General features: G+C 65.9%; 58 protein-coding genes and 1 pseudogene (2 of these 59 running past the window's edge). 33 read left to right on the plus strand and 26 right to left on the minus strand.

What is annotated here, in order from left to right; genetic code table 11:
- From ffh to rpsP, 8 genes and pseudogenes are all read left to right on the plus strand, one after another.
- Positions 1-88, plus strand: partial view of a signal recognition particle protein gene (gene ffh / locus CDO87_RS08770; protein WP_100928424.1) — the final stretch only. The gene continues 1,424 nt to the left of window position 1, outside the view; 88 of the gene's 1,512 nt are visible here — the last part of the coding sequence; the start codon falls outside the window, past its left edge; it ends in the stop codon at positions 86-88.
- A 78-nt stretch (positions 89-166) separates the two neighbouring features.
- Entirely contained in the window at positions 167-700 is a 534-nt protein-coding gene (locus CDO87_RS08775; protein ID WP_100928425.1) for a GNAT family N-acetyltransferase, read from the plus strand.
- Positions 697-1,226 (plus strand): annotated as a pseudogene (locus CDO87_RS08780) (GNAT family N-acetyltransferase). Before CDO87_RS08775 ends, CDO87_RS08780 begins: the two are co-directional and overlap by 4 nt.
- Positions 1,223-1,729, plus strand: a complete 507-nt coding sequence (locus tag CDO87_RS08785; protein WP_100928426.1) for a GNAT family N-acetyltransferase — start codon at positions 1,223-1,225, stop codon at positions 1,727-1,729. Before CDO87_RS08780 ends, CDO87_RS08785 begins: the two are co-directional and overlap by 4 nt.
- Complete coding sequence (locus CDO87_RS08790; protein WP_100928427.1) at positions 1,726-2,319, plus strand: GNAT family N-acetyltransferase; 594 nt, start codon at positions 1,726-1,728, stop codon at positions 2,317-2,319. Before CDO87_RS08785 ends, CDO87_RS08790 begins: the two co-directional genes overlap by 4 nt.
- Positions 2,319-2,921, plus strand: coding sequence for a GNAT family N-acetyltransferase (locus CDO87_RS08795; protein ID WP_100928428.1), 603 nt, complete (start codon positions 2,319-2,321; stop codon positions 2,919-2,921). The genes CDO87_RS08790 and CDO87_RS08795 overlap by 1 nt, the downstream gene beginning before the upstream one ends.
- A gap of 28 nt (positions 2,922-2,949) precedes the next feature.
- On the plus strand, positions 2,950-3,219 hold the full coding sequence (locus CDO87_RS08800) for a chorismate mutase (RefSeq protein ID WP_254698432.1): 270 nt from the start codon (positions 2,950-2,952) through the stop codon (positions 3,217-3,219).
- A 49-nt stretch (positions 3,220-3,268) separates the two neighbouring features.
- Entirely contained in the window at positions 3,269-3,634 is a 366-nt protein-coding gene (rpsP, locus tag CDO87_RS08805; RefSeq protein WP_100928430.1) for a 30S ribosomal protein S16, read from the plus strand.
- Positions 3,635-3,763: 129 nt separating this feature from the next.
- Here rpsP and CDO87_RS08810 read toward each other — a convergent pair whose 3' ends face one another.
- Together CDO87_RS08810 and CDO87_RS08815 are read right to left on the minus strand one after the other, a co-directional pair.
- Positions 3,764-4,813 (minus strand): hypothetical protein, encoded by a 1,050-nt coding sequence (locus CDO87_RS08810; protein ID WP_157814948.1) that lies wholly within the window; start codon positions 4,811-4,813, stop codon positions 3,764-3,766.
- Positions 4,814-5,060: 247 nt separating this feature from the next.
- On the minus strand, positions 5,061-6,038 hold the full coding sequence (locus CDO87_RS08815; RefSeq protein ID WP_100928432.1) for a hypothetical protein: 978 nt from the start codon (positions 6,036-6,038) through the stop codon (positions 5,061-5,063).
- A gap of 145 nt (positions 6,039-6,183) precedes the next feature.
- On the opposite strand from CDO87_RS08815, the gene CDO87_RS26985 reads away from it, so the two are divergent.
- The 8 genes from CDO87_RS26985 (at position 6,184) to rpmE (ending at position 11,951) form a co-directional block, all read left to right on the plus strand.
- A complete protein-coding gene (locus CDO87_RS26985; protein WP_198521849.1) occupies positions 6,184-6,324 on the plus strand; it encodes a hypothetical protein in 141 nt (46 codons plus the stop codon).
- 11 nt (positions 6,325-6,335) lie between these two features.
- Complete coding sequence (gene rimM / locus CDO87_RS08820; protein WP_100928433.1) at positions 6,336-6,839, plus strand: ribosome maturation factor RimM; 504 nt, start codon at positions 6,336-6,338, stop codon at positions 6,837-6,839.
- 238 nt (positions 6,840-7,077) lie between these two features.
- A complete protein-coding gene (locus tag CDO87_RS08825) occupies positions 7,078-8,214 on the plus strand; it encodes a hypothetical protein (protein ID WP_100928434.1) in 1,137 nt (378 codons plus the stop codon).
- A 40-nt stretch (positions 8,215-8,254) separates the two neighbouring features.
- Positions 8,255-9,055: a tRNA (guanosine(37)-N1)-methyltransferase TrmD gene (trmD, locus tag CDO87_RS08830; RefSeq protein ID WP_100928435.1), complete on the plus strand. Its 801-nt coding sequence runs from the start codon at positions 8,255-8,257 to the stop codon at positions 9,053-9,055.
- A gap of 328 nt (positions 9,056-9,383) precedes the next feature.
- On the plus strand, positions 9,384-10,037 hold the full coding sequence (locus CDO87_RS26695) for a hypothetical protein (RefSeq protein WP_157814949.1): 654 nt from the start codon (positions 9,384-9,386) through the stop codon (positions 10,035-10,037).
- Positions 10,030-10,449 carry a hypothetical protein gene (locus tag CDO87_RS26700; protein WP_157814950.1) on the plus strand — a complete coding sequence of 140 codons (420 nt, stop codon included), beginning with the start codon at positions 10,030-10,032 and terminating at the stop codon, positions 10,447-10,449. The genes CDO87_RS26695 and CDO87_RS26700 overlap by 8 nt, the downstream gene beginning before the upstream one ends.
- An 887-nt stretch (positions 10,450-11,336) precedes the next feature.
- The gene (rplS, locus tag CDO87_RS08835; protein ID WP_005863529.1) at positions 11,337-11,717 is read left to right on the plus strand and encodes a 50S ribosomal protein L19; all 381 of its coding nucleotides are present in this window, start codon (positions 11,337-11,339) and stop codon (positions 11,715-11,717) included.
- 12 nt (positions 11,718-11,729) lie between these two features.
- Entirely contained in the window at positions 11,730-11,951 is a 222-nt protein-coding gene (gene rpmE, locus CDO87_RS08840) for a 50S ribosomal protein L31 (RefSeq protein ID WP_005863531.1), read from the plus strand.
- A gap of 23 nt (positions 11,952-11,974) precedes the next feature.
- Here rpmE and CDO87_RS08845 read toward each other — a convergent pair whose 3' ends face one another.
- The 4 genes from CDO87_RS08845 to CDO87_RS08860 all read right to left on the minus strand — a co-directional run bounded on the left by CDO87_RS08845 (position 11,975) and on the right by CDO87_RS08860 (position 16,522).
- Entirely contained in the window at positions 11,975-13,330 is a 1,356-nt protein-coding gene (locus CDO87_RS08845) for an ATP-binding protein (protein ID WP_157814951.1), read from the minus strand.
- Positions 13,331-13,531: 201 nt separating this feature from the next.
- The gene (locus tag CDO87_RS08850; protein WP_198521850.1) at positions 13,532-14,368 is read right to left on the minus strand and encodes an N-acetylmuramoyl-L-alanine amidase; all 837 of its coding nucleotides are present in this window, start codon (positions 14,366-14,368) and stop codon (positions 13,532-13,534) included.
- Between the two features lie 140 nt (positions 14,369-14,508).
- Complete coding sequence (locus CDO87_RS08855; protein WP_100928438.1) at positions 14,509-16,062, minus strand: sodium:alanine symporter family protein; 1,554 nt, start codon at positions 16,060-16,062, stop codon at positions 14,509-14,511.
- Between the two features lie 25 nt (positions 16,063-16,087).
- Positions 16,088-16,522, minus strand: a complete 435-nt coding sequence (locus tag CDO87_RS08860) for a universal stress protein (protein WP_100928439.1) — start codon at positions 16,520-16,522, stop codon at positions 16,088-16,090.
- 258 nt (positions 16,523-16,780) lie between these two features.
- Here CDO87_RS08860 and CDO87_RS08865 point away from each other — a divergent pair, with 258 nt between their 5' ends.
- Both CDO87_RS08865 and CDO87_RS08870 read left to right on the plus strand, forming a co-directional pair.
- On the plus strand, positions 16,781-18,454 hold the full coding sequence (locus CDO87_RS08865) for a bifunctional protein tyrosine phosphatase family protein/NAD(P)/FAD-dependent oxidoreductase (RefSeq protein ID WP_100928440.1): 1,674 nt from the start codon (positions 16,781-16,783) through the stop codon (positions 18,452-18,454).
- 167 nt (positions 18,455-18,621) lie between these two features.
- The gene (locus CDO87_RS08870; RefSeq protein ID WP_100928441.1) at positions 18,622-20,394 is read left to right on the plus strand and encodes a SulP family inorganic anion transporter; all 1,773 of its coding nucleotides are present in this window, start codon (positions 18,622-18,624) and stop codon (positions 20,392-20,394) included.
- On the opposite strand, the gene CDO87_RS08875 is transcribed toward CDO87_RS08870, so the two are convergent.
- Positions 20,374-21,099: a metallophosphoesterase family protein gene (locus tag CDO87_RS08875; RefSeq protein WP_100928442.1), complete on the minus strand. Its 726-nt coding sequence runs from the start codon at positions 21,097-21,099 to the stop codon at positions 20,374-20,376. The genes CDO87_RS08870 and CDO87_RS08875 overlap by 21 nt on opposite strands.
- Positions 21,100-21,311: 212 nt before the next feature.
- On the opposite strand from CDO87_RS08875, the gene CDO87_RS08880 reads away from it, so the two are divergent.
- A complete protein-coding gene (locus CDO87_RS08880) occupies positions 21,312-21,683 on the plus strand; it encodes a hypothetical protein (RefSeq protein ID WP_100928443.1) in 372 nt (123 codons plus the stop codon).
- 69 nt (positions 21,684-21,752) lie between these two features.
- Here the strand turns inward: CDO87_RS08880 and serA are convergent, their stop codons facing one another.
- From serA to paaI, 6 genes are all read right to left on the minus strand, one after another.
- Positions 21,753-23,351 (minus strand): phosphoglycerate dehydrogenase, encoded by a 1,599-nt coding sequence (serA, locus tag CDO87_RS08885; RefSeq protein ID WP_100928444.1) that lies wholly within the window; start codon positions 23,349-23,351, stop codon positions 21,753-21,755.
- 93 nt (positions 23,352-23,444) lie between these two features.
- Positions 23,445-24,599, minus strand: a complete 1,155-nt coding sequence (locus CDO87_RS08890; RefSeq protein ID WP_100928445.1) for a phosphoserine transaminase — start codon at positions 24,597-24,599, stop codon at positions 23,445-23,447.
- 181 nt (positions 24,600-24,780) lie between these two features.
- The gene (locus tag CDO87_RS08895) at positions 24,781-25,350 is read right to left on the minus strand and encodes a TetR/AcrR family transcriptional regulator (protein WP_157814952.1); all 570 of its coding nucleotides are present in this window, start codon (positions 25,348-25,350) and stop codon (positions 24,781-24,783) included.
- 4 nt (positions 25,351-25,354) lie between these two features.
- The gene (gene paaK, locus CDO87_RS08900) at positions 25,355-26,659 is read right to left on the minus strand and encodes a phenylacetate--CoA ligase PaaK (RefSeq protein WP_100928447.1); all 1,305 of its coding nucleotides are present in this window, start codon (positions 26,657-26,659) and stop codon (positions 25,355-25,357) included.
- 42 nt (positions 26,660-26,701) lie between these two features.
- Positions 26,702-27,889, minus strand: a complete 1,188-nt coding sequence (pcaF, locus tag CDO87_RS08905) for a 3-oxoadipyl-CoA thiolase (protein WP_100928448.1) — start codon at positions 27,887-27,889, stop codon at positions 26,702-26,704.
- Positions 27,882-28,355 carry a hydroxyphenylacetyl-CoA thioesterase PaaI gene (gene paaI / locus CDO87_RS08910; RefSeq protein WP_100928449.1) on the minus strand — a complete coding sequence of 158 codons (474 nt, stop codon included), beginning with the start codon at positions 28,353-28,355 and terminating at the stop codon, positions 27,882-27,884. Before paaI ends, pcaF begins: the two co-directional genes overlap by 8 nt.
- A 142-nt stretch (positions 28,356-28,497) precedes the next feature.
- Between paaI and paaZ the strand changes: the two genes are divergently transcribed.
- Genes paaZ through CDO87_RS08925 form a run of 3 tightly spaced genes read left to right on the plus strand, consistent with a single transcriptional unit; the run spans position 28,498 to position 31,733 of the window.
- Complete coding sequence (paaZ, locus tag CDO87_RS08915) at positions 28,498-30,513, plus strand: phenylacetic acid degradation bifunctional protein PaaZ (RefSeq protein ID WP_100928450.1); 2,016 nt, start codon at positions 28,498-28,500, stop codon at positions 30,511-30,513.
- Positions 30,514-30,556: 43 nt separating this feature from the next.
- Positions 30,557-31,360, plus strand: a complete 804-nt coding sequence (locus CDO87_RS08920; protein WP_100928451.1) for a PaaX family transcriptional regulator C-terminal domain-containing protein — start codon at positions 30,557-30,559, stop codon at positions 31,358-31,360.
- Between the two features lie 31 nt (positions 31,361-31,391).
- Complete coding sequence (locus CDO87_RS08925; RefSeq protein WP_100928452.1) at positions 31,392-31,733, plus strand: DUF2794 domain-containing protein; 342 nt, start codon at positions 31,392-31,394, stop codon at positions 31,731-31,733.
- A 31-nt stretch (positions 31,734-31,764) separates the two neighbouring features.
- Here the strand turns inward: CDO87_RS08925 and speB are convergent, their stop codons facing one another.
- The 4 genes from speB to CDO87_RS08950 form a co-directional block, all read right to left on the minus strand.
- Positions 31,765-32,727, minus strand: coding sequence for an agmatinase (gene speB / locus CDO87_RS08930; protein WP_100928453.1), 963 nt, complete (start codon positions 32,725-32,727; stop codon positions 31,765-31,767).
- Positions 32,728-32,786: 59 nt separating this feature from the next.
- The gene (locus CDO87_RS08935; RefSeq protein WP_100928454.1) at positions 32,787-33,680 is read right to left on the minus strand and encodes an NlpC/P60 family protein; all 894 of its coding nucleotides are present in this window, start codon (positions 33,678-33,680) and stop codon (positions 32,787-32,789) included.
- On the minus strand, positions 33,677-35,056 hold the full coding sequence (locus tag CDO87_RS08940) for a M17 family metallopeptidase (RefSeq protein WP_100928455.1): 1,380 nt from the start codon (positions 35,054-35,056) through the stop codon (positions 33,677-33,679). The genes CDO87_RS08935 and CDO87_RS08940 overlap by 4 nt, the downstream gene beginning before the upstream one ends.
- 91 nt (positions 35,057-35,147) lie before the next feature.
- Positions 35,148-35,528 (minus strand): hypothetical protein, encoded by a 381-nt coding sequence (locus tag CDO87_RS08950; RefSeq protein WP_254698392.1) that lies wholly within the window; start codon positions 35,526-35,528, stop codon positions 35,148-35,150.
- A 149-nt stretch (positions 35,529-35,677) separates the two neighbouring features.
- Between CDO87_RS08950 and CDO87_RS08955 the strand changes: the two genes are divergently transcribed.
- Entirely contained in the window at positions 35,678-36,319 is a 642-nt protein-coding gene (locus CDO87_RS08955; RefSeq protein ID WP_100928457.1) for a carbonic anhydrase, read from the plus strand.
- A gap of 34 nt (positions 36,320-36,353) precedes the next feature.
- Here the strand turns inward: CDO87_RS08955 and CDO87_RS08960 are convergent, their stop codons facing one another.
- A complete protein-coding gene (locus CDO87_RS08960; protein ID WP_100928458.1) occupies positions 36,354-36,701 on the minus strand; it encodes a hypothetical protein in 348 nt (115 codons plus the stop codon).
- 651 nt (positions 36,702-37,352) lie between these two features.
- Positions 37,353-38,375 carry an aspartate-semialdehyde dehydrogenase gene (locus CDO87_RS08965; RefSeq protein WP_100928459.1) on the minus strand — a complete coding sequence of 341 codons (1,023 nt, stop codon included), beginning with the start codon at positions 38,373-38,375 and terminating at the stop codon, positions 37,353-37,355.
- 279 nt (positions 38,376-38,654) lie between these two features.
- Here CDO87_RS08965 and CDO87_RS08970 point away from each other — a divergent pair, with 279 nt between their 5' ends.
- A complete protein-coding gene (locus CDO87_RS08970; protein WP_198521851.1) occupies positions 38,655-40,538 on the plus strand; it encodes a nucleoside-diphosphate sugar epimerase/dehydratase in 1,884 nt (627 codons plus the stop codon).
- Positions 40,539-40,607: 69 nt separating this feature from the next.
- Here CDO87_RS08970 and CDO87_RS08975 read toward each other — a convergent pair whose 3' ends face one another.
- Positions 40,608-41,450 (minus strand): LOG family protein, encoded by an 843-nt coding sequence (locus CDO87_RS08975; RefSeq protein WP_100928460.1) that lies wholly within the window; start codon positions 41,448-41,450, stop codon positions 40,608-40,610.
- 115 nt (positions 41,451-41,565) lie between these two features.
- On the opposite strand from CDO87_RS08975, the gene CDO87_RS08980 reads away from it, so the two are divergent.
- From CDO87_RS08980 to CDO87_RS08990, 3 genes are all read left to right on the plus strand, one after another.
- Positions 41,566-42,483 carry a threonine/serine dehydratase gene (locus CDO87_RS08980; RefSeq protein ID WP_100928461.1) on the plus strand — a complete coding sequence of 306 codons (918 nt, stop codon included), beginning with the start codon at positions 41,566-41,568 and terminating at the stop codon, positions 42,481-42,483.
- Positions 42,484-42,569: 86 nt separating this feature from the next.
- On the plus strand, positions 42,570-43,397 hold the full coding sequence (dapD, locus tag CDO87_RS08985) for a 2,3,4,5-tetrahydropyridine-2,6-dicarboxylate N-succinyltransferase (protein ID WP_100928462.1): 828 nt from the start codon (positions 42,570-42,572) through the stop codon (positions 43,395-43,397).
- 171 nt (positions 43,398-43,568) lie between these two features.
- Positions 43,569-43,892, plus strand: a complete 324-nt coding sequence (locus CDO87_RS08990; protein WP_100930892.1) for a hypothetical protein — start codon at positions 43,569-43,571, stop codon at positions 43,890-43,892.
- Positions 43,893-43,908: 16 nt separating this feature from the next.
- Here CDO87_RS08990 and CDO87_RS08995 read toward each other — a convergent pair whose 3' ends face one another.
- Positions 43,909-44,982, minus strand: coding sequence for a Hint domain-containing protein (locus CDO87_RS08995; protein ID WP_100928463.1), 1,074 nt, complete (start codon positions 44,980-44,982; stop codon positions 43,909-43,911).
- Between the two features lie 370 nt (positions 44,983-45,352).
- Between CDO87_RS08995 and dapE the strand changes: the two genes are divergently transcribed.
- The 4 genes from dapE (at position 45,353) to rnr (ending at position 49,903) form a co-directional block, all read left to right on the plus strand.
- Positions 45,353-46,492, plus strand: a complete 1,140-nt coding sequence (dapE, locus tag CDO87_RS09000) for a succinyl-diaminopimelate desuccinylase (protein WP_100928464.1) — start codon at positions 45,353-45,355, stop codon at positions 46,490-46,492.
- Complete coding sequence (locus CDO87_RS09005; RefSeq protein WP_100928465.1) at positions 46,489-46,911, plus strand: GNAT family N-acetyltransferase; 423 nt, start codon at positions 46,489-46,491, stop codon at positions 46,909-46,911. Before dapE ends, CDO87_RS09005 begins: the two co-directional genes overlap by 4 nt.
- A 47-nt stretch (positions 46,912-46,958) precedes the next feature.
- Entirely contained in the window at positions 46,959-47,510 is a 552-nt protein-coding gene (locus CDO87_RS09010; RefSeq protein WP_100928466.1) for a DUF2064 domain-containing protein, read from the plus strand.
- 107 nt (positions 47,511-47,617) lie between these two features.
- Positions 47,618-49,903: a ribonuclease R gene (gene rnr / locus CDO87_RS09015; protein WP_100930893.1), complete on the plus strand. Its 2,286-nt coding sequence runs from the start codon at positions 47,618-47,620 to the stop codon at positions 49,901-49,903.
- Here the strand turns inward: rnr and CDO87_RS09020 are convergent.
- Complete coding sequence (locus CDO87_RS09020) at positions 49,884-50,612, minus strand: glutathione S-transferase family protein (protein WP_100928467.1); 729 nt, start codon at positions 50,610-50,612, stop codon at positions 49,884-49,886. The genes rnr and CDO87_RS09020 overlap by 20 nt on opposite strands.
- An 87-nt stretch (positions 50,613-50,699) precedes the next feature.
- Here CDO87_RS09020 and CDO87_RS09025 point away from each other — a divergent pair, with 87 nt between their 5' ends.
- Positions 50,700-51,458, plus strand: a complete 759-nt coding sequence (locus tag CDO87_RS09025; RefSeq protein ID WP_100928468.1) for a YafY family protein — start codon at positions 50,700-50,702, stop codon at positions 51,456-51,458.
- A gap of 8 nt (positions 51,459-51,466) precedes the next feature.
- Positions 51,467-52,867 (plus strand): lytic murein transglycosylase, encoded by a 1,401-nt coding sequence (locus CDO87_RS09030; protein WP_100928469.1) that lies wholly within the window; start codon positions 51,467-51,469, stop codon positions 52,865-52,867.
- Positions 52,868-52,904: 37 nt separating this feature from the next.
- On the opposite strand, the gene CDO87_RS09035 is transcribed toward CDO87_RS09030, so the two are convergent.
- From CDO87_RS09035 to CDO87_RS09050, 4 genes are all read right to left on the minus strand, one after another.
- Complete coding sequence (locus CDO87_RS09035) at positions 52,905-53,390, minus strand: hypothetical protein (RefSeq protein WP_100928470.1); 486 nt, start codon at positions 53,388-53,390, stop codon at positions 52,905-52,907.
- The gene (locus tag CDO87_RS09040; RefSeq protein WP_100928471.1) at positions 53,390-53,875 is read right to left on the minus strand and encodes an RNA pyrophosphohydrolase; all 486 of its coding nucleotides are present in this window, start codon (positions 53,873-53,875) and stop codon (positions 53,390-53,392) included. The genes CDO87_RS09035 and CDO87_RS09040 overlap by 1 nt, the downstream gene beginning before the upstream one ends.
- A gap of 69 nt (positions 53,876-53,944) precedes the next feature.
- Complete coding sequence (locus tag CDO87_RS09045) at positions 53,945-55,288, minus strand: S41 family peptidase (RefSeq protein ID WP_100928472.1); 1,344 nt, start codon at positions 55,286-55,288, stop codon at positions 53,945-53,947.
- Positions 55,289-55,291: 3 nt separating this feature from the next.
- Positions 55,292-55,345, minus strand: the end of a protein-coding gene (locus CDO87_RS09050; protein ID WP_100928473.1) for a murein hydrolase activator EnvC. It continues 1,056 nt past the right edge of the window; 54 of the gene's 1,110 nt are visible here — the last part of the coding sequence; the start codon falls outside the window, past its right edge — the gene reads right to left on this strand; it ends in the stop codon at positions 55,292-55,294.

Below are 55,345 nucleotides of genomic sequence, written 5' to 3' on the forward strand. Positions count from 1 at the left end.
CGCCCGCGGCGGCATGCCCGGCCTGCCCGGTGCGGGCAGCGGCAGCGCCCTGCCCCCCGGCCTCTCCGGCTTCGGCAAGAAGAAGTAACCCTCCCGAAAGGACAGCCCCCGCGCTTCGCGCCGCCCGGACCAGATCCGGACCAGAAGCACACCGCCTGACACCGCCATGCCCGCACCCACGCTGCATACCCCGCGCCTGACGCTGCGCCAGCACGCCCTGGCCGACCTCGAACCGCTTTACGCGGCGCTGGGGAGCGAGCACGCGCGCTACATGGGCGGGCCGTTCTCGCGGCGCGACGCGTGGTACATCCTCGGCGCAGAAGCGGGAAGCTGGGACATCCTCGGCCACGGGTCCTGGGGCGTGGAGACGCGCGACGGCACCTTCGTCGGGCAGGTCGGCATCAATCGCCCGCCGCACTATCCGGAGGCAGAGATCGGCTGGACCCTCCTGCCGGAGGCAGAGGGCAAGGGCTATGCCACGGAGGCCACGACCGCCGCGCTGCACTGGGCCTGGGAAAACGGGTTTCAGACGCTGGTCTCCTACATCACGCCGGGCAACGACCGCTCCATCGCGCTGGCCGAACGGCTGGGTGCAGCCCCCGACCCGGACGCCCCCCTGCCCGAGGGCGAGACGCCCGAGGAAACCGTGGTCTACCGCCATGCGCCCGACACCGACGGCGCGCCGGAGGCCTACGCATGAGCCTGACCCGCGCGCCCCGCCTCGAAACCGACCGCCTGATCCTGCGCAGCCCGGAAACCGCCGACGCAGAGGCCTACATCGCCTTCCTCACCGACCGCCCCGCGCGGACGGCTTCGGCGCCTATGACAACCGCGGCGACGCGTGGCGCTGGTTCGCGCTGAACGTCGGCCACTGGCACATCCACGGCTACGGCTATTTCACGCTGGAGCTGAAGGACACCGGCGTGGTCGCGGGCATCTGCGGCATCTGGAATCCCGAAGGCTGGCCGGAACCGGAAATCGGCTGGGCGCTCTTTGCCGGGCACGAAGGCAAGGGGCTCGCGGTGGAGGCCGCGCTCCGCGCCCGCCGCTGGGCCTACGAGGATCTGGGCCTTCCGGCCCTGACCTCCAACATCGTTCCGGGCAATGCCCGTTCCGCTGCCCTGGCAGAACGCCTGGGCGCCGTGCTCGAACGCACATACGACAACGTCTACATGGGCCAGGAAGAACTCTGGCGCCATCCCGCACCTAAGGATGACCTGCCATGATGGCCTCGTATTCCCTCAGCACCGACCGCCTCGTCCTCCGCACCCCGCGCGAGGAAGATTTCGAACATTGCGCCGCCTTCATGTCCTCCGAACGGTCGAAGTTCACCGGCGGCCCGACCGCCGACCGCTTCGACATCTGGCGCGGGTTCCTCGGCTCCATCGGTCACTGGGGCCTGCGCGGCTACGGCTTCTTCACCGTGCTGCACGACGACCAGCCGGTGGGCCGCGTCGGGCTGGTCAACCACATCATGTGGGACGAGCCGGAGCTGGGCTGGCACCTCTTCGAAGGGCACGAGGGCAAGGGCTTTGCCACCGAGGCCGCCGAGGCCGTGCGCCTCTGGGCCGCGGAAACCCACGGGCTGAACCACCTGATCTCCTACATCCACCCGGAAAACGCCGCGTCGCGCCGCGTGGCCGAGCGGATGGGCGCCACCCACGAACGCGACACCACGCTTCTGGGGCAGAACGCGCAGGTCTGGCGGCACAGGAAGATCGTGCCATGACACCCCGTGATCTCAACGCGAAGGCACCGTGCGAAAAGCACCGCCCCGGACCGGCCGCGCGCGCCGCGGCCCGGATGGGCGGCCGCGTGCCGGTCCTGGACACCAAAAGGCTGCAACTGCGCGGCCCGCGTGTCTACGACTTCGACGCCTACGCCGAGATCATGACCTCCGACCGCGCCATCTTCATGGACGGGCCCTACACCCGCGAAGAGGCTTGGGGCGATTTCACCAATTACGTCGCCTGCTGGATGCTGCACGGCCACGGCCTGTGGACCATCGACGCCGCCACCCAGCCGACGGCGGGCTTCGTGCTGCTGGGCTACGAATGGGAAGACCCGGAGCCGGAGCTGGGCATCTTCCTGACCGCCGCCGCCGAGGGTCAGGGTTTTGCGCTCGAGGCGCTCGAAGCGGCCCGCGACCATGCCTTCAACGACCTGAAGTGGGACAGCGTCGCCTCCTTCGTCGCCTCCGACAACGACCGGGCGAACCGCCTGATGAAGCGCTCCGGCGCCCGCCGCGATCCGGTGGTCGAGGCGCAGATCAGCGAAACCGACCTGCACGTCTGGCGCCATCAGAAGGAGGCCGTGTGATGCCCGGCCAGACCATTCCCGTGCTGGAGACGAAGCGCCTGCGCCTCTGCGCGCCCGAAGCGCAGGACTACCCGGACTTCAAGGCGACCTTCGCCTCCTACCGCTCGCGCTTCATGGGCGGGCCGCTCAACGCGTACGAGGCATGGATGCTTTACGCCGCCGAGATCGGCCACTGGGAAATCCGCGGCTACGGCATGTGGATGATCCACCTGAAGGACACCGGCGAAACCGTCGGCATGGCCGGCGGCTGGTTCCCCGCGAAATGGCCCGAGCGCGAGATCGCCTGGATCATCTGGCCCGACCGCTCCGGCAAGGGCTTTGCGCTGGAGGCGACCGACCGCGTCCGCCGCCACTTCTACCACGACCTTGGGTGGGAGACCGCCGTCTCCTACATCGACCCCAAGAACCTCGATTCCATCCGCCTTGCCGAACGGCTGGGCTGCTGGAAGGACCGCGAGGCCGCCACCATCGACGGCTCCGACGCGGTCTACCGCCACCCGACCCTGGACCAGCTCAAGGGCCAGACCGGGCACGGCATCGCGATGGAAATCGCGCACTACCAGGACCCGCTCTTCAAACCGAAAGGCTTCGCCATTGACTGACGTTCAGGACGATACACAGCGCGCAGCGATGCTGCTGAAAGGCCACCGCGAGTCGATCGACCGGCTCGACGCGATCCTCGTCTACACGCTGGCCGAGCGGTTCAAGCACACCCAGGCCGTGGGCGTCCTCAAGGCGCAGCACGACCTTCCGCCCTCCGACCCCGCGCGCGAGGAAAAGCAGATCGCGCGGCTCGAAGACCTCGCAGTCCAGGCCGACCTCGACCCGGATTTCGCCAAGAAATTCCTGAATTTCATCATTCAGGAGGTGATCCGTCACCACAAGGAACACCAGAACTGAGGCCACAAGACACGGCCTTCAATCGCCATTCAGATCAAGGAGAAACAAAATGGCAGTCAAGATTCGTCTCGCCCGCGGCGGTTCCAAGAAGCGTCCCTTCTACCGCATCGTCGCCGCCGACTCGCGCATGCCGCGCGACGGCCGCTTCATCGAGAAGCTGGGCACCTACAACCCGCTCCTGCCGAAGGACTCGGAAGAGCGCGTGAAAATGGACCTGGAGCGCATCCAGTACTGGATGTCGCACGGCGCCCAGCCGACCGACCGCGTGTCCCGCTTCCTCGAAGCCGCAGGCGTGATCGAGAAGAAAGAGCGCGCCAACCTCAAGAAGGGCGAGCCGGGCAAGAAAGCCCAGGATCGCGCCGAAGAGCGTGCCGCCAAGGCAGCCGCCGCCGAAGAAGCGACCGCCGAGGAATAATCGGCCCGCATCTGCGGCACGGTCCCCGGACCTTGTCAGAAGCCCCCGCCCCACCGGCGGGGGCTTTTTCATAACGGCATGAACCTAGCAGCCGCACAGAATATTTTCAGAAGAATAGAGTATCAATATTTAAATTGGATCAGAATACAAAATTTCCTCTCTATTAAATTCATCTCCTCCATAGCGATTTGCGCTTGCGGCCCCGGTGGCACGCACTTCGTAAGCGACGCTTAATTTTCTGACAATTCCTATTCTGTCCTTGTATATCACATACACAAGAATTGGCCCGAACCGCCGAAATGTAGCAAGCCGCGTAGCCTCCGTGATCTCATACCGAGCCAATGCAAAGACTTGATCCATATAATACTTCAGAGAACCGCTCCTAAGTTCCATTCCATGGCCATCCAATGGAAGGAACTCGCCCGGTTCGAGAGTAAATGAACCTTTCTTTGAAAGATTTTCATGAATATCCGTGTCCAACAAGTCGACGGCGTTCGGGATTTCCGGATCAACGACCTTTATTCCATACTGCATGATGGTTGCGATGGTCTCTCCTTTATTCCAAACCTTTAGTTTACCTGTTAGAACCACCAGTCGTTTTGGCTCGTCCTGCTTAAGCTTGACGTCAGCCATCGGGTCAAGGAAGGGCCCTTCAAAAGCCACCTCGATTCTAGGCCGATACTTTTCCCGAAGATCACGCAAGATGATGTCGTTGGCCCTTTCACTAGCTATTACCGCTCTCTCTGCAGCGTTGCTCCCTCTTGCCGCTTCAGTAACAGCGTTCCTAGTTTCCCTCAGTGTTTGCCAGACAAAAAATATCCCCACCGCCGTAACCGAAATTGATGTGATGCCAACTATCCAAGTCGCCCACAGCATAGCCTCGGCCCAGATTGCCATCTCTCTTTGCGCATTCAAATCTTGCTCCGAGCGCTCCTGTTCTCGCGTCAGAGCACCCTGATTAGACAAGCACCTCTGAAAATCAGCTATCGTTTCAGACCTACTCAAGCAGAGCTCCAAGCCGACCTCTATTGATGCCGTCTTCGCATTTATTTTTGCATGCTCTGAATCAGAATCTTGGAAACCCCAAGAGTAGGAAAAAGTTATGGAGATAAAACCGATTGACAACAGCGCCAACACGCAAAACAAAGCCAAGGCCAAGTATCCATTGTCAAATCTCAATATTACCCCCGACAGGATAGCGATTCGATGAATCGCTCAAATACGACATTACTTCCTCATCTTAACGGCGCTTATCGCCCATGGCGAAAATGCTAATGCCGGAACAGGGCCATCCCTCTTACAGAGTTTGTCAATCCTATACTCTATCATATGATATCTCGAAGAATGTATCGAGTCTCTATACCCGCCCCACCGGCGGGGGCTTTTTCATGTCTGGATCACACCGGCCCCCGCGGCCCGAAGCACCTCAGCGCCGGATCGACCAGGTCAGCGCAACCTCGTGGCCCGAGGCCTCCAGCATCCCGCGCTTCGATGTCCAGCCCGCCGGGCAGATCACCATCCCGGCCCGCGCGCCCCGCGCCGCCAATGCCGCCTCGGCGGCCTGCAAGAGGCGCAGCGCCTCGCCCGCGACACCCTCCGCGCCGATCTCCGCGAATGCCTCGTGGAAATAGTCGTCGATCATGCCGATGCCCTTCGGATCGTGCGCGGCGGGCAGGTGCAGCGGGGTGGCGGGATGCGCGATGGCATAGCCCGACACCCGGCCCCCGGCCTCCGTCACCAGCATGTCGCGGTCCGTCAGCGTCAGGCTCTTGCGCATCCACGATTCGAACCGCGCATCCGCCTCCGGGTGCGGCTTCCAGAACGGATCGACCGCGTACAGGCAATCCCGGTTCACCGCGCTCTGCGCCACGAGGCCGGGGATGTCCTCTGCCCCGGCCAGCCGCACGGCACCCTCCGCCGCATCCATCCGCGCGCCGTAATACAGCGTCAGCGGCTCGTAACCCGCCCCTTCCAGCGCCGCAGTCCAGGCACAGGGCAGCACGGAAGAGGCCAGCAGCACCCTTGCCCCCGCCTCCCGCAGGTCGGCCTCCGCCGCTTCCAGCAGCGCCTCTGCCGTGCCCTCCGGGGCGTCCGGCGCCACGGCGCAATCCTCCATCAGAAGGCCGGGCATCCCGTCCTCCCCGGCATAGATCGGCGGCACCGGCAGCAGGATGGAATGCGCGACACCCGTGATGCGCCCCTCTTCCTCTGCCACGGTCCAGCCATGCCGGATCGGCGTCCCGCCCTGCGTCGCCCCCTCGATGAAGCTGGCGACCGCCGTTCCCGCATCGGGCTTCAGCGCCCACAGCGCGGGATCACAGGCCTGCCGCGCGGCCGCATCCTGCAACAGCAGCCCGGTGACGGACCCCACATCTTCGGGCGAAAACGGACGAACGACGGTCATGACGGGCACTCCTGCATTGAAACGCCACAAGCTAAGCCCGTTTTCCGCGCCTCTGCCAGCGGATGCCCCGCCCCCGGCGGCTTCCCGCACACCCTGTGTCCGTCCCCTCTGGCCCCCGCCCGCGCGCCGTGGCACATGCTGCGCCATGTTCGGACTGATCCGCCTCCCCATCCTGTTGCTCATCGCCTTCGTTGCGGGCATCTTCTACGAGCGCGCGCAGCAGGAAGAGTCCTGCGCGGCGATGGGCGGCAACTGGATGCGTGCGGGGCTTTGCGCCCTGCCATGAGGACGACGGACATGGACCAGACGATCTGCGTCGGCGCCATCGCGGGTGCCTTCGGTGTGCAGGGCGAGGCGCGCCTGAAAAGCTTCACCGCCGATCCCCGCGCCATCGAGGACTACGCCCCCCTCACCACCGAGGACGGGCGCAGCTTCGACCTTCAGATCACGCGCGAGATCGCCAACGGCTTTGCCGCCCGGCTCACCGGCGTCCGCACCAAGGAAGAGGCCGACGCGCTCAAGGGTGTCCGCCTCTACGCCCCGCGCGACCGGCTGCCCTCGCTCCCCGACGACGAATTCTACCACACCGACCTGATCGGCCTGTCGGTCTTCGACACCGGCGGGGTGGAACTGGGCAAGGTGAAGGCCGTCCTGAACCACGGCGCCACCGACCTGCTGGAGCTGCACACCGCGGGCAAGAGCGGCACGGTCCTGCTGCCGTTTACCCGCGCCTGCGTGCCCACCGTCGACCTGACGGCCCGCCGAATTGTCGCCGATCCGCCCGAGGGATTGCTCGACTGAGCGATTCTCCGGGCTGCGGTTAGGGGGCCGAAATAAGGCAGCCGCCTTGCTTTCGCCACATTTTCTGTTTCAGTCCCGCACACAAAAGCTGCTAAAATGAGTGATCGCGCTACGTTCAGCGTCAATCAACTTAATTTACACCCTGCGTCACCCACTTCTTGCCACAGTTGTCGTCCATTTTTGGCCTCAATGGGGACGTATTTGATGGATCGTCGTTTTGATTAGCCAGAAGTTCAGAATGATCTTCTCCGGACTTGCCGCCGCGCCCGTATTGACGGTCGCACTGGCGTCGCTCCATGGGGACATGCGCGCCTTCCTGAGCGGGTCGGTGGCCATGACCGGCGTCGCCTCCGTCGCCGCGACGATCCGCTGGCGTCCATTGCGCCCCGGTCGCCGCAATTTCATCTCCCTCGGCAATCCCGGCCCGCTGCGCAGCACGCCGCGCGACCTGCCCTCTGCCAACCGCCAGCGCGAGGTCCTTGCCCGCGCACTCTCGCCTGCAGAGGACGGCCCCGTCGACGACCGCCCCGTCTCCCGCGAAGAGGCGGTCTCGTGGATCCTGCACCGCTCGCTCTCCGCCTGGCACAGCGGCCACACGGACTCCGCGCTCACCGACCTGCCCGCGCCGCGCCTGCTGACGCTGTACCTGCTGGCGCGCCTGCTGACCTCCTCCCCGGGCGAGGCCGGCGAGATCGCGCAGCACTTCCGCCGTCCCGACGCGGTCCTCTCCATGCGCGACGAGGTCGACAACCTCGCCCGCATCCGCGCCGAATGGGACCGCGACCAGCGCATCTGGATGGCGACCCACTGGCTCTGGACCCGCCAGGCGCAGGACACCCCGTCCGCCTCCCTCGCCGAGGCGCTGGAACAGCTCGGGCCGCCCGACATCGACCTCTGGCACCGGGTGGTGACCGAACACGACCCGGACAATCCCGATCAGGCCGCCGCCGCCTTCTGGTGCCTCAGGCAGCCCGCCTGCGACCGCGCCACCGTCGCCGCCTACCTCGCCCGCATCGTCCTCGACGGACGGCTGGTCGCGGCCGCGCGCAGGGGCGACACGCAGGTCCTGACCGAAGTCCGCGGCATCATCGACCGCTGGAACGCCGGCGTCTACAAGACCGGCGACCTCGGCATCGACCCGCCGCAGACAGTGACCGACGCGGCCCCAAGGCTCCCCGACACCCTGCGCGACCTCGAACAGGCCACGGGCGACCGCTGGCCCGCGCCCGCCGGGGCCTTCACCCGCCGCGACGGCCGCCCGCCCCGGCCGCGCCCCGCATGGGACCTCGCGACCGGACAGCTCACCAGCGAACCGCAACGCGAAGACTACCTCGACGCCCCCGCCGCGCTCCTTCCGGTGCAAAACCCGTTCTGAGCGCTTGCCGCCCGCCGGTGGAACGGGATAAAGCCCGGCCATGTCCGACGCTCCCCGTTCCCATGGCCGCAAGACCATCCGCCCCAGCCTGAAGCCGCGCGACCTCATGACCGAGGCGCCCGCCCTGGCCCGCGCATGGCACGCGCAGGTCATCACGCTCTTCCCCGAGGCCTTCCCCGGCATCCTCGGGCTGTCGCTGACCGGCAAGGCGCTGCAGCAGGAACTCTGGCAGCTCCAGACCGTCCCGCTCCGCGCCTTCGGCGAGGGCAAGCACCGCAACGTCGACGACACGCCCGCGGGCGGCGGCGCCGGCATGGTGCTGCGTCCCGACGTGATGGGCGCCGCCATCGAACACGCCCGCAGCCAGCAGCACCCCGGCGCGCCGCTGATCTACCTCAGCCCGCGCGGCAAGCCCTTTACCCAGGCGATGGCCCGCGACATGGCGCAGCGGCCCGGCGTCACCCTGATCTGCGGACGGTTCGAGGGGCTCGACCAGCGGGTGATCGACCACTACCGCATCGCCGAGGTCTCGATCGGCGACTACGTCCTCACCGGCGGCGAACTGGCCGCGCAGGTCATGCTGGACGCCGCCGTGCGCCTGCTGCCCGGCGTCCTCGGCAACGCCGACTCGACGGAGGAAGAGAGCTTCTCCGACGGCCTCCTGGAGCATCCGCAGTACACCCGCCCCGCCGAATGGCAGGGCCGGACGATCCCCGACGTGCTCCTCTCCGGCCACCACGGAGAGATCGCGAAATGGCGCCGCCAGCAGTCCGAAGACCTCACCCGCGCCCGCCGCCCCGACCTCTGGAACGCCCTCAAGGCCCGCAAGGACGTCCCCTGAAGCGCCGCGAAGGGCCCCCTTGATCCCAGTGCCGGACAAGGATTTTCGCCCATGCGCCCGATCCGCCTTCTCACGCCCCTACCGCTTGGGAGCACACAGTCGAATGCCGCTTCACCATGATCGCCCCGAAGGCACTGACGCGGACCGGTTCCGAAATCGGTCATGAGCCGTCATTCACCGAGGTCAAGCCTTGATGCAACGCCGCTTTCGCAAACCGGCCATAGGTGGCATCGTGCACCATGATCTGGCCGGATAAGGGCGGCGGTGCGAACCAAGCTGCCATCGACTCAACGTCTTTTTTTGGCTTGAAGTCGGCGTCGGCGGAAACATGCCTCACCTCATCTACACTTGCGGTGATCCTACGTCCGTGTTCAAAGTTTGCAGGCGCTTACTGCGCGGCAATGATTTGGCGAGAATGAAAGAAGTGCGAAACTATTTAGATAAAATTTTCAATTGGATTTTTAGAGCAAAAAAACGGCACCATGCGTTTGCTGTCCTCCTCTTTACTCTTGGAATCGGATGTTTCGCTGCACCCGCCGTTTGGGTTCAAGTTGCGGTGATTATGTCTGAAACCCTCCAGACTTGTATAGACCAACGCCCCACCAGCAATGGCTTAAGCGCCACTGATATTGCCGGTTATTTATGCATTATTTCATCCGTCGCAGTATTTTCGTTCTTTGAACTAAGAGAACCCAGAATAGAGCAGAAAGATAGTTTCAATATAGCGCTACCTGAAGAATCCGCGTCGTTAAAGTTTGTTTTGGATCGTATGTTCTCGGCAAGAGGTAAGCCCGTGGAGTTTTTGGGCTTCACCAACACAAGGCTGCAAGCCAAGCCTAAGCCAGGACGTTACTCATTTTCCACGATCTACGATGCTGCAAAAGGCGTGGTTGCTGCAACCGATGTACCAGGTGAAGAACGACCAGAGATACTTGTTAGCGAGAACGAAACGAAAATTTCAATAAGGGCAAACTATGGCTAAGACATATCCTATCGAGAATCCGCCGGGTGGATCATTGACATGCTCTGACGATCAAATGGCCATTGTAGATGTCATTGGCGGTTCAGTGCACGCTCAGTGCGTGTCAGTTCCTGAAAAAATCATTAGTGGCCACGATGAAGCCAAAGCGGCACAGTGGACTTTCAGCCTCATCACTGGTCAAGATCAGAGATTTTATGGTATTGTCCCCCATTATGTGCGAGAGATATTTCAATTAGGTGAATACGTACACTCAGAACCATGGAATGTTGGCCGTTTGAAAGACTACGTATCGCACCCGTGGAATTACGTTTATCCGCCGGAGGGCGAAAAGGTCGTAACTTATTTCGTTGCACCAAAAGAACTCGCCAGAATAGTTGATGGGCTTCGCGGGTGGGATTCGCTTAGATATTAGGCGTCTAACTCTGATTGCTGACAATTGCTGTGACAGACTCCCTAACGTTTCTCTTCGAGAAGTAGTAGCTCTCAGCATCGGAGCTAACTAGCAAGTTGGATTCGATCCGGTAATGCGGCGCTGCGCACACACGCGCCCCCGAGGTGCGCCGTCGCTCTCGGTTCACAGCCGGCATTCGTGCTGTGCGCGCCTAAGGTCGGATGCGGTCTGCCACACCTTGACCATGAAATGCAGTAGTGCCCCTTCCGTTATGGAAATTCGGTCGAATAATGCCCTCCATCGGCACTCAGTTCACTCGGAACCCTCCGCCGCCTGAAAACGGTTAACGAAAGGGGCGGGGTATCACGGTCTTTGAACCTCGTTAAACTGTATTGACGAGCGGAACCGCCAGGATTGGCCGGGATTGGCGGGCGATCTGGCCCTTGGCGCAATGGTCCGCCCCCGCACGCCGGAATTTCGTCACAGGCTCGCGGCAACGTGAGCGCGATTATCCGGGAAACCGGGCCGTACAGCCGAAACATGCCCCGCCCGGCACCAAACCCACCCGAATCGCCCATCTGGCGCGTTAACGAAGGTTGCCAACCGGCCGGTTCGACCCCTCCAACCGGCCGGGACTCACCATAAGGAAGGGTTAACGCGCCCCGGTTAACCCTGCGGTCGGCGGGTTTGCGGGGGCTTGGGAAATTCCCTTGATTTGCAGGGGCCCCGCGCGTAGAAGGCCCCATCTCAGGCATCGGGGCGACTCGGATGCCTTTGGTATCGTGGCGGCCCCACCCGGGGCCCCACGCAAGCAAAGCAACAGCTGGCGGTGCAAATTCCTGTCTGGAATCAAGGCACTGACTGACATTTCCGCGGGCAAACCGCGTGTGAAAAAAGGAGAAGGTCAGATGGATCTGATCGCACAACTCGAAGCGGAGCAGATCGCTTCGCTGGGGAAAGAGATCCCCGACTTCAAGGCAGGCGACACCGTCCGCGTCGGCTACAAGGTTACCGAAGGCACCCGCACCCGCGTCCAGAACTACGAGGGCGTTGTCATTTCTCGTAAGAATGGCAAGGGGATAGCCGGTTCGTTCACCGTTCGCAAAATCTCCTTCGGTGAAGGTGTGGAGCGTGTGTTCCCGCTGTACTCCACCAACATCGAGTCCATCGAAGTCGTCCGCCGCGGCCGCGTCCGCCGCGCTAAGATGTACTACCTCCGCTCGCGCCGCGGCAAGTCGGCCCGCATCGCGGAAGTCACCAACTACAAAGCCCCGAAGGCTCAGGCGTAAGGAACGGATCGGATGAAAAAGGATCTTCACCCCGACTACCACATCGTCACCGTCAAGATGACCGACGGGACCGAATTCCAGACCCGCACCACCTGGGGCAAGGAAGGCGACACGCTCGTCCTCGACATCGACCCCACCGTGCACCCGGCATGGACCGGCGGCTCCTCGCGCCTGCTGGACCAGGGCGGCCGCGTGTCGAAGTTCAAGAAGAAGTACGAAGGCCTCGGCTTCTGATATTTCCGAAGCCCGGCAAGGGCTTATTCGCCGACAGGAACGCCGCCCTCCAGGGCGGCGTTTGCCTTTTTGGGGATCGGTTCCTGCAGCGGCATGACCGGGAACAGCATGGAGATGCGGGTCCCCTCCTCCGAACTTTCGATCCTCAAGCCGCCGTTTGCGGAGCGTACGAAACCGGCCACCATAGACAGGCCCAGCCCGGTGCCCATGCCCGGCGGCTTGGTGGTGAAGAACGGCTCCGCCACCAGCGGCAGCGCGTCCCTGGGAATGCCGCATCCGGTGTCCACCACCGCGATCGAGACATAGCGCCCGGGTGGCAGCGCGTGTCCGTCCCCTGTCTTCAGCGGCTCCGTCAGCCGCTCCTCCGACGTGACGATCTCAACCACGCCGCTGCCTTCGATGGCATCCACCGAGTTCTTCACGAGGTTCAGCAGGGCGGTCGTCAGTTGCGTATCGTCCAGGCGGACAGGCAAACGCCCGGGATGGCGCACGTGCAGCTTTTGTATGCGCTCCGGCACCAGCGTCTGAACTAGCGACACGATGCCGTCCACGGCGACGTTCGCATCGACCACCCGCGCCCGCGTGGGCGCCTTGCGGGCATAGACCAGCAGTTGCTGGACAACCGCCTCCGCCCGTTTCGCCGCGGCCTGCGCCTCTTCGACGACAGCGTCGCGTTCGTCCCGTTCCGCCAGCAGGTGGTAGAGTTCGAGGTTGCCCTGCACCACCGTCAGTATGTTGTTGAAATCATGCGCTACTCCGCCGGCGAGGCGGCCGATGGCGGACATCTTCTGATCCTGTGCCAGCCGTTCCGCCGTCTCTTCGAGCGCCAGCCGAGAGGCGCGCGAGAACAGCATCGCCAGCGCCGTATAGGCCAGGGCCACCACCACGACGATCAGCACCCCCGCCTTTGCGAATGGGCCCTCGAACTTGTCCATGTGGCTGCCGACCACCAGCAGAAGGAAAACGCCGAACAGGGCAATCTGCGACCAGGCCAGCCAGAGGATCCGGTCGCCGCGCCGGATCTGGTAGACCATCGTCGACCCCATGAGGATCGCGCCGAGGGCGATCTTTTCCGGCGCCTCGTTCATCGCGAAGTACACCGGCAGCCACATGAAGGAGACGACGACGACAAGGTAGGACAGACCGGCGATCGTCAGGTGGCGCGGCTCTGCCGTCTTGCGGTGCACGACGATGTAGCGGCAATGCAGCGCGTGGCCGATGAAGTATCCGGCACACCACACGGCAGGCAGCAGGTTGCCCTCGTAGAAGAACAGCAGGACCGCGCCGAGAAACACGGCCACCAGCCGCGCGATCAGCTCGCGACGGACGCCGTATTCGACGTCGTACAGAAGCTGCATGTTCCGGCGTGTGCCTGTCATCTGCACCCATCTACCCTGTTGGTCCGGACGCCCGGCGCCCACGCATCTCCGGGAGCAGCCGACAGCGGACCTGCCGTTCTGCGGCGCCGTCGCTTACAACCGGGGCTCAGTACATTTACGTTTCGTAATTCTATACGCTCAACAGGGCCTGCAAAGACCCAAGCTTGGTTAAGGCCGCGGCTTTTTGGTTGAAACGGTGCGCTATTTGCACCGCAGGGCGGGATCATCCAGCAGCGTGAACAAGGCGGCGTCGTCGATGGCGTCCGGGGCATAGCTTGCCCGGTTGGCCGACACGAGGCGGTCCAACGCCCGACCCGAGGCCTTGCCCCAAACGCCGTCCGGCTCCACCGGCCCGCAGCCCCGCACCGCCAGCTCGGCCTGAAGACCAAAGACCAGAACGCGCAACGGCAGGTCGTCCGCCTCCGCCATGATGTGCTCACCGGGGCAGGAGGTGCTGGCATAGTGCAGATGGGGCCGGATATTGGCGGTCGGCACGCGGTAGGCCCTCTGCGCTTCCGACATCACCCGGATATAGGACAGACGTGCGACGTCGGTCAGCGTCTCGTGATTGAAATCGCCAAGCGCGACAACTGCGAAATGCCCGGTGAAGTCGGCCTTCTCGGTGCCGCCATGCACCGTGGACTTGGTGGCCGGGGCGTAGCGCACGGGCCGTCCCTTCGCGATCTGGCCGGTCTTGTCGACGGCATAGTGGTAGGCGATCATTCCCAGCCCGGCATTAGCCACGTGATCGTGGTTGATGTTGCGCACCCTCTGGGAAATAGACTGCCGGTCACGCGCCGCCGACGCCTTGCGGAAAAGCGCCGCATCCGTCCCGGCGAACCCTTCGTGGTGGAAGGTGATGTGGGTGATGCGCGGTTGCGCATAGGGGCGCAGCGCCTTCTGGTCGATTTCGCTCAGCTCGACCGTGATCTCGCCGGGGACCTTCAGCGGCGCAGGCTCGGGCACCATCCCCTCGGCCCAAAGCGCCGCGGGACACAGGAGCAGGACGCTCAACGCTGCGATCTTCGGTAGCTTCATCCGCGGCACCTCCCCTGCCATGTGGGAAGTAGTCTGCCCGCAAGCGGTGTCCCGCGCGACCGGGAAATTGCCGGCGGCAGGAACGTGCCGCCGCCGGCGTGGGTGCTGTTCGGGGCGCGGACGGACCGCGCCCCACGCTGTTACTTGAACTTGCGGATCTCGCCGGACTTCAGCCGCGTCATGTAGCTGTCCAACTCCCGCTTCACGATCGGCATCAGGAAGTAGAGGCCCGCGATGTTGACCACCGCCATGGCAAAGATCGCGGCGTCGGAGAAATCGATCACCGGGCCGAGGTTTGCCGCCGCACCGATCACGACGAAGATGCAGAAGATCACCTTGAAGACGATCTCGGTCGTCTTGCCCTCGCCGAAGAGGAAGGTCCACGCCTTGAGGCCGTAGTAGCTCCACGAGATCATGGTCGAGAAGGCGAACAGGATCACCGCAACCGCCAGCACGTATGGGAACCACGTGAAGGCCGAGGAGAACGCCGCCGAGGTCAGGCTGACGCCCGAGGACCCGTCCAGCGTCTGGATCGACCCGCCTTCGGTCAGGATGTATAGGCCGGTCTCCGGATCGCTGACCAGCTGGCCCGAGATGATGATGACCAGCGCCGTCATGGTGCAGATCACCACCGTGTCGATGAACGGTTCCAGCAGGGAGACGAAGCCCTCTGTGATCGGCTCCTTCGTCTTCACGGCAGAGTGCGCGATGGCCGCCGAACCGACGCCCGCCTCGTTCGAGAAGGCCGCCCGCTTGAAGCCCTGGATCAGCGCACCGACAAGGCCGCCCGCCACGCCGAGACCGGTGAAGGCGCCCGCGAAGATCTGGCCGAACGCCCAGCCGATCTTGTCTGCGTTCATCAGGATGATGACCAGCGCCGCCAGGACGTAGAGCACGCCCATGAACGGCACGACCTTTTCGGTGACCTGCGCGATGGACTTCAGGCCGCCGATGATCACCGCAAAGACGACACAGGCAAAGATCACGCCGGTGATCCAGCCCGGGTATTCGCCCACGATGCCGGCGATCTGCTGGTGCGCCTGATTGGACTGGAACATGTTGCCGCCGCCGAGGCTGCCGAGGATGCAGAAGATCGCGAACAGCACCGCCAGCACCTTGCCGCCCGGCAGGCCGCGCTCGGCAAAGCCCTTGGTCAGGTAGTACATCGGGCCGCCCGAAACGTGCCCGTCGGGGAACTCGTTGCGGTACTTCACGCCCAGCGTACACTCGGTGAACTTGGAGGCCATGCCCATCAGACCGGCGAGGATCATCCAGAAGGTTGCACCGGGCCCCCCGATGCCGACGGCCACTGCGACCCCCGCGATATTGCCAAGCCCGACGGTGCCGGACAGGGCGGTGGCGAGCGCCTGGAAGTGGCTGACCTCACCGGCATCGTTGGGGTCGGAGTAGTCGCCCTTCACCAGCGCGATGGAATGCGGGAAGGCGCGGAACTGGATCAGGCCGAAGTAGATGGTAAAGACCGTCGCCGCGATCACCAGCCAGGCCACGATCCACGGGAAGGTCGTTCCGGGAAACGGGCTGAAGATGAAGTTGACGAACCAGCCCGTGGCATTGGCGAAAGCGTCGTTCACCGCCTGGTCGAGCGTCTTTTCCGCTTCCTGTGCACCGGCCGTGACCACCGAGGTGAAAAGTACGAATGCGGCCAGGGCCGCGCGTTGAAAATACGTTGTCATGCTGTGGTGTCCTGTTCTGTGCGCGTCAAGGGACGATGGTGCAGGGCACCGGTGAAGCCTGGACCAGATGGCCCGCAACCGATCCGAAGACCCGGCTGCCGAGGGTGGATCGCCCGTTGCGTCCGATGAAGACCTGGGCGACGTCCGGTGCATCGGCGATTTCGCAAAGGATCTCGGCGATGTGGCCGTAGCGCATGATGGTCTCGACCTTGGCGCCCTTTGCTTCTGCCGCACGCCTGGACGGCGTGATGATCGCACTTTCGGCGCGTGCGAGTTCCTCCTTGCGGCGCTGGCTGCGTTCCTCGATCTCCTGCGGGGTCAGGAAGGAATAGGGCGACCATTCCAGCACATAGGCGATCACGATGGTGCCACCTTGGGCAATGGCCCGCTCGGTCGCGAAATCCAGCGCACGCTGCGCCGTCTCGCTCCCGTCGAAGCCGACAACGAACTTCCCTGTCATATCCGTGTTATCCTTTTGTCTTTATTGTTGGTTCAGCCTGAGGGCCTTGAATAGATTAGCAGTCGCCTCACGGGCGAATGGGCCGAAATGCTGTACTGCACCGGCGAATCCGACTGATTTTCACTGTTCTGCGCGGACTTTTTGCAAAAGCTCGCCCCGTGGTTCCCGTAGCGGCAACTGCGACTCATTGGACCGTTTTGCATTCAGTTATTCGAATGTATAAGGGCGCAATCCAGATTCTCGAGGCAGGAGCGCACCGTGGAATTCCGCAAGATCACTGACGACATCGCCGTCTCGCCGCAGATCGCCGCCGCAGACGTCAAGGACATTGCCGACGCCGGATACCGGTCGATCATCTGCAACCGCCCGGATGGCGAAGGCGCCGACCAGCCCACCTTCCACGAGATCGCCGCCGCCGCCGAGGCGGCCGGTCTCAAGGCCGTCCACCAGCCTGTCGTCAGCGGCAAGGTAACGGACGACACCGCCGCGGAGTTCGGCAAGCTGCTGAAAGAGCTGCCCGGGCCTGTCTTCGCCTACTGCCGCACCGGCACCCGCTCGGCGACGCTCTGGTCGCTGTCGCAGGCCAGAACCATGGAGCCGTCGGCTATCCTGGGCGCCGCAAAGAACGCGGGCTATGACATGGCGGGCGTGGTCCGCCGTATCGTCAACGGCGGCAAGACACCCACCGATGAGGGCGATGCGAAGTTCGACGTGGTGATCGTCGGCGGCGGCGCTGCGGGTATCTCGGTCGCGGCTTCGCTGATGACCCGCCGCTCCGGGCTAAACATCGCCATCATCGACCCGGCCGACATCCACTACTACCAGCCCGGCTGGACCATGGTCGGCGGCGGCGTGTTCGAGGCACAGACCACCGCGCGTACCATGGCCTCGCTCATTCCCAAGGGTGTGCACTGGATCAAGTCCGCCGTTGCCGCCTTCGAACCCGGGAACAACGCCGTGATCCTCGACGGCTGCCGGGTCGTGAAATACGACCGGCTGATCGTCTGCCCGGGGCTGAAGCTTGACTGGAACGGCGTCGAAGGGCTGGTGGATACGCTTGGCAAGAACGGCGTCACCTCCAACTACCGCTTCGACCTGGCGCCCTACACATGGGAGCTGGTGCAGGGGCTGAAGAAGGGCCGCGCGCTGTTCACCCAGCCGCCGATGCCGATCAAATGCGCGGGCGCGCCGCAGAAGGCGCTCTACCTGTCGGGCGACCACTGGTATCGCAACGGCGCGCTGAAGGACATCGACATCCAGTTCATGAACGCCGGCGGTGTGCTGTTCGGGGTGAAGGACTACGTGCCCGCACTGATGAACTACATCGAACGGTACGACGCCAAGCTGAACTTCTTCCACAACCTGATCCGCGTGGACGGCGCGGCGAAGCAGGCGACCTTGAGGGTGGCGAAACCGGACACCGAACTGGCAGAGGTCACCGTGGATTTCGACATGCTGCATGTCTGCCCGCCGCAGGTCGCCCCCGACTTCATCCGCGTGTCGCCACTGGCCGATGCGGCGGGCTGGGTCGACGTGGACCAGTCGACATTGCGCCACAAGACCTTCGACAACGTCTGGTCGCTGGGGGACGTGATGAACGCGCCCAACGCCAAGACCGCCGCCGCCGCGCGCATCCAGGCCCCTATCGTGGCCGAGAACGTGGTCGCGGACATGCGCGGGCTGAACCCGCAGGCGCTCTACAACGGCTATGGCTCCTGCCCGCTGACCGTCGAGAAGGGCAAGATCGTGCTGGCGGAGTTCGGCTATGGCGGGACGATGCTGCCGTCCTTCCCGAAGTGGTTCATCGACGGCACCAAGCCGACCCGCGCGGCGTGGCTCCTGAAAGAACAGATCCTGCCGCCGATCTACTGGAAGGCCATGTTGCGCGGCCGGGAATGGATGGCCCGGCCAGAGACCGTCTCTGCAGGGTGAAGCACGAAGGGCCGGGACATGTTTCCGGCCCTTTTAGCGCACCACCGAGGCAAGTTTTCCATGCAAAGGTGCATTCGAACCTTTTCAAATTCTATTTTTCGAATATATAAGCGGTCAACAACCGGGGCGACTCGCATGTCTGCCCCCAGACCTACAGGACTATGCCAATGGCCTCCCCCATCCTGAACCGCTTCAAACAATACCTGCCGATCCTGCAGTGGGCGAAGACCTACGACCGCGACACCGCGACCTCTGACCTTGTCGCCGCCGTGATCGTCACGATCATGCTGATCCCGCAGTCGCTGGCCTATGCCTTGCTGGCCGGACTGCCGGCCGAGATGGGGCTTTACGCCTCCATCCTGCCGCTGGTGGCCTATGCGATCTTCGGCACCTCCCGCGCGCTGGCCGTCGGGCCGGTGGCCGTCGTCTCGCTGATGACCGCCGCCGCGGTGGGCAACCTCGGCCTGTCCGATCCGCTCCAGATCGCCGTCGCGGCGGGCACGCTGGCGTTCATCTCCGGCGTGATCCTCACCGTGCTCGGCGTCCTGCGCCTCGGGTTCCTTGCGAACTTCCTGTCGCATCCGGTCATCGCCGGGTTCATCACCGCGTCCGGCATCCTGATCGCTGTGTCGCAGCTCAAGCATATCTTCGGGATCAAGCTGTCCGGCGACAACCTGCCGGAACAGATCACCACCTTCTTCGAGCACGTGGGCGATACCAACCTCATCACGCTGGCCATCGGTGTCGCCGCGACCGCGTTCCTGTTCTGGGTCCGCAAGGGGCTGAAACCGCTGCTGATCCGGTCGGGCATGAAGCCGCGGCTTGCCGACATCTCGGCCAAGGCCGGCCCGGTCGCCGCCGTCGTCGTGACAACGCTGATCGCGTGGGGCTTCGGCCTGGCGGAACGTGGCGTGAAGGTCGTAGGGGACATCCCGATGGGGCTGCCGCCGCTGACCATGCCGTCGATCTCCCCCTCGCTCTGGAGCGAACTGTTTGTCCCGGCGCTGCTGATCTCGATCATCGGCTTCGTGGAGTCCGTGTCTGTGGCCAAGACGCTGGCCGCGAAGCGCCGCCAGCGCATTTCCCCCGACCAGGAGCTGATCGGTCTGGGCACGTCGAACATCGCGGCTGCCGTGTCGGGCGGCTACCCGGTCACCGGCGGATTCTCCCGGTCTGTCGTGAACTTCGACGCGGGCGCGGAAACCCCGGCGGCAGGTGCCTATACTGCCGTGGGCATCGGGCTTGCGACGCTGCTGCTGACACCGCTGATCTACTTCCTGCCCAACGCCACGCTGGCCGCGACCATCATCGTTGCCGTGCTGTCGCTGGTCGACTTCTCGATCCTCAAGACGGCCTGGGGATATTCGAAGGTGGACTTTGCCGCCGTCGCCGCGACGATCCTGCTGACCCTCGGTTTCGGGGTGGAAGCGGGTGTCTCTGCGGGCGTGCTGCTGTCCATCGGCCTGCATCTCTACAAGACATCGCGCCCGCATGTCGCCGAGGTCGGCCTTGTCCCGAACACCGAACACTTCCGCAACATCAAGCGGCACAAGGTCGAGACGAAGCCCCACCTCGTGACCCTGCGCGTCGACGAAAGCCTGTACTTCGCCAACGCCAGCTTCCTCGAGGACTACGTTCTGGGCCGCGTCACCTGCGACCAGCCGATCCGGGATGTCGTGCTGCAGATGACCGCCGTAAACGAGGTCGACCTGAGCGCACTGGAAACGCTGGAAGAGCTGAACCACCGGCTGAAGGACATGGGCATCCGCCTGCACCTGTCGGAGGTCAAGGGCCCGGTCATGGACCGCCTGAAACGGTCCCACCTGCTCGACCACCTCACCGGCAAGGTCTACCTGTCGCAGTTCAACGCGTGGCAGGCCCTCAGCCCGGCGCCGCAAGGCCCCGAAGTCGGGAAGTCCTCAGAGGCGGACGCGGCCTGACGGCGTCAGGATAAAGACCTTGTCGCCCTCGAAGGCGGCAGCGGTCAGCTTCCGCCCGTAACCGGCCCCGGTATCGAGGTTCAGCCGGTGCGGGCGGAAATCCGGCGTGTCCACAGGTGTGTGCCCGTGCACGATGAAGGCCCCGTGGTCCCGCTGGTCCATCAGGAACTCCTGCCGGATCCAGACGAGGTCGTCCTCCACCTGATCCTCCAGGGGAACACCCGGACGGACACCCGCGTGCACGAAGTACAGCGGCCCGACGCGGTGGAAGGTTTTCAGCTCCTGCAGAAACCGGAGGTGTCCGTCGGGCAGCAGCGCTCGCATTTCCTCCGCCAGTTCGCTTTGCCGCACGCGTTCCGGCACGGTCAGACCGTAGGAGGCCGCCGTCTCGATCCCGCCGAGATTTGGGTGGAACCAGTGGTAGCCGACCAGCAGGTGCGGATCGTTGCGCGGTGCGGGCGGGGTGACGAACCATTCGAACAGGCGGTCGTGGTTGCCCTTGATGCAGGTCCAGTTGCGCCCTGCGGCAAGCCCCTCGCAGAGGATGTCGATCACACCCTTCGAATCCGGCCCCCGGTCGACATAGTCGCCCAGAAACACGATGTTGGCGTCCTTGCCTCCATCTGCCTCGATGCGGGACAGGGCCTCTTCCAGCAGGGCCCGCTGACCGTGAATGTCGCCAATGGCGTAGATCGTTTCTGTCATGGACAGGGACCTAGCACCCTCCCCCGCCAGCCGCCAGAGCCTGCTCTGCGCCGCCTGCCACCGCGCCGCCACACCACGCCCAAAAACGCGCACAATCTGACGCTAGGTCAAAGATGTCTTGGGCTTCCAAGTTTTCGCGACGTAGCTTATGGCGGCGTGCCCCGGCCAATCTGTATTTCCGGTCCCGGGCATATCTATCAAGGAGTTTGAAGATGAATGGACTGTCGTTCTGGTTCTTTGTGCTTGCAGTTATTTCCGGTGCTCTCGGTATGGCCTGGGGCATCCAGATGTCCGCCTCGGGCGACCACAGCCTCTCCATCGCGCACGCGCACCTGAACCTGATCGGTTGGGTGGGTTTCGCGATATTCGGGATCTACTATCACCTCGTACCCGCCGCCCATGGCAAGCTGGCATGGGTGCATTTCTTCGTGGCGCTGCTGGGCCTTGGCGCCATCGTGCCCGGTATCGTCCTGGCGGTGACATCCCAGGGTGAGGTACTGGCGAAGGTCGGATCGGTTCTGACCTTCCTGTCGATCCTGATTTTCCTCGTCGTCGTCATCCGGTCGCGGACCACGACGGCCTGAACAACGCCCGCGAAAAGGAAAAGGCGGGGCCGACCCCCGCCTTTTCATGTCTGGTGCAGCTGTCCTGCCTCAAGACACGTCGAAGGACAACGGCTTGATCTGGCGGAACAGGCCCGTCTCGGCCAGCTTGGCGCGCGCCTCTGCCGGGACCGGCTCATCGACGTAGAGCAGCGCGATGGCCTCGCCCTTGGCCGCAGACCTGCCCAGCGTGAAGTTCGCGATGTTCACGCCCATACCGCCCAGCGTCATGCCGAGCGCACCAATGATCCCCGGCACGTCCTCGTTGGTGGTATACAGCATGTGCGCACCCACCTCGGCGTCGATGTTGATGCCCTTGATCTGGATGAAGCGCGGCTTGCCGTCCGAGAAGACCGTACCCGCGATCGACCGCTCGCGCTGTTCGGTCACGACGGTCACCTTGATGTAGCCTTCGAACGCACCGGTCTGCGCCTGGTTCGTGGTGGAGATCTTGATGCCGCGATCCTTGGCGATCAGCGGGGCCGAGACCATGTTCACGTCCGGATTCACCGACTTCATGATGCCCGCGATCAGCGAGCAGTTCAGCGCGGCGAGGTTCATCTCGGCGGCGTAACCGTCATAGAGGATGTTGATCGCCTTGATCGGCTCGTCGGTCATCTGGCCGATGAAGTTGCCGAGGTGGTCGGCCAGCTTGATCCACGGCCCCATGACCTTGGCCTCTTCGGCGGTCACGTTCGGCATGTTCAGCGCGTTGGTGACAGCGCCGGTCAGCAGGTAGTCGGCCATCTGCTCGGCGACCTGCAGGGCGACGTTCTCCTGCGCTTCGGTGGTCGATGCGCCGAGATGCGGCGTGCAGACCACGTTGGGCAGGTTGAAGAGCGGGTTCTCCTTCGCAGGCTCCTCGGCGAAAACGTCAAAGCCTGCGCCGGCGACGTGGCCGGATTTCAGCAGTTCGGCCAGCGCCTCTTCGTCCACCAGGCCGCCACGCGCACAGTTGATGATCCGCACGCCCTTCTTGGTCTTCAGGAGGTTTTCCTTCGACAGGATGTTGCGTGTCTGGTCGGTCAAGGGGACGTGCAGGGTGATGAAGTCCGCGCGCTTCAGCAGGTCGTCGAGGTTCTCGATCTTCTCCACCTGCATCTGCTTCGCCTTCTCTTCCGAAAGGAAGGGATCGTAGGCGATGACCTTCATCTTCAGGCCGCGTGCACGGTCGCAGACGATGCCGCCGATGTTGCCCGCGCCGATCACGCCCAGCGTCTTGCCGGTCAGCTCGACGCCCATGAACTTCGACTTCTCCCACTTGCCCGCGTGGGTCGAAGCAGAGGCCTCGGGGATCTGGCGGGCGACGGCGAACATCATGGCGATGGCGTGCTCGGCCGTGGTGATCATGTTGCCGAAGGGCGTGTTCATGACGATCACGCCGTGCTTCGACGCTGCGTCCTTGTCGACGTTGTCCGTGCCGATCCCGGCGCGGCCCACGACCTTCAGGTTGGTGGCCTTCTCGAGGATCGACGGCGTCACCTTGGTGGCCGAACGGATCGCGAGACCGTCGTAGTTGCCGATGATCTCGGCCAGCTTTTCCTTGTCCTTGCCCACTTCGGGCATGAAGTCGACGTCGATGCCGCGGTCACGGAAGATCTGGACGGCCGCGTCGGAGAGCTTGTCGGAGATGAGAACTTTGGGAGCCATGTCTCTGGTCCTTGCACTATGCTGTGAGGGAACGGACCCGGTCGCCCATGCGGGGACCGGATCCTGTGCATTTGAGGAAAAAGGAGGTGTCGGTCAGGCCGTTTCGGTCTGCGCCGCGATTTCCGTCTCGAAGGCCCACTTGAGCCAGAGCGTCAGCTTCTCGACATCCGCGGCCTCGACCGTGGCACCGCACCAGACGCGCAGGCCCGCCGGGGCATCGCGGTAGGCACCGATGTCATAGGCGGCGTTGTAGTCGTCGAGCTTCTTGGCAATCGCCTTGGCGAAGGCCGCGCCGTCCTTGATCCGCGCATCGGTGAACTTCAGGCAGACGGAGGTGTTCGACCGCGTTGACGGGTCTACGGCGAGGTTCTCGATCCAGTCGTGCTCGTCGCAGAAGTCCCACAGCACCTTGGCGTTGGCGTCGGCGCGGTTCCGGAGCCCCTGAAGACCACCGACCGAGCGCGCCCAGTCGAGCGCCACGAGGTAATCCTCGACCGCCAGCATGGAGGGCGTGTTGATCGTCTCGCCGACGAAGATGCCTTCGATCAGCTTGCCGCCCTTGGTCATGCGGAAGATCTTCGGCATCGGCCAGGTCGGGGTGTAGGATTCCAGCCGCTCGACGGCGCGGGGGCTGAGGACCAGCATGCCGTGCGCCGCTTCGCCGCCCATGACCTTCTGCCAGGAGAAGGTGGTCACATCGAGTTTGTCCCACGGCAGGTCCTGCGCAAACGCGGCAGAGGTGGCGTCGCAGATGGTCAGCCCTTCGCGGTCAGCGGGGATCTTGTCGCCGTTGGGGACACGCACGCCGGAAGTGGTGCCGTTCCACGTAAAGACGACGTCGGTGTCGAAATCGACCTCGGCGAAATCGACGATCTCACCGTAACCCGCGGTCTTCACCTCGGCGTCGATCTTCAGCTGCTTGACCACGTCGGTCACCCAGCCGGACCCGAAGGATTCCCAGGCGACCATGGTGGCCTTGCGGGCGCCCAGCAGCGACCACATCGCCATCTCGACGGCGCCGGTATCAGAGGCGGGAACGATGCCGATCTTGTAGTCGGCGGGGATGCCCAGGATCTCGCGCGTGCCTTCGATGGCCGCTTTCAGCTTCTCCTTGCCGATCTTCGCACGGTGCGAACGACCGAGGGCGGCATCGGAGAGCTTGTCGAGCGTGAACGTGGGGATCTTGGCGCAGGGGCCAGAAGAGAAACGCGGGTTTGCCGGCCGCGTGGCCGGATGGTCGTGTGCCATATCTGCTAACCTTCCAGATAGATGCCTCTCGTTGGGGAGAGGTGTCCCGCCGACGCGTCTATGCCCTTCCCGCAGGCTCGGCAAGTCGGATAATGCAGCCCGATGGTCGCATTTGATTTTCGCCGGGACGGCTCTGGAGCGGATCGGAAACTTCGGACCGGTGGCGAACCGGCAAACATGGTCAGAGCCGGTCGAGGCCCCCTTCGGCGAAGTCGGCGGCCAGCTCCGCGAACTCCGCGCGGGACAGCCCCTTGCCCGGGCGGTGCCACTGGTAGACCCAGTTGATGATCCCGAAGACCGTCATGGTGGCGGCGCGCAGGCGGTCCCCTGTCAGGTCGGGGCGCTGCTGTTGCAGGGCGCCAGACATCAGCCGAACGAGGGTCCGTTGGTGCGACAGCACCGGCTGCTGCAGGTCGTCGGGCAACGTGTGCAGGGTTTCGAGTTGCAGCTTGTGCTCAGCATCGGCGTGTTCGAACGCTTCGAGCAGCGCGGCCATCAGCGCGCGCAGGCCATGCGGCGCCGCCTGTTCGGCCCGTTCGACGACATGGTCGTAATGGGTTTTCAGGATGTCCGACAGCATCGATTCCTTGCTGTCGTAGTAGTGATAGAGAAGGGCCTTCGAGACGCCGCAGGCCTTCGCCGCGCCAGACATGGAGGCGCGGTCGAAGCCGTTCTTCGCAAAGTACTCCGCCGCGCCCTTGCGGATCGCGTCGCGCTTCTCGGCGTGGTCCCGGGCCAGTCCCCTCGCCACCCGCTCAGCCCTTGGGCCGGTTGTCGACGATGCGCACCGCCTTGCCCTGGCTGCGGGCCACGCCGCCGGGTTCGGCCAGGTCGACAAGGACCGAGACGCCGACCACCTGCTTGATCTTCAGGGACAGTTCGCGGCAGGCCGCGGCGCCCTGATCGGCGGCATGGGGGAAGCACTCCACCTTCACGCGCATCTCGTCCTTGTGCTCCACCCGGTTCAGTTCCAGCTGGAAGTGCGGCGCGAGCGCCTTCACCGTCATCAGCTGCTCTTCGATCTGGGTGGGGAAGACGTTCACGCCGCGCAGGATGATCATGTCGTCGGACCGGCCCGTGACCTTCTCCATCCGGCGCATCGTCCGTGCGGTGCCCGGCAGGAGACGGGTCAGGTCGCGCGTGCGGTAGCGGACGATGGGGAAGGCCTCTTTCGTCAGGGAGGTGAAGACCAGTTCGCCCAGCTCGCCGTCGGGCAGGACCGCGCCGGTTTCTGGGTCGATGATCTCGGGATAGAAGTGGTCCTCCCAGATGTGGAGGCCATCCTTGGTCTCCACGCATTCGTTGGCGACACCCGGACCCATGACCTCCGACAAGCCGTAGATGTCGACCGCGTGCATGTCGAAGGCATCCTCGATCTCGCGCCGCATGGCGTTGGTCCAGGGCTCCGCCCCGAAGATGCCGACCTTCAGCGGCGACTTGCGCGGGTCGCGGCCCTGCTCGGCGTATTCGTCGATGATCGACAGCGCGTAGGAGGGCGTCACCGTGATGCCCGTCGCGCCGAAATCTTCGATCAGGCGGACCTGCCGCTGTGTCATGCCGCCCGAAATCGGCACCGTGGTCAGGCCCAGCTTGTCCGCGCCAAGGTGAATGCCGAGGCCCCCGGTGAACAGCCCGTAGCCGTAGGCATTGTGCAGGATGTCACCGGCGCGCAGACCGGAGGCGCGCAGACTCCGGGCCACCACCGTCGCCCATGTGTCGAGGTCCTTCTCGGTATAGCCCACGACCGTCGGCTGCCCGGTCGTGCCGGAGGACGCATGGATGCGCTTCACCTGCGCGCGCGGGACGGCGAACATCCCGAAGGGATAGTTGTCGCGCAGGTCGGTCTTGACCGTGAAGGGGAACTTCCCGAGGTCTTCGAGGCTGGACAGGTCGTCCGGATGCACACCCGCCGCGTCAAAGCTGGCCTTGTAATGCGGGACGTTGTCGTAGGCGTGGCGCAGCGACCATTTCAGCCGCTCCAGTTGCAGCGCTGCCAGTTCATCGCGAGAGGCCGTTTCGATCGCCTCGAGATCGCCGGGCCGTGGGGACAGGTCTTCCATCGTGTTATCCTTCCTGCGCTGCCGCCGCGCTGCCGGGCCGCATCAGATCGCTTCCAGCGCGAGAGCGATGCCCTGACCGACGCCGATGCACATCGTGCAGAGCGCGTGTTTCTCCATCCGGTCCTGCAGCGACTGCGCGGCGGTCAGCACAAGCCGCGCGCCCGACATGCCAAGCGGATGGCCGAGCGCTATGGCCCCGCCGTGCGGGTTCACATGCGGTGCGTCGTCGGGCAGGCCCAGGTGACGCGTGACGGCCAGGGCCTGGGCCGCGAATGCCTCGTTCAACTCGATCACATCGAAGGTCGAGATGTTCATGTTCAGCAAGCCCAGCAGCTTCTCGGTCGCGGGCGCGGGGCCGAAGCCCATGATCCGCGGCGCCACCCCTGCCGTCGCCGCCCCGAGGATGCGGGCGACAGGTGTCAGGCCGTGCTTCTCGGCGGCTTCGGGTGAGGCGATGACCAGCGCGCAGGCGCCGTCGTTGACACCCGAAGCGTTGCCCGCGGTGACCGAGCCGCCCTCACGGAAGGGCGTCTTCAACGCGGCGAGCTTGTCCATGGTCGTCTGGCGCGGGTGTTCGTCCGTGTCGACGACAACCGGATCGTCCTTGCGCTGCGGGATGGTGACCGGCGTGATCTCCTTTGCCATCCGGCCCGATGCGATGGCGGCGGCGGCCCGCTCCTGCGAGCGGAAGGCAAAGGCGTCCTGGTCCGCGCGCGAGACGTTGAAGTCCTCGGCCACGTTCTCGGCCGTCTCGGGCATGGAGTCGGTGCCAAAGCCCTTCTGCATCGCCTTGTTCACGAACCTCCAGCCGATGGTCGTATCGTAGACCGCGTTGCCGCGGGAGAAGGCGGCATCGGCCTTGGGCATGACGAATGGCGCGCGGGACATGCTCTCGACGCCGCCTGCCACGATGATCTCGGCCTCGCCGCACTTGATCTGTCGGGCGGCGAAGGCCACCGCGTCGAGGCCGGAACCGCAGAGCCGGTTTATCGTGGTGCCGGGCACGCTTTCGCCCAGCCCGGCCAGCAGCGCGGCCATGCGGGCGACGTTGCGGTTGTCCTCGCCCGCCTGATTGGCGCACCCCATGATGACCTCGTCCACCGGCAGCCCTTCGGGCACGACGGCGCGGATCACGTGGGCCAGCATGTCGTCCGGACGGACGGAGGCCAGAGCGCCGCCATAGCGGCCGATGGGGGTACGGGTGCCTTGGCAGAGCCATGCTTCACGCATTGGGTTTCTCCTCTGACGCGCGCGCGGCGCTTGTTTCTGACGGCTCTTCGAAGAGCGTGCCCTTGATGGTCCGCGACAGGCCGCGCATCAGCGCGACAGTGCGCCCGTCCTCGCCGGTGACCGTGACGTCGTAGACGCCGGACCGTCCGGGCCGGGCCTGTTCCCGCGCCGTGGCGGTCAGACGCTCGTCGGCGCGGCCCGGGGAAAGGAAAGTGATCTGGTTCTCCTGCGCCACCGTCACCTGGTTGTAGGTGTTGCAGGCGAAGGCGAAGGCGCTGTCGGCAAGGGTGAAGATGAACCCGCCATGGCAGATGCGGTAACCGTTCAGGTGATGCGGCATGACCTGCATCGACAGCACCGCCTCTCCGGGCGCGATGCGCTCGATCCGCATGCCCATGCCCTGACTGGCGGCGTCGGTGGCCCACATGGCCTCCGCCGAACGCTCTGCGCGCTCCTGTGGTGTCATTGGCGATGTCCTCCCTGTCCGGAACGATGCACAAACCCGACCGGCCGGTCAAGTATGTTGATTTGTGGCGCGGCTTGGCGCAGGGTGGCGCGAGGGTGGCGCACAGCCCCACCCTACAGGACGTCATTAGGGAGGAGAGGTCATGAGCGGCATCGCACCGGAAAGCTACGTGGCGGGGAAGTGGATCGGACCGGGCAGCGCGGCCAAGCCGATCATGAGCCCGGTCGACGGGTCGGAAATCGCCCGCGCCGGGAGTTCGGACCTGGACTTTGCGGCGATGCGGGCCTTCGCGCTGGACAAGGGCGGACCGGCCCTGCGCGCCATGACCTTCCACCAGCGCGCGAAAATTCTGAAGGCGCTCGCAGGCTACATCGGGTCCCGCAAGGAAGAGCTTTACGCCCTGAACCCCCTGACCGGCGCCACGCGCAAGGATGGCGCCGTGGACATCGAGGGCGGCATCATCACCATGACCGTCATCGCCGGGAAAGGGCGCCGCGAGATGCCGGACGGCCACGTTTACCTTGACGGCGAGGTCGAGAGGATCTCACGCTCCGGCACCTTCCTCGCCCAGCACGTTGCCGTGCCGCGGCAGGGGGTTGCGGTCCACATCAACGCCTTCAACTTTCCCGTCTGGGGGATGCTGGAAAAGCTCGCCCCCACTCTGCTGGCCGGGATGCCAGCCATCGTCAAACCGGCGACCCAGACCTGTTACCTGACCGAGGCCTGCTTTCGCATGATCGTCGACTCGGGGCTGGTGCCTGAGGGCGCGGTGCAGCTGATCGTCGGGGGCACCGGCGACCTTCTGGACCGGCTCGGACCGCAGGACGTGGTCAGCTTCACCGGCTCGGCGGACACGGCGCTGACCCTCAGATCGAACCGCAACCTGCTGTCCCGGTCCGTTCGCTTCATGGCCGAGGCGGATTCGCTCAACGCGTCTGTCCTCGGGCCGGACGTTGTGCCGGGCAGCGAGGAGTTCGACCTGTTCGTGAAGCAGGCCGCCACGGAAATGACGGTCAAGGCCGGGCAGAAGTGCACCGCAATCCGGCGGATCATCGTGCCCGAGGCGCAGATGGATGCCGTGACGGAGGCGCTGGCCGAACGGCTGCGCGGCACGACCATCGGCGATCCGGCGGGCGATGCGCGCATGGGGGCGCTGGCCTCTGCCGCGCAACGGGCGGACGTGCTGGAGAAGGCGGCGATGCTCGCGTCCGAGGCGACGAACGTGCTGGAGGGCCTGACTGCACCGGACGGCCCCGGTTTTGTCGCGCCGATGCTGTTCCGCTGCGCCGACCCCGATGCGGGCCGCACGGTGCATGACGTGGAGGCGTTCGGCCCGGTCTCGACCGTCATGCCTTACCGAGACCTGCCCCATGCCGCCGCCCTTGCCAACCGTGGGAAAGGGTCGCTTGTGGCGTCGCTGGTGACGGGCGATCCGCAGGTGGCGCGCGCCTTCACGCTGGACAGCGCGGCGTGGCACGGGCGGCTCTACATCACCGACCGGACCTCCATGAAGGAGGCGACCGGCCATGGATCCCCGCTGCCGCACCTCGTGCATGGCGGGCCTGGCCGGGCCGGCGGGGGCGAGGAACTGGGCGGCGTGCGCGGCGTCCTGCACTACATGCAGCGGACCGCCGTGCAGGGGTCGCCCGACGTGCTGACCGCGGTGACCGGCCAGTGGGTGCCCGGCGCGCGCGAGATCGAGGGGCCCGAGCATCCCTTCCGCCGCACCTTCCGCGATATCGAGATCGGCGAGACCATCGTGACCGACCCGCGCGAGGTGACGCTGGAGGACATCGAGCATTTCGCCCATTTCACCGGCGACACCTTCTACGCCCACATGGACGAGGCCGCAGCACAGGCGAACCCCTTCTTCCCGGGCCGGGTGGCGCATGGCTACCTGCTGCTCAGCTTCGCGGCGGGCCTCTTCGTGATGCCCGATCCGGGGCCGGTCCTCGCCAATACCGGGCTGAACGGCCTGTCTTTCCAAAAGCCCGTCTCGCCCGGCGACCGCGTCCACGTGCGGCTGACCGCCAGGCGCAAGACGCAGCGCACCGACACCTATGGCGAGGTCGCCTGGCACGTCACGCTCTACAATCAGGACGCCGAGCAGGTGGCGGAATACGAGCTTTTGACCATGGTCGCCTACGAAAAGCCCTGAGGGGGTTTTGCCTTTCCCCCCGGTTGGTTCTAATCGGGGGGCCATGGACCCGCTCAAACCCTTGATCGACAACCTGAACGCCGAAGGACGGCCGCGCATCTGGTCGCTTGTGATCACGGTGTTCGGCGACAGCGTGCAGCATCGCGGTGGCCGGATCGCCACCGCCCGGCTGAGCCGCCTGCTGGGCCGGATCGGGGTGGAAACGGGCGCGGTCCGGACCGCCCTCTCGCGCCTTTCGCAGGACGGCTGGGTCGAAGGGAAACGCAGCGGACGCACCAGCAGTTACACCCTGACGGACCGCGGCCTGCAGGAGTTCGGCCCCGCCACCGCCCGGATCTATGCGCCGCCCCGGCAGCGCCCGGTGGGCGAATGGGTCTTCGACTGGCCCGGCGTGGAGGGTGCGTTGCGGCTGGGACAGGGCAGCCTGCGCCCCGCCCCCGTGACCGACACGCCCGGCGGACTGAGGATGACCGGCGCATTGACCGGCGATGCCGGAGCGCAGGTGCGCGCGTCGCTGGACCCTGACCATGCCGTTGCGCTGGAACGGATGGCCCAGGATCTGACGGCGCTATCCGGGATCGACGCCAGCCCCCTGGATGCGGCGGCGGCACGGCTCTTGCAGGTGCACCGCTGGCGGCGGCTGGTGTTGCGCTGGCCCGAGGTTCCGGCAGAGCTGATGCCCGAGGACGCCGCCCCGCGCGACCTGCGGCGCGCCATGGCAGAGGCCTACAAGCATCTCGCCCCCGCAGCCGAGGCATGGCTCGACACCGCCGACGGCGAGATGCCGGCAATGCCCCCCGCCGGCCCGGATTTTTCTTTGCGCTTCGGCGGATTGCAAACCCCTTGATTTGCCGCCGCGAAGGCGCAACTCTTTGGGTATGAACAGCTTGACCCCTTTCCCCGACCGTGGGGGCGCCAACGAGGTGGTGGCCTTCCAGCGCGCGGAGCTGAACATCATCCTCTCGCTTTACGGCCGCATGGTCGCCGCCGGTGAATGGCGCGACTACGGCATATCGTCGTTGCGGGACGTGGCCATCTTCTCGGTCTTCCGGCGCACGGCGGAGCACCCGCTTTACTGCATCGAAAAGCGTCCCAAGCTGCGCAGCAAGCAGGGCGAATACGCGGTGATCGGGATGGAGGGGCAGATCCTCAAGCGCGGGCACGACCTGAAGACCGTGCTGCGCGTGCTGGAACGAAAGCTGATCCGCGCCGTGGAATGACCCCGGCGCGGCCTTGGCCGCAGTGGTTGTTTCAGGCGGTCCGCGCCAGCATCGAGCAGAGCAACTCGAACATGATCGACACGCCGAGGAAGGCGGTCGCCCCCGACTGGTCGAAGGGCGGCGAGACCTCCACCAGGTCGGCGCCCACGATGTTTACCCCTGCGAGTTCCCGGCAGACACGGAGCGCCTCGAAGCTGTTCGGGCCGCCCACCTCGGGCGTGCCGGTGCCGGGTGCGAAGGTCGGGTCGACGAAGTCGATGTCGTAGCTGACGTAGGTCGCCCCATCGCCCACGATATCGCGCGCCTCCTGCATCACGTCCGGGATGCCCCGGTCGAAGAACTCCTCGATCTCGACAATGCGGATTCCCTCGGCCCTGGCGAAATCGCGGTCCTCGGCATCGTACATCGTGCCCCGGATGCCGATCTGGATGACACGTTTCGGGTCCAGCAGCCCCTCTTCCACGGCGCGGCGGAACGGGGTGCCGTGGGTATACATCGTGCCGCCGAAATAGCTGTGGAACAGGTCGGTGTGGCTGTCGAAATGGATCATGCCCAGCGGACCGCTGCGGGCCAGCGCGCGCAGGACCGGCAGGGAGGTCAGGTGGTCGCCGCCCGCCGTCAGGGGCCGGATGTTCGCCGCGACAAGCGTGTCGAAGAAGGCGGTGATCCGCGCCATGCTGTCCTGGATGTCGGCAGGGTTCGGTCCCACGTCCCCCAGATCCGCGCAGTTCACCGTCTCGAACGGACGCTGGCCTGTGACCTGGTGCTGCGCCCGGATCATGGTGGAGGCGTCGCGCAGCTGGCGCGGGCCATGGCGCGGGCCGGGACGATTGGTGGTGCCGCTGTCCCACGGCACGCCGACGATGCCTACGTCGACCTCGGCAAAGCGGGGATGCTCCGGACCGACATGGGGCAGCCGCATGAAGGTCGGCACACCGGCAAACCGCGGCAGGTCAAAGCCGGACACAGGGTGGAAGAACGAATCGGACGTCATGGGCAACCTTTCTTGCGGGCAGGGGCATCTCGCCCGCTGCGTCTTGTGACGGCGCGGCCTCAGACCAGCCGGGCGTGACGGGTGACGGGACCGTCGCCCTGTGCCTCGATCCGGGCGACGGCCTCGGCGATGGGCTCATGGGCGGTGGCCATGTGGTGGGCATTGGCGTGCAGCAGCGTTTCGGGATCGGAGACCCACGCCACATGGCCCTTCCAGAACATCAGATCGCCCCGCTGCGGCGGCGTGCCGGGCGGCAAGGTCTCTCCCAGTTCGCGGGCCTGCATGTCGCTGTCGCCGGGACACGGGATGTTGCACATCCGGCAGCCCATCTGCACCAGCCCGGAACAGTCGATCCCGAAGGCGGAATTGCCCCCCCAGAGGTAGGGCGTCCCGATCAGCCGCTCGGACACCGCGACCGGGTCGCTCTCGTACTGGCCGACGGGCACCATCTGCGTGCCCCTGACCCAGCGGTTCACACCGACGTGCGGCGTATAGATCTGAGTGTTGAACCAGTTGTCCTCACGTTCCGTTGCGCGGACGAGAGAGCCCATCGACAGAACGATCGGCGTGCCCGGCTGCTTGACGTCGCGGCTTTCGATCCCGATGGCGCGTGCGGCAGAGACGCGATGCGTGGCCGGCGACTGGACAGCCCGGAGGTAGGAGCGGGAGATGTAGCCGACGTAGCCATCCGCCTCGGCAAAACCGAAGGCGTATTCGCTGTAGGTTTCACCGTGGGCTATGCGTTCGACGTCCAATACGCGGAAAAGCTCCCCGGTCAGAAGCTGGCGCTCCCGCTTGCCGCCGGGCGCGTTCAGCAGGTCGGCGGGACCCGGCCTGTTGATGGAGTGAAGCTCGCCCTCCGTGAAGGCGGTCGCCTTGACCTGACCTTCGAGCGAGACATGCGCCACCCGGCCGTTGGACCGGAGCAGGCGGCGGTCGGTGGGGGCGCTCACAGCCCCAGGACCTTCGGCAGCGCGGAAAGGATGGCGCGCGGCCCCTGCCCCAGGCCGCCCTTGGCACGCCCCGGCGCGGCAGAGGGCTGCCAGCTGTAGATGTCGAAATGGGCGTAACGCTGCGCGCCTTCGGTGAACCGGCGCAGGAATAGCGCCGCGGTGATGGATCCCGCGAACCCGCCTGACGGCGCGTTGTCCAGATCGGCGATGTCCGGCTCGATCATCGTCTCGTAGGGCGTGTGGAACGGCATCCGCCAGACAGGGTCCGCCGCACCGACCGCCGCTTCGGTCAACGCCTGCACGAAGGGTTCGTCGTCGCAGTAGAACGGCGCGAGGTCAGGGCCGACGGCCACCCGCGCGGCGCCGGTCAGGGTCGCCATGGAGAGCATCAGGTCCGGGCTTTCCTCGGCCCCCAGCGCCAGCGCATCCGCCAGCACCAGTCGCCCCTCGGCATCGGTGTTGTTTATCTCGACCGTCTTGCCCAGGCGCGAGGTCAGCACGTCGCCGGGCCGGAAACTGGGGGCGGAGACGGAGTTCTCGACCGCCGGGATCAGCAGGCGCAACTGCACCTTCAATCCCAGAGCCATGATCATCTGCGCCAGACCGATGGTGTTGGCCGCACCGCCCATGTCCTTCTTCATCAGGCCCATGGAGGCGCCGGGCTTCAGGTTCAGGCCTCCGGTGTCGAAGCAGACTCCCTTGCCGACCAGCGTCAGTTTCGGACCCGCATCGCCCCAGCGGATGTCGATCAGCCGCGGTGCCTGGACGCTGGCCCGGCCAACCGCGTGGATCATCGGGAAGTTCTGCTCCAGCAGCGCGTCGCCGGTCGTGACCTCTATGGATGCGCCGAAGCGGTCGGCAAGGTCGCGGGCGGCCTGCTCAAGCGCCTCCGGCCCCATGTCGGAGGCGGGCGTGTTCACGAGGTCGCGGGTCAGGTACTCGGCCTCGGCCAGCGTCTCGACGCGGTCCGCGTCGACACCTTCCGGCGCAACAAGGTGCCGGTCGGCGGGCGTGGCGGTCTTGTAGCGGTCGAAGCGGTAGGCGGACAGCAGCCAGCCCAACGCCTCCGTCTCCGGACTGTCGAGCGTGCCGCTCGCGATCCGGTAGGCGCCGGGTGCCAGCTGCGGGATCGCCCCCGCCAGCGGGAAGCGGTGCCGTGCCCGCTGCGCCGCCGTGCCGTACCCGGCCAGCGCCATGGCGGGTGCACCGTCTTCGCCCGGAACCATCAGGGCACTGCCCAACGCCCCGGTGAAGCCGCTGGCGCCGACCCAGGCCGCAACCCGGTCCGGCTGCGACCCGGTCCAGCCGTCGAGGCTGTCCGGCTCGACGATGTGCAGCGGAAGGGCGTCGGAACTGGTGGCGAAACGGGGGGACATGGGAGCTCCTGTCGAGGGGGTCGTCGGGAGCCAAGACTAGTGACGGGGACGGGGTCTGCAAGCGGGATTCAGGGCGTGGGCGGAGGCAGGCTCAGATCGAGAACTCGTTGATGTCCCAAAGCTGCGTCAGTGACCGTTCCCCGGTCCTTGCCAGCCGGGCAAGGGTTGCGGCCTCGGCCACGATGTCGCCGAACTCGATGCAGGTCATCACGTCATGCGCCACCCGGCTGAGCGAAGTCATCCCGATCTGCTGGGCAATCGCCGACAGCGAGCGCAACGTCTTGTGCATGTCCTGGCGGGGCCCGGAAACGGCCATGTCCTGGACCTGGCACAGCCTTTGCGCCAGTTCCTCCATCGCGCGGCAAATCACGTCCTCGGCCTGATGCAGCCCAAGATCCGTACAGAGGGTCCTGATCTGCGCCGGGTCCATGTCCGGGTATTCCACCGGCGACAGGTATGTCACCTGTTTCACGTCTCACCCCATTCCTAGGCCCCCACAGCCAAGGCCAAAATGACCCGCGACCCTTCCCAAAAGGTTATTCCCCAAGGCTGTTTTCCCTCGCATTTCCCTAGAATTCTGCCTAGTCCATTGGGGAAACGGACGATGCGACGGAGAGGGACATGGAATTCACGCGCCCGCTGCCCGCGTACCTTGTGACGCGGTACCACGGTTGGAAAGCGACGACCTATGCGGAGAACCACGCCTGGTACAGACGTCTCGCGGACGAGGGCCAGCGCCCCCGCGCGATGGTGATCTCCTGCTGCGATTCGCGGGTGCACGTGACGTCGATCTTCGGCGCCGACCAGGGCGAATTCTTCATCCACCGCAACATCGCCAACCTCGTCCCGACATACGAGCCGGACGGCAACCACCACGGCACCTCGGCCGCGGTGGAATACGCGGTCACGGCGCTCAAGGTCGCGCATGTGATCGTGCTGGGCCATTCGAACTGCGGCGGCGTTCAGGGCTGCCTCGACATGTGCCAGGGCCGCGCGCCTGAGCTGGAGGAGACCTCGTCCTTCGTCGGGCGCTGGATGGACATCCTCAAGCCGGGTTTCGAGGCGGTGAAGGACGATCCCGACATGCCCCGCGCGCTCGAGCACGAGGCGGTGCGCGTGTCGCTGAGAAACCTGATGACCTTCCCCTTCGTGAAGGAGGCGGTCGAAAAGGGCACGCTGTCGCTGCACGGTCTCTGGACCGACATCGGCGAGGGCGGCCTGATGCACATCGACCGCAAGAGCGGCCAGTTCACCGTGGTCTGAACTTCGGGGGGCGCCTGCGAACGGCAGCGCGCCCTCAGTTCATCGCGCGGCGCAATTCCCCCGAATGACCGCCGCGGTGCGCCTTCACGCAGGGCCGCCCGATCCGGGCCGCGATGCGCGCCATCGGGATGCCGAGATCGGTGCCCGTGCACAGCCCTTCGCCGTGGTCGTTCAGCACGACGAGATGCCCCTCGCGGAACGTGAGGCTGTAGCCCTTGACCGCCAGTCTTTCGGAGATCTCGGCCCAACTGTCCGATTGTTCGAGGATGGGGGATAGAAAAAGGCGCAGCATCGCGCGCGTTTCGCAGTCGAGAGGAGCGGGAAGTCCCGGCAATTTCTGGGCATCCTGCCACCCGGCCTGCGCGTCCGGTTGGTGTTGCATTGAAAGTGCTCCTTGCCTGTCCGGAAACGCTGGAACCCAAATGCGTCGAAATTGTGGCGAACCGGCTGCCTCTTGTGGCGCATTGGCATCAAGTTGGAAACTGTCGCTTAATTGGCCACAGAACTGCGGCGCCACGGGCAACAATGCGCTGATGACCGTTGTCGGTCGCTCTTCATGTCCGGTTGTGGGACGCAGTCGCTGCGGCCCGCCGTCAGAGAGAGAGATGAGAGAGACGGTTGGCAAGCCGCAGCGCGAACAGGGCGGGCGCAGGGCGCCCCTTAGTCACGCGGGGCGCTTGCCCGCATCGGCGATGTCGCGAGAAAGGGACCTTGGGCTGCCTCCGGAGAGAGAGGAGAGAGGCGGGCCGCGTACTTCGGTCGGTTGCCGTTCTGGCAAGGCATCTCATCGCGTGCAGACAATGTATACCATTGTCGACGAACTCCGCCTATCGCCGGTTGGGCTAGCTGGCGGGGCGTCCGGTTAGCACTTCGATACAATTGGACAGGAGTTGCGTGGCAGAGGCACCTGAAGGTTGCAGTGCCTTGCGGACGGTTAACCCTTGGCCTTCACTTGCGATCCCAAGATACAGAAACGGCGCGCGACCAAGGGCAGGTCGCGCGCCGCAAAGGGTCAGTCGATTCGGAAAGGCGGTCAGCCCTTCTTCAGGCACCGCTGGCCAAGAACCTCGGCGATCTGCACGGCGTTCAGCGCCGCGCCCTTCCGCAGGTTGTCCGAGACGCACCACAGGTTCAGACCGTTGTCGATGGTCGAGTCCTGCCGGATGCGGGAGATGAACGTGGCGAAGTCACCCACACATTCCTTCGGCGTGACGTAGCCGCCGTCCTCGCGCTTGTCGATCACCATGATACCGGGCGCCTCGCGCAGGATGTCGCGCGCCTCGTCCTCGTCGAGGAATTCCTCGAACTCGATGTTGATCGCCTCGGAGTGGCCGACGAAGACCGGCACGCGCACGCAGGTCGCGGTCAGCTTGATGCTCGGATCGATGATCTTCTTCGTCTCCACGACCATCTTCCACTCTTCCTTGGTGGAGCCGTCTTCCATGAAGACATCGATGTGCGGGATCACGTTGAAGGCGATCTCTTTCGGGTATTTCTTCGGCGGCACCTCGGACACCGGGTTGTAGACCGCCTTGGTCTGATCCCAGAGCTCGTCCATGCCTTCCTTGCCCGAGCCTGACACCGACTGGTAGGTCGACACCACGACGCGCTTGATCTTCGCGCGGTCGTGCAGCGGCTTCAGCGCGACGACCATCTGCGCGGTCGAGCAGTTCGGGTTCGCGATGATGTTCTTCTTGGAATAGCCCATCACGGCGTCGGCGTTCACTTCCGGCACGATCAGCGGCACGTCCGGATCGTAGCGGTAGAGCGACGAGTTGTCGATCACCACGCAGCCCGCCGCGGCGGCCTTCGGCGCGAATTCCTTGGTCGGGCCGGAGCCCACGGCGAACAGTGCGATATCCCAACCGGTGAAGTCGAACGTCGCGAGGTCCTGGGTCTTGAGTGTCCTGTCGCCAAAGCTGACTTCGGTCCCGAGTGACCGGCGCGAAGCCAGCACGGCGATCTCGTCGACGGGGAATTCCCGTTCGGCGAGGATGTTCAGCATTTCGCGGCCCACGTTGCCCGTGGCGCCCGCGACGACGATGCGGTAACCCATTTGGCCCTCCTTAAAGGTCAGGGTCGCACGGGACCCCTGCCCCACACGACTGCTGGCGCGGTGCATACCGCAGGCAGCCCATGGGCGAAAGGCCGTATATTAACGCGTCCCCCGAACCGGGCGACATTCGGCGATATCCGCGTCGAATGCGGTGCCCACGACAATCGAAAGGCGAGCGGGTTAAACCCGCCTTAACCCGAGACATGCTTATCGTCCTGATGTTCCCGATGCGTACGCGAAGTACGGACGGGGCCCGCGAAGTGGGAGAGAGGTCTGGACATGTTCTTCAGGATCGTCACCGGCATGACCCGCCCCCAGAAACGGGCGGCGTTCATCTCGCTCGACGCACTGGTCATCCTGCTTGCGTTCGGGATGTCGGTCCTGCTCACCGCGCATGGGCGGATCGGGATGGCGGAGGCGGCCCCGGTGGCGCTGGTCCTCACGACAAGCGGGGCGATCCTCGGATGGGTGCTGGGCCTGACGCGGACGAAGCTGGATGCGTTCGAGATGCGCGGCCCGGGGCGGACCGCCGCATATGCCGCCGCCCTGGGTCTGCTCGGCTATGCAATTGCGCCGCGCGCGCTGCCCGCCCTTCCCGTCGGGGCACCCGCCCTTCCCGTCGGGGCACATGTCCACTTCACGCTGCTTGTCCTGGTGCTGTCCGTCGGCTGGCGCATCGCCCTGCGATACGCGATCCGTCAGGTCTACCTGCACGGTGCGGATTCCGTCCGGGTCCTGATCTACGGCGCCGGGGCGACGGGGCAGCAGCTGGTGGCCGCGCTCAGGCACCATGACGCCATCCGACCCGTGGCCTTCATCGACGACAACCCGACCCTCCAGAGCCAGGTGATCGCCGGGCTGCGTGTGCATGCGGCGTCCAGCATCCCGAAGCTCGTGGCGGAGAAACGGATCAGCCGCGTCGTGCTCGCCATGCCCTCCATGAGCCAGCCCGCCATGGCCCGCATCCGCCTCCAGCTGCGCAACATCGGCTGCGAGGCGCACGCCCTGCCGTCCTTTGCCGCGCTGGTGGGCGAAGGCGCCCTGCGCGCGGAGGCAGAGCCGGTGTGCATCCAGAAACTGCTGGGCCGCAACCGGCTCGAAAAGGAACTGCCGGGCGTCATCGACGCCTACGCGGGCCGGCGCATCCTGATCAGCGGCGCAGGCGGCTCCATCGGCGCCGAGCTGTGCCGCCAGCTTGCGGCCTGCGGCCCGGAATGCGTCGTTCTGGTCGATCACTCGGAACTGGCACTCTACACCATCCACAAGGAACTCAGCGACCTCGCGCCCGAGGTGACGGTCGTGCCACTGCTGCAATCCGTCCTGAACGAGCGCGCGATGCTGCGCGCCATGCTGACCCACCGGGTCGACGTGGTCTTGCACGCCGCCGCCTACAAGCACCTGCCCCTGGTCGAGGACAACGTCATCGCCGGGCTGGAAAACAACGTCCTCGGCACCAAGGCCCTGGCCGAGGCAGCGCGGCAGGCGGGGGTGGATCGCTTCATCCTCGTCTCCAGCGACAAGGCTGTTCGGCCCACGAACGTCATGGGCGCGTCGAAGCGGCTGGCGGAACTGGTGGTACAGGATCTCGCCTCGCGCAGGTCCGGCACCCGCTTTGCCATGGTGCGCTTCGGGAACGTGCTCGGCTCCAGCGGCTCGGTCATCCCCCTGTTTGAAGAGCAGATCGGCCGCGGCGGCCCCGTCACGCTGACCGACCCCAACGTCACCCGCTATTTCATGACCATATCGGAGGCGGCGCGACTGGTCCTCCTGACCGGCTCCTTCGCACGGGGCGGCGACGTCTTCGTGCTGGACATGGGCGCGCCGGTGCCGATCCGGAAGATCGCCGAGCAGATGATCGAGGGGGCGGGCTACACCGTCCGGACGGACGACACCCCCGACGGCGACATAGAGATCCGGGTGACGGGCCTGCGCCGCGGCGAGAAGCTGCACGAGGAGCTGCTGATCTCCTCCGACATGCTGACCACGCCGCACCCCAAAATCCTGCGCGCGCAGGAGATGTGCCTGTCGGAGTTCGAGGTGGCCAACGCCCTGCGCGACCTGCGGCAGGCGATCGACGCGCTCGACGAGGACGCCGCCCGCGCCGTCATCGCGAAATGGGTCGAAAGCGCGGATGCAGGCCGCGTCGCAAAGCAGAGCGTCTAGGCGGCCTGTCCCGGCAGCGACAATGGTATATGCGGGGCGCGGGACAGGATCGCCCTGCCCGACCGTCCTTCAGCGGCCCGGAATCTCGCCGCGACGGGTCTTGGGCGTCCAGTCGTCAATGATCCCGACCGCCTCTTCCGCCGTCTCGACAAAGCGGAACAAGTCCAGATCCTGCGCAGAGATGGTCCCGGCCTCGGCCAGCGCCTCCCAGTTGATGATCTTTTCCCAGAAGGCCCGCCCGAACAGCAGGAAGGGCACCGGGGTCATGCGCCCGGTCTGGATCAAAGTCAGCGCCTCGAACAGCTCGTCCAGCGTCCCGAACCCGCCCGGGAACACGCAGACCGCCCGCGCGCGCATCAGGAAGTGCATCTTGCGGATCGCGAAGTAGTGGAAGTTGAAAGCCAGGTCCGGCGTCACGTAGCTGTTCGGCGCCTGTTCGAACGGCAGCACGATGTTCAGCCCGATGGAAACGCCGCCCTCGTCCGCCGCGCCGCGGTTGCCGGCCTCCATCACGCCCGGGCCGCCGCCCGTGGCCACGACCCAGTCGCGGTTGCCGGTCGCCAGAGCCTTCTTCGTCATCAGCCGGGCAAAGCTGCGCGCCTCGTCGTAGAAATGCGACAGTTCCGCCAGCGTCTGCGTGCGGGCGGTGTCCTTCTCGGACGGGGCGGGAATGCGCGCGCCGCCGAACAGCACCACGGTGGAGTCGATCTGATGCTCGTCCATCAGCATCTCGTACTTCAGCAGTTCAAGCTGAAGCCGGACCGGGCGCAGTTCGTCCTTGGCGAGGAAGTCCTCGTCCGCAAAGGCCAGCCGGTAGCTGGGCGATGTCGATTGCGGCGTCTGCGGGACGTGGCGGGCGGTGTCCAGGTCGGTGCCCGCATCGCGGAGCGAACTGCGGCGGTCGTCGGTCATGCGCTATGCTCTCCTTGGCCCCGGCACCCGTTGCGGCAGGGTGGCGTCGGTCCGTGTTGTGCCTTTCTGTCCAGACCTATAGCGTCCGCCCGGAAAGAACCAGACGAGGTGAGCCATGGAGTGGCGCAGGGAAATCGAAGCCGCCGCAAGCCGCATCGCGGGCCACGTCGTCAGGACACCCGTGATCGATACGGACGCGCTGTGGTCGCGGTCCATCGCGCTCAAGCTGGAGCAGATGCAGCACACCGGCAGCTTCAAGGCGCGTGGCGCGTTCAACACCCTCTCTGCCGTCGAGGTGCCCGAGGCGGGCGTGGTCGCGGCGTCCGGGGGCAACCACGGGGCAGCGGTGGCCTATGCGGCGCAGCGCCTTGGCCATGCCGCGCGTATCTTCGTGCCCGAGATGGCGGGCCCCTCCAAGATTGCCTTGATCGAACGCACCGGCGCGGACCTGACGGTGGTCCCGGGCGAATATGCCGATGCGCTGGCGCGGGCGCAGGCCTATGGCGACCAGACCGGCGCGATGTCCGTGCACGCCTATGACGCGCCTCTGACGGTGGCCGGACAGGGCACCCTGATGCGCGAGTGGGAGGCGCAGGGCTTGAACGCCGACACGGTGCTGATCGCGGTCGGCGGAGGCGGGCTGATCGCCGGGGCGATGGCCTGGCTGCAGGGCGCCAAGCGGATCATCGCGGTGGAGCCTGCCAACTGCAACGCCCTCGGCGCCGCGCTCAGGGAGGGTGGCCCGACCGATGTGCCGGTCTCCGGCGTGGCCGCGAACGCCCTCGGCGCGCGGCGGATCGGCGAGATCTGCTACGACCTGGCGGAGGCGCAGGGCATCCTGACCGTGACCGTCAGCGACGAGGCGATCACCGAAGCGCAGACCGCGCTCTGGCGGGCGCACCGGCTGCTGGTCGAACCCGCCGGCGCCTGTGCTCTGGCGGCGCTCAGGTCCGGTGCCTTCACCCCTGCCGAGAACGAACGCGTGGCCGTCCTGTTGTGCGGCGGGAACATCTCGCCCGATCCGCTGGGGTGACGCGCCGGACAGGGCCGTTTGTCTGTGTGGATTGCCGCCCCGTCACATCGCAGCTATAGGGGCGCAAACCCGCGAGGAGATCACACATGTCGAACGCACAGCTCGAAACCGCCATCGAAGCCGCCTGGGAGAACCGGGCCGATATCACGCCCATGACCGGCGGCGAGACCCGCGAAGCCATCGAGGACACGCTGAACGCCCTCGACAGCGGCAGGCTGCGGGTGGCGGAGAAACAGGCGGACGGGTCGTGGCATGTGAACCAGTGGGCCAAGAAGGCCGTGCTGCTGGGTTTCCGCATCAAGGACATGGAAAGCCACGACAACGGTCCGCAGGGCGGCGGCTGGTGGGACAAGGTCGACAGCAAGTTCAAGGGCTGGGGCGACAACCAGTGGAAGGCCGCGGGCTTCCGCGCCGTGCCGAACTGCGTCGTCCGCAAGTCGGCCTACATCGCGCCGGGCGTGGTGCTGATGCCGTCCTTCGTGAACCTCGGCGCCTACGTCGACGAGGGCACGATGGTCGACACATGGGCGACCGTGGGATCCTGCGCTCAGATCGGCAAGGGTGTGCACCTGTCCGGCGGCGTGGGCATCGGCGGCGTGCTGGAGCCGATGCAGGCCGGGCCGACCATCATCGAGGACAACTGCTTCATCGGCGCGCGCTCCGAGGTCGTCGAGGGCTGCATCGTGCGCGAGGGCTCGGTCCTCGGCATGGGTGTCTTCATCGGCAAGTCGACCAAGATCGTCGACCGCGAGACCGGCGAAGTGATGTACGGCGAGGTGCCGCCCTACTCCGTCGTCGTGGCCGGTTCGATGCCGTCGAAGAACGGGATCAACCTGTATTGTGCGGTGATCGTGAAGCGGGTGGATGCGCAGACCCGCTCCAAGACCGGCATCAACGAGCTGCTGCGCGACTGACGCGTCCGCCTACGGGCCTGAGATCCGGCGCGGTGTCCCCATGGCACCGCGCCTTTTTCGTGGCTGCAGGTGATTTCGGCGCAAGGCTGGCGCTGCCGAAAGGACTGCTGAAGGGACCGGCGACGCGGCGCGGTGCTTGACAATTTCGCCGCGGCGTCTCATCCGCGCAGCATGAACAAGTCACCACGCACCCAACAGGTCTTCACGCTTCTGGTCGAGGTCGGCCGCAAGTCCGGCGACGGACTGCCCGACAAGGCCACCGGCGCCGCATTGATGTGCTACGCCTCCGGCGTGGACGAGGCCGAGGCCGTGCGCGAAACGGTGGCGATCCTCAAGCAGGCGGACATGGCGCCGCTCGACGTGACGGGCTACGGCACCCGCGAAGAGCGCGAGGCACAGGGCCACGAGATCGAGGAAGACGAGGCCGAACTGATGCAGCGCGCGCTCGAGGAAAACGCCGTCATCGTGGCGCAGGTCTCTCCGTTTTTCGACTGACGCGCACCCCGAGGGATCAGGCCGCCCGCGCCTCGGCGAGGGTGATCGCCTCGAACGGGCGCAGCACCTTCAGACCGGCGCGCGCATGTTCCGGCAGGAGGTTCGCGGGCACGTCCGCCAGGAGCGAGCGGGCAAGGTGATCCCTGCGGCGCCTCAGCCGTCCGACATACAGCGTCTCGATCTCCGCCCCGGCGGAAATCACCGGCTCGTGTCCCGGCAGCAGGAGCTGGTGGTAACAGACCATCTGCACCGCCGGTTCGGTCACGGCGGCAAATCCGTTGACCAGCGCCAGCGCAGGGATCAGCACCGCCTCGCGGCCGAAGATGTACTCCACTTCCGACCCGCCGATCACCAGCCGCTGATAGGGGGCCACCACCACGTCCCGCTGCAGGCCGAAATAGGGCGCGCGCAACCGGACCGGCTGGAACATCCCCAAGGCGGGCACCCGGCGCGACAGGCGGGCCAGCACCGGCACGATTCCGTTGTCGCGGGTCACGACCGTGTCGCCGCACTCCAGCGCGCTGACCGGCCGGTATCCGGTGGGCGTCAGAACCGGCGTCTGTCCGACCAGCGACGGCATGGGGCCCACCGGCTCGATCGCATCAGAGACGGCGAAGAACAGGACGTCTTCGTCCATCTCGACCAGCTGCGGGCGGCGGACCAGCGTGTAGATGTCTTCCAGCAGCATCGGCGGCGGGGCCGGCGTGGCGCGCTGGACCACGATGTCGGTCTCGGGTCGTTCGAGGCTGATGCGACCCGTCCGGGCCTCGCTGTCCCAGCTGAAGGTCACGCGCAGTACGTCGTGGCGGGCGTCGGAACTGTGCTGGAGGACGGTGTGAAAGACCTCCTCGCCCTGACTCATGACAAGGACGATCCCGCCGCCCGGCACGGCGCGCACCGAGAAGGCACCGCGCCACGGGTGCGCGCGTTCATAGGACAGGAGGGTCTGCGGGCGATCTTCCGGCGAGATGCGCGTTTCGATCAGGATCGACCCGCGCGGCATCAGGATGTTGCGGCTTGCGGCGGTCTGACCGAAACGTTCAGGGCAGACCCATGCGCGCCCCTGGCCGGACACGGCGATCCAGCTCATGCGGCCACTCCCTGCGCAGCGGTACGCGGAATGCCGGCGCAGGCCTGCGGCGCCCGCGCGACTTGACGGGCGGAAAGAACAACGGTGATCGGCACCCCGGAAAGAGCGACCATGCCTGCCTCGATCTCTGCCAGACAGACATATCGCGGAAACGACCGGACCGGGGTCCGGAGGAAACGGGATACTGCGCGCCTGCCAAAGCTATTTTTGTTTCTTTTGCGGAAACTTAACACGGCAACCGCAACGGCGCGAACCTATTCTTGCGGTCAGTTCGGACGGGGAAGGTGGCGGCTGATGCAAACACGCCACATTTGCCAAGCCTGAAAGGGCGCGGTAGCCAAGTGCCGATACCGAAACGAGGACCCCCGCCATGACCGATCCCGTCGACCTGACCGCCCGCCTTGTCCGCTGCCCCTCGGTCACGCCCGAGGAGGGCGGCGCGCTGGTCCTGCTGGAGGAAATGCTGTCCGGCGCGGGGTTCGAGTGCACGCGGGTGGAACGCGGCGGGATCTCCAACCTCTATGCGCGGTGGGGCGCGAAGGGGGCTGCGAAGACGTTCGGCTTCAACGGCCACACCGACGTCGTCCCGATCGGTCGGCGCGAGGACTGGCAGCACGATCCCTTCGGGGCCGAGATCGAGGGCGGCATGATGTACGGACGCGGCACGACGGATATGAAGTCGGGGGTCGCTGCCTTCGCGGCGGCGGCTATCGATTTCGTCGCCGCGACACCGCCGGACGGCGCCGTGGTGCTGGCGATCACCGGCGACGAGGAAGGCGACTCCGTCGACGGGACCACCGCTCTGCTGGACTGGATGGAGGCCGAGGGCGAGAAGATGACTGTCTGCCTCGTCGGCGAACCCACCTGCCCGGACCACATGGGCCAGATGATAAAGATCGGGCGGCGGGGGTCGATGTCGGCCTGGTTCACGGTGGAGGGCACGCAGGGTCATTCCGCCTATCCGCACCGCGCGCTGAACCCGCTTCCGGCCATGGCGCGGCTGATGGACCGTCTGGCCTCGCACGAGTTGGACACCGGCACCGACCACTTCGATCCTTCCACGCTGGCGGTGGTGACCATCGACACCGGCAACCCGGCGACCAACGTGATCCCGGCGAAGTGCTCTGCCTGTGTGAACATCCGGTTCAACGACATGCACAGCGGCGCGTCCCTCTCGGACTGGTTGCGCGCCCAGGCGGCAGAGGTCGACGCCACCTTCGGCACCCAGACGGAGGTGAAGATCAAGATCTCGGGCGAGAGCTTCCTGACCCCGCCGGGTGACCTGTCGGACCTCGTGTCTCGCGCGGTCGAGGCAGAGACGGGCGTGACGCCGGAGCTTTCGACCACGGGCGGCACCTCCGACGCGCGGTTCGTAAAGAACCACTGCCCGGTGGTGGAATTCGGTCTGGTGGGCCAGACCATGCATGCCGTGGACGAACGCGTCTCGGTTGAGCAGATCGGGCAGTTGAAAGCGATCTACACGCGGATTCTGCAGGACTATTTCGCATGACCCTTAAGGTGGAGCAGACCGCCGACCTGACCGAACCGCACGCCATCCGGCGGCGGGTGTTCATCGAGGAGCAGGGCTTTACCGAGGCGGAGGAATGGGACGACCTCGACTCCGTCTCCGTGCATCTGGTGGTGCGGGACGGCGGCGCGCCGGTTGCATCCGCGCGGCTGATACAGGATGGCGGGACGGGCAAGATCGGGCGCATCTGCGTGCTGGAGAGCCACCGGGGCCGTGGCCTGGGCGCGGCGCTGGTCACGCACGGCGTGGCGCATTTCCGCGATGTCCCCTGTGTTACGCGGATCTACCTGAGCGCGCAGGACCATGCGATCCCCTTCTACGAACGGCTTGGATTCGGCGCCTACGGCGAGACCTACCTCGACGGCACGGTGCCGCACCGGGACATGGAACTGCGGTTTTGACATTGCGCCGGACACGTCCGGGATGCCCGCGCCCCACCCTTGTCATCATGGTGAAGGTGCCGCGGCCCGGACGGGTCAAGACACGCCTCGGGCGCGGGATCGGGCATGTCGCGGCGGCGTGGTGGTTCCGGCATCAGGTGCGGCGCTTGCTCTGGCGGGTGGACGATCCCCGGTGGCGGATCGTGCTGTCCGTGTCCCCTGACCGCGAAGGGATGCTCAGCCGCGCGTGGCCGCGTCATCTGCCGCGGATGCCGCAGGGCAAGGGCGACCTTGGCGCGCGCATGGCGCGCGCGCTGCGGTCCTGCGACGGGCCGGTCTGCCTGATCGGGGCCGACATCCCTGCCGTGGATCGCACGGCCTTGGCGCGCAGCTTTGCCCTTCTGGGGCGCCACGACGCGGTGTTCGGCCCGGCGAAGGACAGCGGCTTCTGGCTGATCGGCGTGCGCCATCCCCGCCGCCTGCCCCATGGGTTTTTCCGCGATGTGCGCTGGTCCACCCAACATGCCCTTTCCGACGCGACGGCCACCCTGCCCGGCTGGCGCATCGCCCGAGGCGACCTGCTGACGGACGTGGACAGCGCCGCGGACCTCCGCACCTAGCCCCCAAACCCGTGCCACAGGGCATTTTTCGCCCAAACAGGCAGGTCGCGCCGGCATTTCGCCGTTTCCGGCATGACGGCGTCATGGGTGCGTGCTACCTCCGTGCCATGACAACCTTGCCCACCAAGCAGGAGATCCTCGACTGGATTTCCGAGAACCCGGCCCTCACCGCCAAGCGCGACATCGCGAAGGCCTTCGGCATCAAGGGTGCCGCGCGCATCGACCTCAAGCGCCTGCTGAAGGAGCTTGAGTCCGACGGCCATTTGGAGAAGCGGAAGAAGACCTACCGCGACCCGGACCGCCTGCCGCCCGTGACCGTCCTTCAGGTCAAGGCGCCCGACGCCAACGGCGACCTCTTTGCGCAGCCGCTGGAGTGGCACGGCGAGGGGGTGGAGCCGACCGTGCTGCTGGTCAGCCGCCCGGGCGATCCCGCGCTGGGGGAAGGCGACCGCATCCTCGCCCGCCTGCAGGTGGTGCACGAGGCCGACCACAACTACGAGGCGCGGCTGATCCGGCGGATCGGCGCATCGCCCCGCAAGGTCGTGGGGCTGTTCCGCAAGACCGCCGAAGGCGGCCGCATCCTGCCCATCGACAAGGGCAACGACAAGGAATGGATGGTCGCACCCGACGCCACGGGCGGCGCAAAGGACGGCGAACTGGTTGAGGCCGAGCAGGCCGGGCCGAAGGGCCGCATGGGTCTGCCCAAGGCGCGCATCACGCTGCGCCTTGGCGATCCGTCGGAACCCCGGGCGGTGTCCCTGATCGCCATCCACCAGCACGGTATTCCCGACGACTTCCCGCAGGAGGTGCTGGACGAGGCCGATGCGATGAAGCCCGCCGGCCTGTCGGGTCGCGAGGATCTGCGCGATCTGCCGCTGATCACCATCGACCCGTCCGACGCGCGCGACCACGACGACGCCGTCTATGCGGTGGCCGACGAAGATCCGAAGAACGCGGGCGGCTTCCTGATCTGGGTGGCCATCGCCGATGTCGCCTACTACGTGCGCCCCGGCTCCGAGCTGGACCGGGAGGCGAAGAAGCGCGGCAACTCCTCGTACTTCCCGGACCGCGTCGTGCCGATGCTGCCGGACCGGCTGTCGGGCGACCTGTGTTCGCTGCACGAAGGGGTGCCGCGTGCGTGCATCGCGGTGCGCATGAAGATCGACGCAGAGGGCAACAAGCTGGGCCAGAAGTTCGTGCGCGGCCTGATGCGCTCGCCCGCGTCGCTGACCTACCAGGAGGTGCAGGCGGCCATCGACGGCGAACCGAACGACAAGACCGGCCCGCTGCTGGATGACGTGCTGAAACCGCTTTATGCCGCCTATGCCGCGCTGAAATCCGCGCGGGAACGGCGCCAGCCGCTCGACCTCGACCTCCCGGAACGCAAGGTGATGCTGAGCGAAGAAGGCAAGGTCACCTCTGTCGCCTTCACCGACCGGCTGGACGCGCACAAGCTGATCGAGGAGATGATGGTCCTGGCCAACGTCGCCGCCGCCGAGACGCTGAACGCCAAGGACATGCCGCTCCTGTTCCGGGTGCACGAGGAGCCGTCGCAGGACAAGCTGGAGTCGCTGCGCGACACCGCCGAATCCGCAGGGCTGACGCTGGCCAAGGGGCAGGTGCTGAAGACCCGCCACCTGAACCAGCTGCTGCACCAGGCCGCCGGCAAGGACGAGGCTGAGCTGATCAACATGGCGACCCTGCGCAGCATGACGCAGGCCTACTACAGCCCGAAGAACTTCGGTCACTTCGGCCTCGCGCTGCAGAACTACGCGCATTTCACCTCGCCCATCCGGCGCTATTCCGACCTGATCGTGCACCGCGCCCTGATCGCCGCGCACAAATGGGGCGACGACGGCCTGACCGCGCAGGAGATCGAGCGGCTGGAACAGACCGCGCAGCACATCTCGGACACGGAGCGGCGGTCGATGATGGCGGAGCGGGACACCAACGACCGCTACCTCGCCGCCTATCTGTCCGACCGGCTGGGGGCTGAGTTCACCGGGCGCGTGTCCGGCATCGCCAAGTTCGGGATCTTCGTGAAGCTGGACGAGACCGGCGCCGACGGGCTGGTGCCGATCTCGACCCTCGGCAACGAGTACTTCCACTTCGACCGTGAGGCCGGGACGCTGATGGGCGCCGACACCGGGCGGGTGATCGCGCTCGGGATGCGGGCGAAGGTCAAGCTGGTGGAGGCCGCGCCGGTCACCGGCGGCATCGCCTTCGAGTTGCTGGAACTGGACGACGACGCCTACGAAAGCAGCGCGGGCGGCCGTTTCGGGCGTGGCGGTGCGCGGCGGGGCCGTTCCGGGCCGTCGCCGCGCCGCAAGCTCGCCAAGGCCAAGGCGCGCGACAAGAAGGTCAAGCGCAAGGTCACGCGGCAGCGGAAATAGGCGTCCTGAGCCGTTCCGGGTAAAGCTGCGCGCGGCCCCGGATCACGTAGGCCATCAGGCTGTCCCGCGCCCGCAGGCCCTGCCGCGCGGGTGTGTCGCCCGGCAGCTTGTCCAGCGCCGACAGCACCGGCACGACCGCGGCATCCGCCGCCGTGGGACGTCTGCCGAACAGCCACGGCCCGTCGCCCAACCGCTGTTGCAGCACGTCGAGGTCGGCGGCCGTGGCCTGCGCCGCGTGTGCGTCGCTGAACCTGCCGATGCCCTGATTGCGCAGCGACTTGCGGATGCCCTTCCGCACCAACCCCGGCACCACGAGGCGCAGCGGTCTGGGCATGCCGCCGAAGACAGCCGGTTCCAGCACTGCCCAGCCGTCGTCGCGCACCCATCTGTCGTGCACCAGGAACAGGCGCAGGTGCTCTTCCACCATGCGGATGATCGCGTGCGCCTGCGCCCGCAGCCCCGCGTCGAGGCCGGGGAAGAGGTCGGCACCCTGGGCCTCCAGCCACGCGAGGATGAAGTTGCTGTCGGGCACCGGGCCGTCCGGCGTGCGCAGGATCGGCAATTTTCCGTAACCCGTGTCGGGGGGCATCGTCAGCCACTCCGGCTCCCACGGCCGACCGGAAAGTTCGAGCAGTATCATGGCCTTGAGGCAGAAGGGGCTCAGGCTCGGTTCACCGAAGCCGGCGGGGAAGGTCATCAGTTTCAGCATCGGGTTACCCGTTTCAGTTGCGTGTCCGGTCAACGCTATGGCAGGCTCATGTCAGTTTCTGACAACTGCCTGACGCATTGTTCCGACATGTCCCGCACCCATCGCCTGTTCCAGTTGATGTCCGCCCTGCGCCGCCTGCCGTCGCCGGTCACCGCCGCACGCCTGGCGGAGGAAACGGGTGTCTCTCCCCGGACGCTCTATCGCGACATCGACACGCTGCGCGAACTGGGGGCAGTGATCGACGGCGAGGCGGGGTTCGGCTACCGGCTGATCGAGGACGCGCACCTGCCGCCCCTGGGCTTCGACGACGAGGAACTGGAGGCGCTGATCCTCGGGTTGCGGGAGGTCGCCGCCGTCGCTGACCCGGCGCTGGCGGAGTCGGCGGAATCGGCCCTGGCCAAGCTGCGCGCGCGCCTGCCCGAGCGGCAGGCACACCGCCTGCGCCATGCGGTGCTGAACGCCCACAGATTCGCCCCGCCGCCCCGCCCGACCATCGACGCGCGCGCGCTGCGCCGCGCCTGCTGGGACGAAGAGCAGGTGTCCTTCGACTACACCGACAAGAACGGTGCCCCGACCCGGCGCGAAGTGAAGCCCTTGGCCGTCATGCTTTTCGACAACAGCCACTGTCTGCTCGCATGGTGTTGTCTTCGCAGGGATTTTCGCGCCTTCCGGCTGGACCGGATGCTGGATCTGCAACGGACGGGGCGGTCGTTCCGGCCCGAAAGAGTGCCCCTTTTGCGCGACTACAACGACACGGCTGACGCGAGGATTCGCGCATCTTCGGGATGGGACCTTCGCAAGTCACCCGATCCGGGTTACAGTTGCGACAAAACAAACGAGCGGTAGACAATCAGATGTTCAGGATGGCCTGTATCGGGCTGGGGATCGCAATCCTCGGCACTGGTCCCGTGTACGCGGAGACTCTCCAGACGTCGCTGCGCCCCAAGGCGCGCGGCACCCTTGTCGTGAGCCACGTCGAAGAGGTGGTCAGCCGGGCCAGTGGCCTTGGCGACAGCCTGCGCGACACCTTGCTGGCGCCCAGACGGTCCACCCGCCCGGCCATCCGCCCGGCGGCCCTGAAACCGCGCAGCGCCGCGGTGGCCGTCGCCCCTGTCACCACCCAAAGCGTGAGCCCCGCCAAGGCCGCCGCCTTTGCCCGCTGGATCGACGGGTTCCGCCCCCGCGCCCTGTCGCAGGGCGTCAGCGCACGGACATTCGACGCGGCGTTCCGTGGTGTGACCTTCGACCCGAAGGTAGTGGAGCGCGACTCCTCTCAGGCGGAGTTCGCCAAGGGCATCTGGGACTACCTCGACAGCGCCGCCTCCGACTCGCGTGTGAACAACGGTCGGTCCGCACTGGCCCAGCACCGTGCCCTGCTCGACCGGATCGAGGCGCACTACGGTGTCGACAAGGAGATCGTGCTGGCCGTCTGGGGCATGGAAACCGCCTACGGCAGCTATCGCGGCTCCAACCATATCATCCAGTCCATGGCGAGCCTTGCCTTCGACGGGCGGCGGCGGTCGTTCTTCGAGACCCAGCTTGTCGCCGCCCTGCAGATCCTCGAACAGGGCGACACCACGCCCGACCGGATGACCGGGTCATGGGCCGGGGCGATGGGGCACACGCAGTTCATGCCCACGTCCTTCCAGTCGCTCGCAGTGGATTTCACCGGCGACGGGCGCCGGGACATCTGGGGCGACGATCCGTCCGACGCGCTGGCCTCCACCGCCAACTACCTGAAAAAGAACGGCTGGATCGCCGGTCAGCCGTGGGGCGCCGAAGTCGTGCTGCCGCGCGGGTTCGATTACGATCAGGTCAACGTGGAGCGCATGCCCTCCGCCTGGGCGCGGCTTGGGGTCATGGGCACCGATGGCAAGCCGGTCCCCGATTACGGCGCGGCGACGATCCTTCTGCCTGCAGGGCACAAGGGCGCGGCCTTCCTCGTCTTCAAGAACTTCCGCGTGATCAAGCGCTACAACGCCGCCGACGCCTACGCGATGGGGGTCGGCCACCTTGCCGACCGCATCATGGGCGGCGAGAAGTTTCAGGGCTCGTGGCCCCGCGACGACCGCCCGCTGACCAGTACCGAGCGCAAGGAGCTTCAGACCCGGCTGACGCAGGCCGGGTATGACACTCAGGGCGTGGACGGGCGCATCGGGCCGATGACGTTGCAGGCGATCCGCGGCTACCAGCGCCGCGCCGGACTTGTGCCGGACGGCTACGCCTCCATGGAACTTCTGAAGAAACTGCGCTGAGGGACGGGGCCGCGGCCCCCTCCGCCATCAGCAGGGATCAGGGCAGGCCCTGCTCCGCACACGGGCCGTTGCGGAAACACGTGGTGATGCGGTCGAGATCCTCGCGCGACGGATTGGCAAACAGCCGCGTGCCGCAGGGATCGGCAAAGGCGACATGCCGGTTCGGTTCGCGCTTGAGGAAAACGAGGTACTCCTGACCGCTTTGCGGCTGCGCGCACCAAGGGCCGTAGCACTGGACGATCAGCGTGACATTGCCCTGGAACGGCTTGGTGAACCCGTCGCTGTCGAGGGTCTTGCCCACAAGCTGCGCGCGGATCGGCGTTTCCGGCGGCGCGGCGTTCGGGTCGGACTGCGGCGCCTCGGGCAGCTGGCTTTCGTCGAAATCCAGCCGTCCCACCGCTGCGCCCCAGCGGTCAGGGGAGGCGTCGACCTCCTTGTAGGTGCGCACCACGTCAGGCTTGAGGCAGGACAGCGCCTGCGCCTGAGTCGCACAGAGGGCAAGAGCTACGGCCAGCCAGCGCATCACAGACGGTCCCTGAAGGCAGCGATGACCCTTTCGTAGACCGGCCGCTTGAACGGCACGATCTGGGCCACGACCTCCTCAGCGGGCAGCCAGCACCATTCGGAGAACTCCTGGTGGTCGTCTGCGTCCAGCCGGATCTGGTCGTCGGTACCGTGGAAGCGCAACAGGAACCACTTCTGCTCCTGCCCCTTGTAGCGGCCCTTCCAGATGCGCGGCACGATGTCGTGCGGCAGGTCGTAGGCGATCCAGCCCTCCGTCTCTGCCTCTACCGTCACGAGATCCGGCGTCACGCCCGTCTCTTCGGTCAACTCGCGAAGCGCGGCGGCGCGCGGGTCCTCGCCCTTGTCGATCCCGCCCTGCGGCATCTGCCAGGCGGGTTCCTCGCTGTCGAAGCGCTGACCGACAAAGGCATGGCCGTCCGCATTCACGAGCATCACGCCGACGTTGCGGCGGTAGGGCAGCCTGGCGATCTCTTCGGGCGTCATGGCGGGTGTCTTGGTTATTTGCATGGTCGTCGTGAAAAGGGCGGGATCCGATCCCGCCCTTGTCCCTTCTTATTGATCGGTGGGCGCCAGCTTCGACAGGCCCTTCAGGATGTCGATGGCATAGGCGAGCTGGTAGTCGTCCTCGCGCAGTTTCGCGGCGGCCTCCGCCTTGGCGCGGTCCTCCTCGATCTGCTGGATCTCTTCCTCCGTCAGGGAGTCGTTGTCGAGACGGCCACGCAGGTCGGCCTCGGAGCGGGAGAAGACATTGGTTGCCTCTTCGTCCTCCTCCGTGGCGTCGGGTTCGCGGCGCGGCTGTTCGACCACGATGTCCGGCGACACGCCCAGTGCCTGGATCGAGCGGCCGGACGGTGTGTAGTAGCGCGCCGTGGTCAGGCGCATCGCACCGTCGCCCCGAAGCGGCATGACCGTCTGGACGGAACCCTTGCCGAAGGACTTCGTGCCCACGACGATGGCGCGGTGGTGGTCCTGCAGGGCGCCGGCGACGATCTCGGACGCGGAGGCGGAACCGCCGTTGATCAGCACCACCAGCGGCTTGCCTTCGGCAAGGTCGCCCGGGGTGGCGTTGTAACGGTCGCCATCGGCCGGATCGCGGCCACGGGTCGACACGATCTCGCCCTTCTCCAGGAAGGCGTCAGAGACGCGGATCGCCTGTGTCAGCAGGCCGCCCGGGTTGTTGCGCAGGTCGAGGACGACGCCGTTGACGTTGTCCATGCCGCCCAGCGTCTCCACCTGTTCGGCAAGGCCCTCGGCGAGGTTCGGGTAGGTCTGGTCGTTGAAGGTGGTCACGCGCAGCACGACCGTGTCGCTTTCGGTGCGGGCGCGGACGGCGGTCAGCTTGATGGTGTCGCGGATGATCGAAACGTCGAAGGGCTCTTCCTCGCCTTCGCGGACCACGGTGATCACGATCTCGGAGCCGACCGGTCCGCGCATCAGGTCCACCGCCTGGTCGAGCGTCAGGCCCAGCACGCTTTCGCCGTCGACGTGGGTGATGAAGTCACCGGCCTCGATGCCCGCTTCCATCGCCGGGGTGCCGTCGATCGGGGACACGACCTTCACGAAACCCTCTTCCTGCGTGACCTCGATGCCGAGGCCGCCGAACTCGCCGCGGGTCTGGACGCGCATGTCCGCGGCATCGTCGGGCGGCAGGTAGCTGCTGTGGGGATCGAGCGAGGTCAACATGCCGTTGATCGCCGCCTCGATCAGCTCGGAGGGTTCGACCTCCTCCACGTATTGCGCGCGGATGCGTTCGAAGATGTCGCCAAAGAGGTCGAGCTGCTCATAGACGGTGGCGGATTTGCCTTGTTCCTGCGCCACCAGCGGGCCGACGAACTGCGTCGTCGCGACCACGGAGGCCAGGGTGCCCGCCACTGCGGCCATCACGAATTTCTGCATATCTCATCCCTTGTCGATTGCGAACCACAGCTGTGGATCATTGGGCGCGTCGCCCTC

The sequence above is a fragment of the Sagittula sp. P11 genome, from assembly GCF_002814095.1.
Lineage (GTDB): Bacteria > Pseudomonadota > Alphaproteobacteria > Rhodobacterales > Rhodobacteraceae > Sagittula.

Coding starts and splice junctions, on each gene's coding strand:
- CDO87_RS08775 (WP_100928425.1), top strand. CDS start 167: ATGCCCGCACCCACGCTGCATACCCCGCGCCTGACGCTGCGCCAGCAC.
- CDO87_RS08785 (WP_100928426.1), top strand. CDS start 1,223: ATGATGGCCTCGTATTCCCTCAGCACCGACCGCCTCGTCCTCCGCACC.
- CDO87_RS08790 (WP_100928427.1), top strand. CDS start 1,726: ATGACACCCCGTGATCTCAACGCGAAGGCACCGTGCGAAAAGCACCGC.
- CDO87_RS08795 (WP_100928428.1), top strand. CDS start 2,319: ATGCCCGGCCAGACCATTCCCGTGCTGGAGACGAAGCGCCTGCGCCTC.
- CDO87_RS08800 (WP_254698432.1), top strand. CDS start 2,950: ATGCTGCTGAAAGGCCACCGCGAGTCGATCGACCGGCTCGACGCGATC.
- rpsP (WP_100928430.1), top strand. CDS start 3,269: ATGGCAGTCAAGATTCGTCTCGCCCGCGGCGGTTCCAAGAAGCGTCCC.
- CDO87_RS08815 (WP_100928432.1), bottom strand. CDS start 6,038: ATGACCGTCGTTCGTCCGTTTTCGCCCGAAGATGTGGGGTCCGTCACC.
- CDO87_RS26985 (WP_198521849.1), top strand. CDS start 6,184: ATGTTCGGACTGATCCGCCTCCCCATCCTGTTGCTCATCGCCTTCGTT.
- rimM (WP_100928433.1), top strand. CDS start 6,336: ATGGACCAGACGATCTGCGTCGGCGCCATCGCGGGTGCCTTCGGTGTG.
- CDO87_RS08825 (WP_100928434.1), top strand. CDS start 7,078: ATGATCTTCTCCGGACTTGCCGCCGCGCCCGTATTGACGGTCGCACTG.
- trmD (WP_100928435.1), top strand. CDS start 8,255: ATGTCCGACGCTCCCCGTTCCCATGGCCGCAAGACCATCCGCCCCAGC.
- CDO87_RS26695 (WP_157814949.1), top strand. CDS start 9,384: ATGCCTCACCTCATCTACACTTGCGGTGATCCTACGTCCGTGTTCAAA.
- CDO87_RS26700 (WP_157814950.1), top strand. CDS start 10,030: ATGGCTAAGACATATCCTATCGAGAATCCGCCGGGTGGATCATTGACA.
- rplS (WP_005863529.1), top strand. CDS start 11,337: ATGGATCTGATCGCACAACTCGAAGCGGAGCAGATCGCTTCGCTGGGG.
- rpmE (WP_005863531.1), top strand. CDS start 11,730: ATGAAAAAGGATCTTCACCCCGACTACCACATCGTCACCGTCAAGATG.
- CDO87_RS08845 (WP_157814951.1), bottom strand. CDS start 13,330: ATGACAGGCACACGCCGGAACATGCAGCTTCTGTACGACGTCGAATAC.
- CDO87_RS08850 (WP_198521850.1), bottom strand. CDS start 14,368: ATGAAGCTACCGAAGATCGCAGCGTTGAGCGTCCTGCTCCTGTGTCCC.
- CDO87_RS08855 (WP_100928438.1), bottom strand. CDS start 16,062: ATGACAACGTATTTTCAACGCGCGGCCCTGGCCGCATTCGTACTTTTC.
- CDO87_RS08860 (WP_100928439.1), bottom strand. CDS start 16,522: ATGACAGGGAAGTTCGTTGTCGGCTTCGACGGGAGCGAGACGGCGCAG.
- CDO87_RS08870 (WP_100928441.1), top strand. CDS start 18,622: ATGGCCTCCCCCATCCTGAACCGCTTCAAACAATACCTGCCGATCCTG.
- CDO87_RS08875 (WP_100928442.1), bottom strand. CDS start 21,099: ATGACAGAAACGATCTACGCCATTGGCGACATTCACGGTCAGCGGGCC.
- CDO87_RS08880 (WP_100928443.1), top strand. CDS start 21,312: ATGAATGGACTGTCGTTCTGGTTCTTTGTGCTTGCAGTTATTTCCGGT.
- serA (WP_100928444.1), bottom strand. CDS start 23,351: ATGGCTCCCAAAGTTCTCATCTCCGACAAGCTCTCCGACGCGGCCGTC.
- CDO87_RS08890 (WP_100928445.1), bottom strand. CDS start 24,599: ATGGCACACGACCATCCGGCCACGCGGCCGGCAAACCCGCGTTTCTCT.
- paaK (WP_100928447.1), bottom strand. CDS start 26,659: ATGGAAGACCTGTCCCCACGGCCCGGCGATCTCGAGGCGATCGAAACG.
- pcaF (WP_100928448.1), bottom strand. CDS start 27,889: ATGCGTGAAGCATGGCTCTGCCAAGGCACCCGTACCCCCATCGGCCGC.
- paaI (WP_100928449.1), bottom strand. CDS start 28,355: ATGACACCACAGGAGCGCGCAGAGCGTTCGGCGGAGGCCATGTGGGCC.
- paaZ (WP_100928450.1), top strand. CDS start 28,498: ATGAGCGGCATCGCACCGGAAAGCTACGTGGCGGGGAAGTGGATCGGA.
- CDO87_RS08920 (WP_100928451.1), top strand. CDS start 30,557: ATGGACCCGCTCAAACCCTTGATCGACAACCTGAACGCCGAAGGACGG.
- CDO87_RS08925 (WP_100928452.1), top strand. CDS start 31,392: ATGAACAGCTTGACCCCTTTCCCCGACCGTGGGGGCGCCAACGAGGTG.
- speB (WP_100928453.1), bottom strand. CDS start 32,727: ATGACGTCCGATTCGTTCTTCCACCCTGTGTCCGGCTTTGACCTGCCG.
- CDO87_RS08940 (WP_100928455.1), bottom strand. CDS start 35,056: ATGTCCCCCCGTTTCGCCACCAGTTCCGACGCCCTTCCGCTGCACATC.
- CDO87_RS08955 (WP_100928457.1), top strand. CDS start 35,678: ATGGAATTCACGCGCCCGCTGCCCGCGTACCTTGTGACGCGGTACCAC.
- CDO87_RS08960 (WP_100928458.1), bottom strand. CDS start 36,701: ATGCAACACCAACCGGACGCGCAGGCCGGGTGGCAGGATGCCCAGAAA.
- CDO87_RS08965 (WP_100928459.1), bottom strand. CDS start 38,375: ATGGGTTACCGCATCGTCGTCGCGGGCGCCACGGGCAACGTGGGCCGC.
- CDO87_RS08970 (WP_198521851.1), top strand. CDS start 38,655: ATGTTCTTCAGGATCGTCACCGGCATGACCCGCCCCCAGAAACGGGCG.
- CDO87_RS08975 (WP_100928460.1), bottom strand. CDS start 41,450: ATGACCGACGACCGCCGCAGTTCGCTCCGCGATGCGGGCACCGACCTG.
- CDO87_RS08980 (WP_100928461.1), top strand. CDS start 41,566: ATGGAGTGGCGCAGGGAAATCGAAGCCGCCGCAAGCCGCATCGCGGGC.
- dapD (WP_100928462.1), top strand. CDS start 42,570: ATGTCGAACGCACAGCTCGAAACCGCCATCGAAGCCGCCTGGGAGAAC.
- CDO87_RS08990 (WP_100930892.1), top strand. CDS start 43,569: ATGAACAAGTCACCACGCACCCAACAGGTCTTCACGCTTCTGGTCGAG.
- CDO87_RS08995 (WP_100928463.1), bottom strand. CDS start 44,982: ATGAGCTGGATCGCCGTGTCCGGCCAGGGGCGCGCATGGGTCTGCCCT.
- dapE (WP_100928464.1), top strand. CDS start 45,353: ATGACCGATCCCGTCGACCTGACCGCCCGCCTTGTCCGCTGCCCCTCG.
- CDO87_RS09005 (WP_100928465.1), top strand. CDS start 46,489: ATGACCCTTAAGGTGGAGCAGACCGCCGACCTGACCGAACCGCACGCC.
- CDO87_RS09010 (WP_100928466.1), top strand. CDS start 46,959: ATGGTGAAGGTGCCGCGGCCCGGACGGGTCAAGACACGCCTCGGGCGC.
- rnr (WP_100930893.1), top strand. CDS start 47,618: ATGACAACCTTGCCCACCAAGCAGGAGATCCTCGACTGGATTTCCGAG.
- CDO87_RS09020 (WP_100928467.1), bottom strand. CDS start 50,612: ATGCTGAAACTGATGACCTTCCCCGCCGGCTTCGGTGAACCGAGCCTG.
- CDO87_RS09025 (WP_100928468.1), top strand. CDS start 50,700: ATGTCCCGCACCCATCGCCTGTTCCAGTTGATGTCCGCCCTGCGCCGC.
- CDO87_RS09030 (WP_100928469.1), top strand. CDS start 51,467: ATGTTCAGGATGGCCTGTATCGGGCTGGGGATCGCAATCCTCGGCACT.
- CDO87_RS09035 (WP_100928470.1), bottom strand. CDS start 53,390: ATGCGCTGGCTGGCCGTAGCTCTTGCCCTCTGTGCGACTCAGGCGCAG.
- CDO87_RS09040 (WP_100928471.1), bottom strand. CDS start 53,875: ATGACGCCCGAAGAGATCGCCAGGCTGCCCTACCGCCGCAACGTCGGC.
- CDO87_RS09045 (WP_100928472.1), bottom strand. CDS start 55,288: ATGCAGAAATTCGTGATGGCCGCAGTGGCGGGCACCCTGGCCTCCGTG.